Source organism: Paracoccus chinensis (assembly GCF_900102885.1).
Taxonomy (GTDB): domain Bacteria; phylum Pseudomonadota; class Alphaproteobacteria; order Rhodobacterales; family Rhodobacteraceae; genus Paracoccus; species Paracoccus chinensis.
Map to the genome: position 1 here is coordinate 1 of NZ_FNGE01000007.1, position 56,172 is coordinate 56,172.

The window sequence follows — 56,172 nt, forward strand, 5'->3', positions numbered from 1 at the left end:
CCTGCGGGCGGCGCGCAGCATCTTCAGCTCGTCGGCGACCGTCAGGCCGTAGCCGGACTTGACCTCGACCGTCGCCGCCCCCTCGGCCAGCAGCGCGTCGAGGCGCGGCAGGGCGCTGGCGACCAGTTCGTCCTCGGACGCGGCGCGGGTGGCGGTCACGGTGGACAGGATGCCGCCGCCGGCGCGGGCGATCTCCTCGTAGCTTGCGCCCTGCAGGCGCATCTCGAACTCGCGCGCGCGGTCGCCGCCGAAGACCAGGTGCGTGTGGCAGTCGATCAGCGCGGGCGTGACCAGGCGGCCGCCCATGTCCTCGCCCTCGGCATCCCCCTGCCCCAAGGCGGCGATGCGCCCGTTTTCGATCCGCAGCCAGCCCTTGTCGATGACGCCGTACCCCTCGCCGGTCAGGGTCACGAGGCGGGCATTGGCAAGGGTGAGCGTCGTCATGGCGGGTCCGATTCGATCTTGATGAGGCGTTTTATGTCTGCACATAATCAGCCTGTCAACGAGGGAGATTCGCGCCATGCAGACCATCCATGCCGATCAGGCGCTGCTGCCCACGGGCTGGGCAGAGGACGTCACGGTGGCACTGGATGAGGCAGGACGGATCGCTTCGGTTGAAACCGGCGCGTCAGGTGACACGCGCGTGGGCACCCTGCTGCCCGCCCCCGCGAACCTGCACAGCCATGCCTTTCAACGGGCAATGGCCGGGCTGACGGAACGGCGCGGGCCGGACCCTCGGGACAGCTTCTGGACCTGGCGACGGCTGATGTATCGCTTCCTTGACCAGCTGACGCCCGACGACATTCAGGCCATCGCCGCCTTCGTGCAGGTCGAGATGCTGGAAGCCGGCTATGCCACGAATGTCGAGTTCCACTATCTGCACCACGACACCGGCGGGCGGGCCTATGCCGACTTAGCCGAGATGTCGGGCCGGATCGCGGCGGCGGCCGAGGAAGCGGGCATCGGCCTGACGCTGCTGCCCGTGCTGTACCAGTGGGGCGGGCTGGACCGCCGCGCGCTGGTGTCTGGCCAGGACCGCTTCGGCAACACGCCCGAGGCCTTCGCCCGCCTTGTCGAAGGTGCGCGCGCCCATGTGGCGCGGCTGGGTCCCGACAGCCGCGTCGGCATCGCCCCCCACAGCTTGCGCGCGGTGGATGGGGACGGCCTTGCCGCCGCACAGGCGCTGGCAGGCGACGGCCCGATCCACATGCACCTGGCCGAGCAGACGGCCGAGGTGGACGAGGTGCAAGCCGCCACCGGTCGCCGCCCGGTCGAGTGGCTGCTGGAGAACGCCCCCGTCGACGCGCGCTGGTGCCTGATTCACGCGACCCAGATGACGCCCGAGGAAACCGTGGCCCTTGCCCGTACCGGCGCGGTGGCGGGGCTCTGCCCGATCACCGAAAGCAGCCTGGGCGACGGGATCTTCGACGGGGTGCGCTGGACAGATGCCGGCGGCGCCTTCGGCGTGGGCTCGGACAGCAACATCCGCATCTCGCTGTCCGAGGAGCTGCGGACGCTGGATTACTCGCAGCGCCTGCGCGACCGCTCGCGCGCGGCGCTGGCGACAGCCGAGGCCTCGACCGGCCGGGTGCTGTTCGAGGGCGCGGTCAAGGGTGGCGCGCAGGCGGCGGGGCGCGGGCCTGCGGGCATCGCGCCCGGCGCCTGGGGCGACCTTCTGGCGCTGGACGGGCTGGGCGTGGACGCCATCGGGCGGCGGGGCGACACGCTGCTGGACAGCTGGATCTTTGCCCGCGATGATCGGGCCGTCACGCAGGTCTGGTCGGCCGGGCGCCATGTTGTCCGGGACGGCCGCCATATCCGGCGCGACACGGTCGAGGCGGCTTATGCGCGGGTGATGCGGAAGCTGAGGCATGATCTCTGACCCCGCCCCGCCCGGCGCGGTCCCGCCCCCCGAGGGCAGTCCCGGCACGCTGGGCTGGCAGGGCATCCGCGACGTGATGATGGACCGCATCCGCGCGCGCCATTACGCCCCCGGCGCCCTGATCCCGAACGAGGCCGATCTTGCCGCCGAATTCGGCTGCGCCCGCGCCACCGTGAACCGCGCGCTGCGGGAACTGGCCGAGGCGGGCTTTCTCGACCGCCGCCGCAAGGCTGGCACACGGGTCATTGCCGAGCCGCGCCGCAAGGCCACGCTGGAGATCCCGCTGATCCGCGCCGCCATCGAGGACTTGGGCGCGGCCTATTCCTTCCGCCTGCTGACGCGCGAGATCGCCCCGCCCCCGCCCGAGGTCCGAGCGGCCCTGCGGCTGGAAGACGACGTGCCGCTGCTGCATGTCGTCACGCTGCACCTGGCCGACGCCGTCCCGCACATGGTCGAGGACCGCTGGGTCGTGCTGGCCACCGTACCCGCGATCGAGGCCGCCGACCTGACGCGCGACAACCCGAACGAATGGCTGGTGCGCAACGCGCCCTATTCCGAGGGCACGATGCGCTGCGGGGCCGCCTTGGCAGGCGCGATGGCCAGCCACCTGGGCTGCACCGCGCGAGAGGCCGTGCTTGTGGTGGAACGCGCGACCTGGCTGGACGGCGCGCCGATCACCCTGGCGCGCCAGCATTACGCACCGGCCTACGGGCTGACGCTGGCCTTGTAGGGCCTCGCGCCCCTTCGCCCCGGCGTCAGAACTTGGCGCCGATCCTGAAGTTGACGCTGCGCGGCTCGCCATAGAAGTTGAACACCGAGGTGCCGCCGACGCGCTCGTAATATGTCCGGTCAAGGACGTTGTTGACGTTCAGCGTCGCCGTCACCCGCTCGGTCAGGTCATAGGAGGCCATGAGGTCCACGACGGCATAGCCCGGCGCCTCGATCGTCGTGGCGCCGCCCGTCGCGGTACGGGCGATGTTCTGGAAACCCGAAAAGGCGCGGATGCCGCCGCCCAGGCTCAGCTTGTCCCAGCCGGGCTGGTCGAAGCTGTACTTTGTCCAGACCTGCAGCATGTGCTGGGGCGTGTAGAACTCGGACCCGGCCGCCGTCTCGGTGTTGTCGAAGTCGGTGTCGCTGTAGGTGTAGCCCGCCGAAAGCTCCCAGTTGGGCGCAAGGTTGCCCGTCGCCTCAAGCTCGACGCCCTGAACGGTGGCCTCGCCCTGCGCCAGCGCGAAGCCGGGGTTCGACGGGTCCGCCACGGCGCGGTTTTCGTCACGCAGGTGGAACAGCGCCGCCGTCGCATTCAGGCCGGGCCGCAGTTCCGCCTTGTAGCCCAACTCGATCTGCTGGCCGGTGCGGGGGTCCAGCAGGTTGCCGGACACGTCGGTCGTGGTCTGCGGCTGGAAGATTTCGGTATAGCTCGCGTAAACCGAACTGGTGTCGCCGAGGTCGTAGATCAGACCCAGGTAGGGCGTGACCTCGCCCTTCTCCTCGGCCTCGCTGACGGTCTGGGCGCCGGTGGCCAGCACCGTGGTGGTCGCGGTCGCGTCATACCACGACAACCGCCCGCCCGCGATCACGGTGAACCGGTCGGTCGGCTTGACGCGCCACTGGGCGTAAAGCCCATACTGCTCGGTCTCGCCCTCGGTACTGCTCGTGAAGCCGGTGTCGGGCAGCGCCACGTCCGCGTCCCAGTCGTCCAGGTCGAAGCTGCCCGCGATGCGACCGCGCGCCTCGTCCAGTTCGGTGTCATAGCGCCGCCAGTCCATGCCGACGATCAGGTTCGTCTCGCGGCCCGCCAGGGTGATGGGCTTGCTGAGATGGGCGTCCAGCGACACGGCCTCCTGGTCATAGCTGCGGCGCAGCCATGACAGGGCGCTGACGGTGTTGTCCTCGGCGGCGGGGCCGGCCGCGTTGGCATAAAGGAACCCGACGTTCGCTTTCGAATAGAGAGCCGAGAACTTGAGATGCCCGCCGTCCTGAAGCCGGTGCTCGACCTCGGCGATATAATCGGTGACGTCGTTCTCGAAGCGATTCCAGTCCGCCCCGGTGAAGGTGGAGCGGTCGAGGTCAAGCAGATTGCCCTCGGCATCCGTCGGCAGGCCGTTGAACGGGGCGATGTCGCGGCCGCGATAATTCAGCGCAAAGCTTGCCGTGGTGTCGGGCGTCACGTCGATGGCAAGGGCGGCGTAAAAGACACCGACCTCATTTTCGACGTTGTCGATCCAGGAATCGCGCTTGCCCCGCGCGCCCACGATGCGCCCGCGCACGCTGCCGCTGTCGTTCAGCGGGCCGGTCACGTCGGCCTCGACCCGGCGGTTGTTCCACGTCCCGACCGAGGCGCTGAGGGTCGTGCCGAACACGTCCTGCGGCTGCTTCAGGCGCATGTTGATGGCGCCCGCGGGCTCTCCGGGTCCGCCGAACAGGCCCGAGGGGCCACGCAGGATCTCGATGTGGTCGACGGCCGCCATGTCGGGCTGGGTGCCGTAGATGCTGGACAGCGGCGTCGGCAGGCCGTTGAGGTAGAGCGAGTCGAACTCGAACCCCCTCGAATACAGAGAGGACCGCCCGTCGTCGTTCGACAGGACGTAGACGCCGGGCGTTTCGCGCAGCGCCGTATCCAGCGAGGTATAGCCGCCGTCTTCCAGCCGCTCGCGCGTGACGACCGTGGTGGATTGCGGGATCTCGCGGAAGGACCGGGTGTCCTTGTCGCCCACGCTGATGAAGTCGGTGGTGTAGCTGCCCGTGCCCTCGGTGTCATAGGTCGAGCGCAGGGTGACGGTGTCCAGCGTGATCGTTTCCGCAGCCTCCTGCGCCGCCAGCGGGACGGCAGACAAGGGAATGGCGACCGTCGCAAGAAGAATAAGGCGCAGTCTGGTCATGTCGCGGCGTCCGTTCGCAGGCTTGTTGATCCCTAGATATTTTGTCAGGAACATGCCTGCGCAACAAGGCCGACCGGTCAGGCCGCTGGCGGCTGTTGCCGCGGCGACACGCGCCGTCAGTCCAGGGCAAGCCCACGGTCCCAGGGCGGCACGCCGGCGCAGCGTTCCGCGATCCAGTCCACGAAGGCCCGCAGCCGGGCAGGCGGGCGGCGGTTGCTGGGATAGACCACGTAGACGCCATCCAACTCGACCGGCGGATGGTCCAGCGTCAGTGGCACGAGCGCGCCCGCGCGCAGGTCGTCGCCCAGGATGAAGCTCGGCTCGTAGACCAGCCCCTGCCCTGCGCGGGCCGCCACCAGCAGCGCGTCGCCGTTGTTGGCCTGCAGGTTGCCCTGGACCGTCACCCGCGCCCCGCGGTCCGCGCCGAAGGCCCAGGTGCGCCCGGCCAGAGCGTGCGACAGCGTGTAATGCAGGCAGTTGTGCCGCGTCAGGTCCTGAACCGTCCGGGGCGCTCCATGCGCGGCGAGGTAGGACGGCGCCGCCGCCAGGACCAGCCGGCAGGGCGCCAGCTTGCGGGCGATCAGGTCGCCCTGGGTCAGCCGCCCGATGCGGACGGCGGTGTCCCAGCCTTCCTCGACCAGGTTGACGATGCGGTCGCTCAGCCCCAGGTCGAGATGCAGCGCCGGATGCAACGCCGAGAACTCGGGCAGCATCGGCGCCAGAACCCGGACGCCGAAGGACACGGGCGCGTTGATGCGCAACGTGCCGCTGACCTCGATGCGCTCGGCGGCGGCGATGGCGTCGGCTTCCTCCAGTTCCTCGAGGATGCGATCGGCGCTGTCGAGATAGCGCCGCCCGGCCTCGGTCAGGGTGATCCGGCGGGTGGTGCGATGGAACAGCTTGACGCCCAGCCGCTCCTCGAGCGCGGCCAGGTGGCGCGTCGCCATGGTCTGCGACATCCCCAGACTGCGCGCCGCCGCCGACAGGCTGCCCTGCGACACGACCTGCGAAAAGACCTGCAATCCGGTGAAGCGGTCCAGCATGATCTATTCCTCTCGGTGTGAGCTGTGATGCCAATTGACCGGATTATCAAACCGCCCGCAACGGCACATATTGGCCGCAACAGAACAAGGGAGTTCACCATGCTTGACGCCAAGCGCCGTTCGCGCCCCGAGGGCACCCCTGCCCGCGCCGGCATCACCTCGGCCGGCTCGTCCCTGCGGATCGGCCGGGTCGCCCTGACCGTCCGCCACCTCGACCGGGTCAGCCGCTTCTACCAGGACATCGTCGGCCTGAAGCTGATCAACAGTGACGCGCAGGGCCACCGCCTTGGCACCGGCAGCACCGTGCTGCTGGAACTGCGCCATGACCCGCAGGCCCCGCTGGCCGACCGCCACCAGGCGGGGCTGTTCCACACCGCCTTCCTCGTCCCCGACCGCGCCGCGCTGGCCGACTGGGTGATCCACGCTGTCGACAGGCGCGCGGCCCTGGACGGGGCCTCGGACCACCTCGTCAGCGAGGCGCTGTACCTGGCCGACCCCGAGGGCAACGGCATCGAGATCTACCACGACCGCCCCAGCGAGGAGTGGACGATCACGCCTGACGGCTCGGTCGCCATGGCGACACTGCCGCTGGACCTGAACGAGCTTGCGGCGACCCGCAGCGGCAGGCCCTTCGAGGGCATGCGCGACGACACCATCGTGGGCCATGTTCACCTGCAGGTGGGCGAGCTTGATGCCGCCGAGGACTTCTGGTCCGGCCGGATGGGCATGGGCCTGATGACCCGCTACCCCGGCGCCCATTTCTTCGGCGCAGACGGCTATCACCACCATATTGGCGCCAACATCTGGAACAGCCGCGGCGCCGGTCCTCGCCCCGAGGGCACCACGGGGCTGGCCGAAGTTGAACTGCTGGCGACGCCGGAGGCCGCGGCGGACATTGCCAGTCGGATGGGCGTGACGCCTGCTGACATGCTGGACGCGCGCGACCCTTGGGGCACGCGGCTGACGATCCGCACCGCCTGATCCCTCTCACGACACATCGCCACACCAAGAAAGGACTCTCCCGATGCTTTCCACCTGGTCGCCCCGCGCCCTTGCCGCCCTGCGGATCATGGCGGGCCTGCTGTTCCTGGAACACGGTCTCATCAAGTTGATCGGCTTCCCCGGCCCCGGTCCCGAGACGCTGCCGCCCATGATCCTGATCGCCGGCCTGATCGAGACCTTCGGCGGGCTGCTGCTGGTGCTGGGTCTCTTCACCCGGCCCGCCGCCTTCCTGTCCTCGGGCCTGATGGCCGCCGCCTATTTCATCGGCCATGCGGGCGAAGGCTTCTGGCCCAGCGCGAACAGGGGCGAGGCCGCGATCCTCTATTGCTTCGTCTTCCTCTACATCTTCGTCGCAGGTCCGGGTGCCTGGGCGCTGGACAACCGCCGCACCGGCACCGACCGCCTGCCGGTCCAGGCCTGACAACACCGGCGCGCCCTTGCCCCCGTCCCGGCGATACGGGAACCTTCGGGGCATGAGCGCGCCGCGACTGCACCCCGAGTTCTTCATCCGCCTGTTCCTGGGCGGCTCAGCCATGCTGGGCCCCGGCAAGGCGGCGCTGCTGGAAGGGATCGCCCGCACCGGCTCGATCTCGGCCGCTGGGCGCGATCTGGGGATGAGCTACAAGCGCGCCTGGACCTTGGTCGAGGATCTGAACGCCATGTTCCGCGAGCCCCTGGTCGAAAGCGCCCGTGGCGGGCCGGGCGGCGGAGGAGCCACGCTGACCGACACCGGTCGGCAGGTCCTGACGCTTTACCGCGAGATCGAGGCCGCTTCGGCTGCCATCAATGCGGAACGGCTGGCCGCGCTGAAGTCGATGCGTCCGGCCGGAAATAACGGTTGAGCCTTGCCGCAGCCTGGTTATGTTCGAACAGACATAACCACCAAAGCCGCCATGCCCCGCCTGCCGCTTGTCCTCGCCGCCGCCCTGATCCTGCCCCTGTCCGCCGTGGCCGAGGAGGTGGTCGTCTTCGCCGCCGCCTCGCTGAAGACGGCGCTGGACCCGATCGCGCAGTCCTTCCAGCAGGCCACCGGAGACAGGGTGACGATCAGCTATGCCGGGTCCAACGCCCTGGCCCAGCAGATCCTGCAGGGGGCACCGGCGGACATCTTCATCTCGGCCTCGCCCGAGTGGATGGAAGAGGTCGAGAAAGGTGGCGAGGTGGCCGGGGGCGGCCGCACCGACCTGCTGGGAAATACGCTGGTGCTGGTGGCGCATGATCCGGATGCCCCGCAACTGACGCTCGCGCCGGGCTTCGACCTGGCAGGGGCGCTGAGGGGCGGCAGGCTCGCCATGGCGCTGGTTGATTCCGTACCTGCCGGGCAATACGCGAAAGAGGCGCTGCTGTCCCTCGGCGTCTGGGATCAGGTTCTCCCCTCGGTCGCGCAGTCCGACAACGTGCGCGCGGCGCTGGCGCTGGTCGCGACCGGAGAGGCGCCGCTGGGCATCGTCTATGCCACCGACGCGCGCGCCGAGCCCCGGGTCCATGTCGTCGGCACCTTCCCGGCGGACAGCCACGCCCCGATCACCTACCCCGCCGCCCTGCTGAAGACCGGCACCGACGCCGCCGACCGCGCCTTCTTCGATGCGCTGGGCGCGCCCGAGGCCGAGGCCGTCTTCCGGGCCCAAGGCTTCACCATCCCGGACTGAGGGCAACTTGGCCGACTGGCTTTCCCCCGCCGAATGGGACGCGCTGCGGCTGTCGCTGCGGGTGTCCTTCTGGGCGACGCTGGTCAGCCTGCCCTTCGGCCTGCTGACAGCCCATGCCCTGGCGCGCTGGCGCTTTCCGGGCCACGGGCTGCTGAACGGGCTGGTGCACCTGCCGCTGGTGCTGCCGCCGGTCGTCACGGGCTACCTGCTGCTGCTGACCTTCGGGCGGCGCGGCTGGATGGGCCAGTGGCTCGACCAGTGGTTCGGGATCGTCTTCGCCTTCCGCTGGACCGGGGCGGTGCTGGCCGCGGCGATCATGGCCTTCCCGCTGATGGTCCGCGCGATCCGCCTGTCCATCGAGGCCGTGGACCCGCGGCTGGAACAGGCGGCGGGAACACTGGGCGCATCCCCTCCCTGGGTCTGGGCCACCGTCACCCTGCCCTTGATCCTGCCCGGCGTGATCGCGGGCGCGGTGCTGGCCTTCGCCAAGGCGATGGGAGAGTTCGGGGCCACCATCACCTTCGTGTCGAACATCCCCGGCCAGACGCAGACCCTACCCTCGGCAATCTATACCTTCCTGCAGGTGCCGGGGGGCGAGGCCTCGGCCGCACGGCTGGTCATGATCTCGGTTGTTGTCGCCATGTCGGCGCTGGTGGCCTCGGAATGGCTCGCCCGCCGGGCCATGCGGCGGGTGCAGGGGCGATGAGCCTGTCCGTCGCGCTGTGCCACCGCTTCGGAGGATTCACGCTCGACGTGAGCTTTGACGCGCCGCCCGGAGTCACGGTGCTGTTCGGACATTCCGGTTCCGGCAAGTCCACGGTCCTGAACGCGGTGGCGGGACTGCTGCGGCCCGACGAGGCGCGGGTGGAGGTTGCCGGCACGGTCTTGGCAGACACGACGCACCGCATCCATCTGCCACCACACCGCCGCCGCCTCGGCGTGATCTTCCAGGATGGGCGGCTGTTCCCGCACATGACCGTGCGGCAGAACCTGCGCTATGGCCGCTGGTTTTCTCCTCACAACGCACGTCGCACTTCCGAAGGCGCGGTGGTCGAGATGCTGGGCATCGGTCCCCTTCTCGACCGCGCCCCCGCCACCCTGTCGGGAGGCGAGCGCCAGCGCGTCGCCATCGGCCGCGCACTTCTGGCCGAGCCGCGCCTGATCCTCGCCGACGAGCCGCTCTCGGCGCTGGACGATGACCGCAAGGCCGAGATCCTGCCCTATCTGGAACGCCTGCGGGACGACTGGCGGGTGCCAATGCTTTATGTCAGCCACTCGCCCGCCGAGGTCGCGCGCATCGCCACCACCGTCGTGATGCTGGACGCCGGCCGCATCACCCGCATGGGCCCTGCCGCCGAGGTGCTGTCTGACCCGGCCGCTGCCGGACCGGGGCGAGAGGCAGGCGCGGTGATCGAGGCCACCGTCACCGCACATCACCCCGACGGCGTGACAGAACTGCGCGCGGGCGGGCTGCCCCTGTTCCTGCCGACGCTGGCCGCCCCACCCGGCACGCGGCTGCGGCTGCGGATCGCGGCGGCGGATGTGATGCTGGCGCGGGGTCGCCCCGAGGGACTTTCGGCGCTGAACATCCTGCCGGGGGTTGTCGAGTCCGTGACGGACCGGGGCGGGGCGGTGCTGGTCCGCCTGTCCACCGACGCGGGGCCGATCCTGTCGCGGATCACCCGGCGCTCGGCCCTTCAGCTTGGCATCACGCCCAGCGAGGCGTTGACGGCGGTCGTGAAATCCGTGGCCCACGAGGCGGCGGACGTGGGCCGCGCGCCCCAGGCAGCGGCCCGCACGCCGGGCAAGGGTCAGCCGTTTCCGATGCGATAAAAGTCGCGGAACCAGTCCACATACTGCCTCACGCCGTCGGGCACCTCGGTCTGGGGGGCATAGCCCGAGAGCGCGCGGAGAAGGGTCGTGTCGGCCCAGGTGGCGGGCACGTCGCCGGGCTGCATCGGCAGCATCTGCCGTTCCGCCGGACGGCCCGCTGCGTCTTCGATCGCGGCGATGAAGTCCAGCAGCGGCACGGGCGCGCCGTTGCCGATGTTGACCACCCGGAAGGGCGCGACCGGGGACAGGCTGTCGAAATCGCCTGCAGGCTTGTCCCCCGGCACTGCGTCGATCAGCAGCCGGATCGCCCGCACGAGGTCGAGGACGAAGGTGAAGTCGCGCTTCATGTCGCCGTGGTTGAAGACTTTGATCGGCCGGCCTTCAAAGATGGCGCTGGTGAACAGGTAGGGCGCCATGTCCGGCCGCCCCCAGGGACCGTAGACGGTGAAGAAGCGGAACATCGTCACCGGCAGCCCGAAGAGATGGGCATAGGAATGCGCCATCGCCTCGTTCGACTTCTTGGTGGCCGCGTAGAAGGACATCTGCGTGTCCGCCTTGTCGGTTTCCCGATAAGGCATTTTCGTGTTCGCGCCATAGGCGCTGCTGGTCGAGGCGAGCAGCATGTGCTTCGGCGGATGGGCGCGGGCGGCTTCCAGCAGCTCGAAGGTGCCCAGCAGGTTGGCCTGCACATAGGCGCGCGGGTTCTGGATCGAATAGCGCACGCCCGCCTGGGCCGCGAGATGGACCACCGCCTCGGGCCTCTCCTCGGCGAAGAGGTCCGTCAGCAATCCGGGATCTTCCACGGACCCGCGCACCGAACGGTAGTTCGGATTGTCGAGCAGCTGCGCCTCGCGCGCCGCCTTCAGCGCGGGGTCGTAGTAGTCGTTGTGGTTGTCCAGTCCCACGACCCGCCAACCCTCGTCCAGCATGATCCGGCTCAGGTGGAAGCCGATGAAACCGGCCGCGCCGGTAACGAGGATGGTGCGCATGGGGCTCAGTCCTGTCCGAAGAGGTCGCGGGTGTAGACCTTGTCCGCCACGTCGCTCAGATCGGGCGTCAGGCGGTTGGCGATGATCAGGTCGGCTTCGGCCTTGAACTGATCCAGGTCCCGGATCACGGGCGAGTTGTAGAACAGCTCGTCCTGCAGCACGGGCTCGTAGACGATGACGGGGATGCCCTTGGCCTTGATCCGCTTCATGATGCCCTGGACCGAGCTGTCGCGGAAGTTGTCCGAGCCCGCCTTCATCACCAGCCGGTGCACGCCCACGACCTTGGGCTGGCGCGCCACGATCTGGTCGGCGATCACGTCCTTGCGGGTACGGTTCGATTCCACGACCGCCGCGATCAGGTTCTGCGGCACGGTGGCGTAGTTGGCCAGAAGCTGCTTGGTGTCCTTGGGCAGGCAGTAGCCGCCATAGCCGAAGCTGGGGTTGTTGTAATGGCAGCCGATGCGGGGATCGAGGCACATGCCGTCGATGATCTGGCGGGCGTCGAGGCCGTTGGTCAGCGCGTAGCTGTCCAGCTCATTGAAGAAGGCCACGCGCATGGCCAGAAAGGTGTTCGAGAACAGCTTGACCGCCTCGGCCTCGGTCGAGCCGGTGAAGAGCACCGGCACGTCGGGGTCAAGGGACCCCGCCGCCAGCAGCTCGGCAAAGCGCCGCGCCTCGGGCGTCGTGTCGCCCACGACGATGCGCGAAGGGTGCAGGTTGTCGTGCAGCGCCCGGCCTTCGCGCAGGAATTCGGGCGAGAAGAGAATGCGGTCCGTGCCATGCTCGGCCCGCATCCGTTCGGTGAAGCCCACCGGAATGGTCGATTTCACGACAACGGTGGCCTCGGGCGCAAGCTTGCGGGCCTGGGCGATCACACCCTCGACCGTCGAGGTGTCGAAGCGGTTGGTGCGGGTGTCGTAGTTCGTCGGCGTGGCGATGATGACGTAGTCGGCGCCTTCCAGCGCCCGGGCGGCGTCGGTGGTCGCGGTCAGGTTCAGCTCGCGGTTTTTCAGGAAATCGGTGATGTCGGCATCCTCGATGGGCGAGACGCCCGCCTTCACTTGGTCCACGCGGCCCGTGTTGACGTCCAGCGCCACCACCTCGTCCCTTTGCGCCAGCAGGACGGCTAGGGAAAGGCCCACGTAACCCAGGCCGACAACAGCGATCTTCATGGTCTGCTTCCTAAGCTGCAATTCACCATTCTCTTAACAGAAACTTGCGTATAATCCATGCCCTATCGGTCCGAGCCCGCTCGCCGGACGCAAAGTCCGGACCCTTGCCATGCGATTGATGATCACCTCCATGCGCGACGAGGCGCCCTTCATTCTGGAATGGGTCGCCTATCACCGCCTGATCGGATTCACCGATTTCCTGATCTATTCAAATGACTGCGCGGACGGGACGGACGCCCTGCTGGACCGGCTGGCCGAGCTCGGGATCGTCACCCACGTCCCCAATCCCCGCCGCGGCCGAAAAACGATCCAGTGGCAGGCCCTGTCGCGGGCCAAGAACCACAAGCTGGCGCGGCGGGCCGAATGGATCATGGTCGCCGACGTGGACGAGTTTCTGGTGATTCACGCGGGCGCGGGGACGCTGGACGACCTGTTCGCGACCGTGCCCCAGGCGCAGGGATTCGCCATCTCCTGGCGGATGTTCGGCAGTTCGGGCCGGGTCCGGTTCGAGCCCGAGCCGGTGACCGGGCAGTTCACGCGCGCTGCCCCCGACGACATGATCTGGCCGTGGCGGGCCGCCCAGTTCAAGAGCCTGTTCCGCAACGACCCGCGCCTGACGCGGCTGGGCGTCCACCGTCCCCAGACCGACGACAAGAACGAGGTGCTGGAGGGCTGGGTGGACGGCAGCGGCCGCCCCTACCGGATGGACAAGTCCGCCGTGGCCCAGACCGACCCCCGTCGCTATGCGGCGGCGCAGATCAACCATTACTCGGTCGGCTCGGCCGAGAACTTCATGGTCAAGGCGGAACGCGGGCGTCCCAACCGGATGCACCTGCCGATTGACCTCGGCTACTGGGTCGAGCGGAACTTCAACGAGATCGAGGACCGCCGCATCCTGCGCCATGCCCCGGCCCTGCGGGACGCCATGGACGCGCTGCTGTCCGATCCCGAGCTTGCGCGGCTGCACCGGGCGGGCATCGCCTGGCGCCGGGAACGGATCGCCGCGCTGCTGGCCGACCGGGACAGCTTCATGCGCTTCTCGTGGCTGGTCCAGTCGCCGAGCACCCCGGTTCTGCCGATGGAAACGCAGATCCTGCTTTCGAAAATGTTGCACAACAGCCTGTTGTCGGAAGGGCGCAGTTGATCCGACTTTGCGCGCAGGGGTGGAGTGCCGCGCAACCTCGGGTTAAACAGGCGCCTGACCTGTCCAGCGAGAGATTCCCATGCAACTCGATCGACGCCCGGTAGCCTCGCTGTGGATCGGCGACCGGCTGCATTACCTCAACCAGCTGTGCCTCAAGTCGCATCTGCTGCACGGGCATCCGGTGACGTTGTACTGCACCGGCAAGGTGGACAATGCGCCCGAGGGCGTGGAGATCCGCCCGGCGTCCGAGATCATGGACCTGGACATGCAGCTGGTCGAGGATACCTCGGCTTCGTTCCTGTCCAACGTCTTCCGCTACAAGATGATCCGCAAGACCGGCGCGCTGTGGATCGACTGCGACGCCTTCTGCCACAAGCCCTTTCCCGAGGACTGGGATTATGTCTTCGCGGGCCACGGGATGCGCGGCGCGCTGAACTGCGGCGTCGTCGGGCTGCCGCGCGAAGGCCGCCTGATGGACCTGCTGCTGGACTATTACGACAACCTGCCCGCCTATCCGGCCTGGTGGAACAAGAAGCAGCGCAAGCAGATGGACAAGCTGACCGAAAAGGGCGGGCTGTCCCACGCCGCGGCGATCTACAAGACCGAACGCACCGCCTTCGGCCCGCAGGCCTTCACCTGGTTCGCCCAGCAGACCGGCGACATCGACAAGGCCATGACGCCCGACGTGCTGTATCCGGTGCCCTTCCAGTTGAACGACGTGTTCTTCGACCCCCACGGCCGGGTCGAGGGGCATTTCACCGACAACACCGTCTCGGTCCATCTTTACACCAACGGCACCAAGCCCTGGTGGCGGAAGAACCCGCCGCTGGCCAATTCCTATGTCGCGCGCATGTGCGAGCAGGTCGGCATCGACCCGGCGGCAGCGCTGGAGGAATAAGGGCCGGCCCGGGCCTGCCCGGACCATGACGGCGAACAAGGGAGAGCCCGGTGAAGCTTGTCTTTTCGGCGATGAAGGACGAAGGCCCCGACGTTCTCGAGTGGGTCTGCTACCAGCGCGCCGTCGGCTTCGACGAGGTGCTGGTCTACACGAACGACTGCACGGACGGTTCGGACGACCTGCTGGACGCGCTGCAGGCGGCGGGGCTTGTCCACCACCGTCGTCACAGTGTGCTGGGCCAGGATCTCGCGCCGCAGGACGCGGCCGCCCGCCTGATGATCGACGATCCCGTCTATCGGCGCGCAATTTGGGCGCTCTGGGCCGACGCGGACGAGTTCCTGCTGCCCTTGACGGTCGCCGACGTGCCCGCGCTTGTGGCCGCGCTCGAGGATCGCGGCGCCGATGCCATGGCGCTGCCCTGGCGGAACTTCGGCAGTTCGGGCCATGTGGATGTCCCTAAGGGGCTGGTCATCGAAAACTTCAGTAAATCCTCGGCCGAGCTGACGCGGATGGAACGCACCTTCAAGTGCCTGTTCCGCGCCTCGGCCGACATCGAGCAGTTGTTCGCGCACCGGCCCATCTGGCTTGCCGGGGCCAAGGTCCGCATGGTCGCGCAGGACCTGAGCCCGCTGGCCGACGAGGCCGCAGGCCGGATCAAGGAAAACGGCCGCCCGGACGAGCTGCTGCCGCGCGAGATCAAGAAGCGGCCGCGCGTCGCCCAGATCAACCATTACCCGGTCAAGTCCCTGCGGCAGTTCCTGCTGAAGCGGACGCGGCGGTCGGGCCTGGGCAACAAGGGACGCTTCGCCGATGGCTACCTCAACCGCTTCGACATCAACGAGACCGAGCGCACCGAGATCTACCGCTTCGCCCCCGCCGTGCGCGCGATGATGACCGAGGCGCTGGCGGACCCCGCGGTGCAGGAGGCCCACAGCGCGGCCGTCCGGCGGCGGGATGAGCGCGTGGCCCGCACCGATCCCGCGCAGATCTCGCGCGAAGGCTGAGGGGCAAGCGAAATGGAAGGCCCGAGGTGAAGCTGAAGAAGCACGAAAGCCGCCATGGCACGGTCATGGCCGTGTCCATGATGAAGGACGAGGCGCCGTTCCTGCTGGAATGGTTCGCCCATCACCTTGCCGTGGGCTTCACCGACATCCTCGTCTACACCAACGACTGCACCGACGGCACGGTCGAGATGCTGCAGCGGCTGGAGGAACTGGGCCTCGGCTACCATCGCCCCAACGTCATCCCGCAGGGCGTGAAGCCCCAGCCCTCGGCCCTAAACCATGCCCAGAACGAGCCGCTGGTGCAGGACGCCGACTGGGTGATGGTCTTCGACGCCGACGAGTTCCTGTCGATCAACCATCCCTCGGGCCATCTGGACGGGATGCTGGACGACGCGGTGGCAAAGGACGCGAACGGCATCGTCATCACCTGGCGCATCTTCGGCTCGAACGGGGTGGTGGACTGGTCGCGGGCCCCGGTGACGGAACAGTATACCCGCGCCGCGCCGCCCGACTGGAACAAGGGCTGGGGCGTCAAGACGCTGTTCAAGTTCGACCCCGAGTACTGGAAACTCGGCATCCATCGGCCCGCCATCAGGAACAAGCACCTCGAGGACGGCTTCCCCGACACGGTGCGCTGGCTCAACGGCTCGGGCAGGCCGATGGAGGACTACTTCCGCTTCCACGGCTGGCGCTCGATCACGCGCACGATCGGCTATGACTGGGCGCAGATGAACCATTATGCCGTCAAGTCGGTGGACAGCTACGCCCTGCGCAAGTTCCGCGGCAACGTGAACAACAAGGCCGACAAGTACAACGCCGATTACTGGGCGCTGCAGGACCGCAACGAGGTGCCCGACACCCGCATCCTGCGCCACGCGCCTGCCCGCGCGGCGATCATGGCGGACCTGCTGACCGACCCTGTCCTGCGCGAGTTGCACGAGGCCGCACTGGCCCGCGTCGAGGCGCGACTGGCCGAATACCGCCAGTCCGACGCCTACCGCGCCCTGCGCGACGGCCTGATCGAGGCCGGCCGCATCCCGATCTCCAGCGTCGAGGCCAAGCCCCCCAAGACCCGTGACCCCATCCGCATCGCCGAACTGATGGGCCGGGTCCGGCGCCCGAAGGACGGTGTCGAGGAGCGTGCGGCGCCCTCGCCGGCGCCATCCCCCGGCCCTTATGTCATCCCGGTGGACCTCTCCATAGAGCCTGCGGGCGAGATCGAGTGGGTGGAAAACCACGGCGTACTGCTGCCGGGGGATTTCCGCGTCTTCTCGACCGATGCAGTCAAGGCGGTGCTGTCCGGCAAGTTCGACCGCCGCAACGCCCGCAACCTGCCGGGCCAGTTGGCCGGAACGGCGCGGCTTCTGGACCTGGGCGGGGGCCTGGGGTTTCCCGCGATGGTCGCTCTGCGCAACCATCCCCGGCTCGTGGTCATGCTTCAGGAGGAACGTCCCGGCCTTGCCGCCGCCGCGCGCATGGTCCACCGCCGAAACGGATTCGAGGACGGCACGCGCCTCAAGCTCGTGGACGGCCCGCTGCGCCTGTCGTCGGACGGCACCGCCGAGGCCTCGGGCCTTGCCGCCTGCCTGCGCGACTTCCGCCCCGACGCGCTGCGCCTGTCCCACCCCGAAGCGGTCCCGCCCGACCTCCTCGCCGCAATGCCGCTGGAGTCGGTCAGGCGGGTGATTGTTGCGAACGAGGACGAGGAGTTGCGGCTAGCTTTCTCTGCTGCGCTGCTGCCTTCCGGCTTCGAAGACAAGACCTCGGACAACGGCAGCGGAGCGCTGCTGTTCGTGCGCAAGTGATCGGGCAACCGAGGCCGTCCATCAGTGGTGCACTTGTCTGGCGGCAGACCTGATCGCGGCCGCAGCCTTTCTGCCCCGACAACCTCTGTTGTCCTGCAACAGGCGTTCCGCCCTACCCTTCCCCTCTCACCCGCCCGTCAGCACCACGCGCCTTGGACCTGCGTTGATGATGTCCGCTTCCGTCAGGGCGGCCGCGCCGGGCATCGTCACCGTGAGATCGCCCCAGACCAGCGTTGTCTCGTCGCCTGAGCCGCGCAGTTCCAAGGTGGGCGCGCGGTTGGGCGTCTGCAGCAGCGACAGGTCCAGCCTGTCCTCGCCGGGGGTGAAGTCGGCGAAGGTGATGCGTCCGCGCAGGGGCGGCAGGAAGCGATCCGATCCGAGGCCTCCGGTCAGGGTCGTGCCGTCGCCGGTGGCGGTCAGGATGTCGTCGCCCTCGCCTCCGTCCAGCACGCCCGAGCCTTCCATGTGGTCGTTGCCCGGACCTCCGGTCAGGCTGTTCGCCCCTTCGGGATCGATCAGCACGTCGTCGCCTTCGCCGCCGTCCAGATGATCGTCGCCCTGTCCACCGAAGAGCCAGTCGCCGTCCGCGCCGCCCTCGAGGCTGTCCCCACCGTTGCCGCCGTAAAGCAGGTCGGTCATCCTGCCGCCTGTCACGCGGTCGTCTCCTGCCAGCGCATAGACCAGCCCGTGCGGGTTCGAGACGCCTTCGACGACGTGGTCCGTCTCGTCTCCGCGCGAAGGATCGACCGACAGCACCTCGTCCCCTGCCCCGCCCCAATGCTCGGCCGCAGCCTCGGGCGCCTGCGTCTCGTCCCGGACCCATCCCCAATGGGCGAAGGCGGCGGATTCGATCTCGACCCTGTATACGTCCTCGCTGCCGTTCCAGTGCAGCATCTGCGAGGCGCGCCCGATCGGCGGCCACCAGGTCCAGCCGATCCCGTTGTCCGCGAACCAGGGCAGCTTGCGGGCCATGTTGTAGCTTTGCGCTGCCTTGGCGCTCCCTGCGGGGTTCAGCGAGCCTGCCTCGGTGTAAAGCTGGGACTCGGTCACCATGATGTCGTCGCCCGGCTGCGTCAGGGTGCCGATGCGGCGGCAGATCTGGCTGCGGAACATGCCGCCGTCCGGGTCGGGGGTCTTGGCCACCACCCAGCCAGGATACATGTGTGCCGACCAGACCAGCCGGTCGCCCGCGGCCTTCCGGATCTGGTCGTGATCCAAGTGCTCGAACTGCGCCGAGGCGCGCAACCCGCCCACGAACAGGCGCTTGCCGCCCCAGTCGAGCGACCCGATCAGGTCGGCCATGTGACGGCTGTAAAGCGCCCCTGCCTCGGGCTTGTTGCCATAGGCCATGGGCTCGTTGATCAGCTCCCACCCGACCACGGCATCCAGGATCGGGGCGTTCTCGGGACGGCGGAACCAGTCCAGCATCCGCTGCCAGTCCGCCTGCACCTGGTTGATCTTCCACTCGCCCGAGACCTGCGCCAGCGCGTCCGGCGGTCCAAGCTCGACCGGCAGCGCACGCTTGAGCCCGCCCGCCAGGTCGCCGTCCGAGTTCTGGATGACCAGCCCCAAGCCCGCGCGGGCGGCGGTCAGGGCGAAGTCCCGCCATTCCTCGGTCATGCCGGCGTTGTCCACGCTTTCGGCGTTGAAATCGAGGCGCACCACGTTCACCTCGGGAAAGCTTTCGCGCAGGGTCGAGACGAAGCGCCCCGCCCCGCCACCGACCTGCAGGTGGACACCGACGTCCGAGCGCCAGCTGACCATGGATTCCAGCCCGGCCGGCCGATCCTTGCCCTTCTTCGGCGGGTCTATCGTCAGCAGCCGGCCATCCGCCAGACGCGCCGGTTCCCGCGTGACCGGATCCAGCAGCAGGGCGAAGCTGCCGCCGTCCTTGAATTCTTCGGCCAGCGCGGCGTCCTGATCCGACAAGCGCCGGGCCGCACGGGCGTTCATGTTCGACACGAGGAAACCGCGCAGCGCCTCGTCCACGCCGTTTCCGTCGCGGGTCTGCAAGGCAGCAGGGTCGCTGACGACGACCTTGTATTCGGTCGCCATCGAGACGGCGTTCCAGCCCGCCATTCGAGACTGGAACTCAAGCGCGTCGCAATCCATCACAGGTCCTTTCGTGACGCGGAGGGTCAGGCGTCCCCGCTCTCGACCTGGGCCAGAAGGTCAAGGCCAGGCGGGCAGTCGGTGACCACAAGACAGGAGGTCGCGGCAAAGATCATCACCTCGCCCCCCTCGAGCACGCGTTGTTGAACCGGCGCGGGCCAGTCCTTCAGGACATAGCGCTGCTCCTTGTCCCAGCCGGTCAGGGCCACGGTGGCGCCGCGTTCCAGGGTGAAGCGCTTGGCGCCCGGTCCCGCGACGATGCGGTTCGGACCGGGCCCCAGCGTGACGCGATGGGTTCCCGCGCCAAGTTCGATCGTATTGCGGCCGGGGCCCGCGTCGATCTCGGCCCCGCCGTCCGAGACGCGGATGTCGTCGTTGCCGGGTCCGGCGAAGATCCTGCCGCCTCCGCCCAGAAGCTGCAGCACGTCATCGCCGGACCCGCCGATCAGGATGTCGCGCTGCCCCAAGCCTCCGATCAGCGTGTCATTGCCCAAGCCGCCGTGGAACGTGTTGCGCTTGGTTCCCGGCCTGGCCACCGATCTCAGCAGGTCGTCGCCCGCTCCGCCGTGGAAGGTTGCCCCGCCGTACTTAGGGCCCACCATGACATCATCGCCGTTCGAGCCGACGACATGCACCTCGACCCGCTCGGAGGTTTCGAAACGGAAGGGACTCTCTGGATGGGCCACGACGCGGAGGGTCTTGGTGTCGGTGCCGCCCTCCTTGCGGGCCACCACGGTTGCGATCCGGATCTGCTGGATATGGGCAGGCATGTGCAGGACGTAATCGTCGGGTCCCGCCATGTACCAAAGCGTGTCGTAACCGCCCGCGGCGCTTGCCTTGATCTTTGCGGTGTCCGCCCCGTAGGCCCAGTAGTCCGCCCCGCGCGCTCCCCCGGCCAGCACGATCGAGCCGTCCACGGCCATCATCGCGTTGATCCCGTCAGCCGGGTTCTCGGCCCCCGACAGGTCCAGCCCCAGTTCGGCCGCGTTCCGCACCAGTTCGTCCCGCAGGCGGTCCATCGGGGCGCTGTCGGCAAGGTTCGTCGTCTCGCCGGGATCGGCCGCGAGATCGTAGACGTGCTCCTCGCCGTTGGGATAGCGGAAGTAGCGCAGGTGCCGCAGGTCAGGCGCGGCGGGCCGCACCGACAGCGTGCCGAAGACCGAGGTCACGGGCGACTTCGTTTCGTCGAACTGCCCGAAGCTTTCGTCGATCAGCGGCAGAAGGCTCTGCCCCGAGGGCCAGTCAGGACGGCGCGGCAGCCCGGCCAGGTCCATGATCGTCATCGGCAGGTTGTGCAGCGAGATGGGCAGGTCCACGACGCGGCCCTTCTCCATCCGTGGGCTCCATATCCCCAAGGGCACATGGGCCGCGCTGTCCCACTGGCTCATCTTGTGGAAGCTGTCGTGGTTGCCGAGGTTGAAGCCGTTGTCCGACAGGAAGACCACCGTGGTCCGGTCGCCCAGCGGCGAGGCCGCCAGCGCGTCCAGAAACCGGCCGATCTCGTGGTCCACATGGCTGCAGGCGGCGAAATAGGCCCGCACGACCTGCCGCCAAGCCTCGTCACCCGCCTGCTCGGGCGTCCATTGTCCGTTGACGATATAAGCCAGTTCATAGACTGCCATGCCGGGCTGCGGGCCGGTGAAATCCTCGGGCGCTGCGACCGAGGGCCAGACGATCTTCCTGGGATCATACATCTGGTAGAAGCGGTCCGGGCAATCCAGGTTGAAATGCGGATGCCGGAAGCCGAACTGGATCAGGTGCCGCCGGTTCGGATCGGCGCGGTCTAAGTGCTCGATGGCGTTCTGCGCCACGCGGTAGTCGTAGAACCTGTCGTCCTGCGAGCCGTCGTCATTCGGGTGGTTCACGCCATAGACCCCGGGACCCGTCTTGCGCATGTAGCGCTTGATTCCTGTGCGCTTGCGGATGTCGTAGGCGCGCGGCTCCTCGTGGAACAGGATGCGGCGGAAGCGCTCCGGCATGGGGTTGTAATGGCCGTCGGTCTTTCCGGTCGTGAAGTTGTAGAACCCTGCCCGCCGCAGGTCATAGGCCCAAGCCTTTTCCGGCGGCATGATTTCGCGCCACAATCGGTTCAGGTCAACGAGGCCCGAGCGATAGGGAGAAATTCCCGTTGCAACCTCGGCTCTACAGGGCGAGCACAGGGGTACCGTGGCATAGGTATTGGCAAAGCGCACGCCCGCGCCCAGCAGCATGTCGATGTTGGGTGTCTGGATGGTCACGCCGAAGGCGTTCCGCCAGGTGAAGACGTCGATCATGTCGTCCACCCAGATCACGCAGATGTTGTCCTCGCGGATGCTGTCGCGGGTGAATGCCATTGCTCAAACCTCCCACTGGCGGAAACCATCCAGCGCGCCCCGCAGCGCCGCGGCCTCCGCGTCGGACAGGATGTCGAGGCCGGGCCAGAGCCAGACCCCGGCGATGCGTCCTGCGCCCAGCGTCTTGCGCATCCCCCGCCGCAGGCTGCGGTGTCCGACCAGCAGATGCGCAGCGCCCGGGGGGACGCGCAGCCCCTGCGCGCTCGCCTGGCGGCCGTCCTGCGCAAGGGTCAGGCGGCCGTCGGCGCAGGCCAGCACGGTCAGGCGCCAAGGTCCCTGCCCTCGCGGCAGGGTGGCCGAGGCGGTGCCGTCGTCGTCGCGGAAGACCAGCCCCTCCTCGGTGTCAGACAGGTGCAGCGGGTTGCCGCCGCGTTCCGGTCGCACGGCCAGCAGCGCCAGCGCGGGCTCGTCGGCGGCCCAGAGGATCGCGGCCGACCAGCGGCTGGGGTCCGGCACGGCATCGGGCAGGCGGAAGCCCCTGTTCTCGCCCGTGGTCAGGCGCAGCGCGGCGCGGGTGCGATGGGGGGCAAAGACCGGTGCCTCGGCCACGGGTAGCGCGATCGCATCGGGGTCGGTAGCGGCGGGCCAGCCTTCGGGCTGTCCGTCTGCGGCACGCAGCCAGATGCCGCCCACCTCGCGGGTCAGGCGGGAGAGGTCGCGGGATTCACGGTCGGTCAGGGCGGCTTCGGGGACGGAAAAGGGCAGCGTCAGCATGGGCGTCACCGGATCACGAGGCTGCCGGGCAAGGCCCAGCGGCGCAGCGTTCTGCCGCCGCGGTCCAGCGACCATTCATCCCGCAGCGCCCCGCAGGCTGCAGGATGCGCCGTGCCCCGGCCGAGCGCCGGACCACCCACGGCATAGTCCAGCCGCGGCTCGGCCCCACCCTTAGGTTCAAGCGGGCCATCGAGGTAGATCAGGACGCTTTGCGGATCGTCCGGGGCGATCTCGACGCCCGTAATGCCGGCGGTTGTCCGGGCCAGCGCGAAACCCGCGCCGGGACCTGCACCGAAGGGATCGGCGGGGTCGATCACCAGCGGTCCATCGGCCTTGAAGACGGCGCGGACCGTGCGGCCCTCGCGCTCGGCTAGGCACAGCAGCGGACAGGTCCAGGGCTGGCGGCGCAGCAGGCTGTCCAGCGCGGCCGCCTCGATCATGGCGCGCTCGGCCATCGCCTCGGGCGTGGGCTGGCCCAGGTCATCCTGCGCGAACATGTAGGAGGGCGCGACGGGCGTCACGTCATGCAGGCCGGGGCGCAGGAACAGGCGATGCTGGCCCTCGATCGCGGCGCGGTTGCGTTCCGGATCATGCGCCCACCAGGGACCGCAATCGGCCACCATCAGGAAGCGGGGCTGGCCGAGGTCGCGCGAGGGAATGCGCGCGGCGATCAGGTCCAGCCAGCCCAGCGCCTCGGCGTGGAACTGCGTCGCGTCGGTCGGGGCCTGGTCGTGGCCGATCTCGATCCCCACGGCCAGCAGCCGCGCGGGCTTCTCCAGCGCCGAGGCCAGCTTCGCCAGCCGGCGCAACTGGTCCTCGGCCGCGGCGACCGAAGGGTGGTCGGTCGGGGGTAGCGGGCCGGGCGGAAGAAGAACCGGCAGGGCCACGATCAGCGGCAGCGCGCGATGGGCCTGATGGCGCAGCGCCAGCAGCGCGTCGGCCAGCAGGGTGTCCGCGCCCCGGTTGCGCCAGCCGTGGACCAGATGGTCGGGCTCGCCCTCGTCGGGGACATGGCAGGCCATGACGTGATGCGGGAAATCCGGCGCACCGCCGAAGGTCGTCATCCGCCGCCCTGCGCCCAGCGACAGAAGGCCCAGCACCGGCCCCGGCGTTTCGGCGATGATGCCGCCGCCCGAGGCATGGCGGCGATAGCGGCGCGCCCCTTGCGGGCCGGGGCGGTGTGCCAGGAAGCGCAGCCACTCGCCCTCGCGTTGTAGGTCCCAGGCGTCGATGTCGCCCAGCAGGGCCGCGTCCAGCCGTTCGGGCGCCGCCGAGGGGGGCTGCGCGGGGACGGGATCAGGGGCTGCAGCGGGCAGGCCGATGCGTCGGGCGATGTCGCGGATCACGCGGTCGGACAGGCGTAGGACAAGACCGGTATCGTCGGCCTCGATCACCGGGCCATTCTCGGCCGCGATCAGCGTCTGGTTGTGGTCGGGCTCGCGCGTCATGCGAAATCCATGCGGCAAATGCACGGAAAAGGGAAGGGCCGCGGGTCCCTGCGCTGGACTGTGCAACCCCCTGCCTTGCGGCTAGGATCGCATCGCCCGACCCCTGAAGGAGACTGCCCGATGCTGAAGCCCGTCCTGGTCGTCCTGACCCTCGCCCAAGGCGGCGACGCCACGCATCTGGCCCTGACCTCGGCCGAGACGATGCAGGACTGCGCGACCAAGGCGCAAGCGGTGCAGAAGGTACTGGAAGGCGCGGGCCATACCGTGCTGGCTGCCCGCTGCACGGAAACGGACCTGGAGTTCACCCCCTACGGCCACGGCGGCGACAGCGCCGAGCGTCCCCATGCCTGGCGCGTGACCCTGCCCGAAACCGGCGCGGTGATCGAGCCCCTGGCACAGGGCGAGGGTTGCACCCCCGCCCCGGACGGCACGCTGGCCGTCCATTGCGCCCGGTCGGCGCAGGGCGTGGTCGAGTAAGCCCCCTGCCTCAGTCGGTCTGGACGGGGGACTCGATGTCCTCGCCCTGAGCCTGCTCGATGGCGCGCCAGCGGGCGACGTTGGCGTTGTGCTCTTCCAGCGTGCGGGCGAAGGCGTGCCCGCCGCTGCCGTCGGCCACGAAATACAGGAAGTCGCTGTCCTCGGGGTTCAGCGCCGCCTGGATCGCCGCCCGGCCGGGGTTGGCGATGGGCGTCGGCGGAAGCCCGTCGATTTGGTAGGTATTGTAGGGCGTGCGCCGCTGCAGTTCCGACCGGCGCAGGCCCCGGTCCAGCACCTCGCGCCCGTTCGTCACCCCATAGATCACGGTCGGGTCGGTCTGAAGCCGCATCCCTTCGCGCAGGCGGTTGACAAAGACGGCGGCGACACGGGCCCGCTCTTCGGGGACGCCGGTTTCCTTTTCCACAATCGAGGCCATGGTCAGCGCCTCTTCCGGCGTCTGGTAGGGCAGCCCGAAGGGACGGCCCTCCCAGGCAGCGGCGAGAATCGCGTCCTGCGCCACGCGCATCCGGTCGATCAGCTCGCGCCGGCTGCCGCCCCGGTTGACCTCGTAGGTGTCGGGGGCAAGCGTCCCTTCGGGCGGCACCGGCCCGACGGAGCCTTCCAGGAAAGGCGCCTGCCTGACGGCCTCGACCACCTGCCAGGCGGTCGTGCCCTCGGCCACGGCCACGCGCAGCCGCGCGCCGGGCTTGGCGACGGCCTGCACAATCGCCTCGGGCGCCTCGCCCACGGAGGGATCGTGGCGGATGCGGTCCTCGTAGCGGCCGTTTTTCGGGTTCAGGTCGCGCAGGACCAGCGCGTTGTCGCGCACACCCACGCGGAAGATGACCTCGGTCCCGCAGGTCGAAGGCCCGCCCGCCGTGATCGTGTCCACCACCTCGGCCATGCTGGCGCGGGGCGGGACGAGGTAGCTTCCGAACTTGAGCTGCCCGGCCTTGCCGGCGTAATCCGCCCCCGTCCGCAGGATGTAGGGCGAGGTGATGACGCCCTGCGCCTCGAGCTGCTTGCTGACTTCGTTCAGCCGCGCGCCCTGCGGGATTTCCACGCATTGCGCGACGGCGCTGGGGCCGGGGGCGTTATACTGGTTGCGCCCCCAGGCGACCGCGACCGCCACTGCCACCAGAAGGACGATCAGCAGCGTCAGGAAGTTCGAGGCGATGGCCCGCCACATCAGCCCCGGACCTTGCCCACGACCAGGCTGGCATTGGTGCCGCCGAAACCGAAGCTGTTGGACAGCGCCACGTCGATCTTGCGGCGCACGGCGGCGTTCGCGGCCAGGTCGATGGGCGTCGCGCGCGCGGGCTCGTCCAGGTTGATGGTCGGCGGCGCGACCTGGTCGCGGATGGCGAGAATGCAGAAGATCGCCTCGACCGCGCCCGCGGCCCCCAGCAGGTGCCCGATCGACGACTTGGTGGACGACATCGTGACATTGCCCGCGTGATCGCCCAGCAGCCGTTCCACCGCGCCCAGTTCGATCACGTCCGCCATGGTCGAGGTGCCATGCGCGTTGATGTAGTCGATGGCGGAGGCTTCGAGCCCCGCGCGCTTCAGCGCGGCCGTCATCGACCGGAAGCCGCCGTCGCCGTCTTCCGAGGGCGCGGTGATGTGGTAGGCGTCGCCCGAGAGCCCATAGCCCAGCACCTCGGCGTAGATCTTCGCGCCGCGCGCCTTGGCGTGTTCGTATTCCTCAAGCACCAGGACGCCCGCGCCCTCGCCCATGACGAAGCCGTCGCGGTCGGCGTCCCAGGGGCGGCTGGCCGCCTTGGGATCGTTGTCGCGCTTGGTGGACAGCGCCTTGCAGGCGTTGAAGCCCGCAATGCCGATTTCCGAGATCGGCGCCTCGGCCCCGCCCGCCACCATCACGTCGGCGTCGCCCGCGGCAATCAGCCGGGCGGCGTCCCCGATGGCGTGCGCCCCGGTGGAACAGGCCGTCACGACGGCATGGTTCGGCCCCTTGAAGCCGAAGCGGATCGAGACCTGCCCCGAGACGAGGTTGATCAGCGAGCCGGGGATGAAGAAGGGCGACACCCGCTTGGGCCCGCGTTCCCTGATCAGCACCGCCGTCTCGGCGATGGTGGTCAGCCCGCCGATGCCCGAGCCGATCATGACGCCCGTGCGCTCGCGCTGTTCGTCGCTTTCAGGTTCCCAGCCCGAATCCTTCACGGCCTGCTCGGCCGCGGCCATGCCGTACAGGATGAAGTCGTCCACCTTGCGGCGGTCCTTGGCGTCCATCCAGTCGTCGGGGTTGAAGCTGCCCTCCGAGCCGTCGCCGAAGGGAATCTCGCAGGCGTATTTCGTCACCACGTTCGAGGCGTCGAAGCGCGTGATCGGGCCGGCCCCCGACTGCCCGTCCAGCAGTCGCGACCAGGTTTCCTCGACCCCGCACGCCAGCGGCGTGACCATCCCAAGCCCGGTGACGACGACCCTGCGCATCGATGTTCCTTCCCAACGGTTGAACGGTCGCTCAATACACGCGCCCCTTGTGCCGCGCAACGCAAGCCGCAGGCAGCCGGGCGTCCTTTCGCCAATACATCGCCAGGCTTGCGTTTTTCGGAACTTTGCCCCCGTTGCCTTGTTGAACGCCCGTCAATCCGGCCTATTCTGCGCAGCCATGCGGGGCCGGCCCGCCGATCAACCGAACGACCGAAGGCCCGTCTTCGCGTCCGACAAGGGAGCCGCACGATGAGCACCGAAATCCAGGCCCGGGCCGAGGCCGCCTTGCCGGAACTGCAGGCCGTCACCTCGGTCGTCCTGCCCGAACCGGCCGGAGAGGTCGTTCCGCTGGACCGCGCCGATACGCCCGTGGCCGAGGAAATCCGCCGCCGCATGGACGAGATCGACCTGAAGGACACGGCCTCGATCGTGCACTTCGGATCGCGCGCCCAAGCGGGGTTGCAGGAAATCAGCCAAGCGATGCTGGCTGACGTCAAGAACAAGGACATCGGCCCGGCGGGCGACAGCCTGCGCGAGATCGTCTCCACCATCCGCGGCTTCTCCGTGTCCGAACTGGACGTGCGGCGCGAACGCAGCTGGTGGGAAAAGCTGCTGGGCCGCGCCGCGCCCTTCGCCAAGTTCGTCGCGAACTATGAACAGGTGCAGGGGCAGATCGACAAGATCACGGCCGATCTGGAACAGCACCAGCATACGCTGCTGAAGGATATCAAGTCGCTGGACGTGCTGTACGAACGCACGCTCGACTTCTACGACGAGCTTGCGCTGTATATCGCTGCAGGCGAAGGGAAGCTGCGCGAACTGGACAGCAGCATCATTCCCGCCAAGGAAGCCGAGGTGCAGGGCTCGGCCAATGACGGCGACATCATCGAGGCGCAGGAACTGCGCGACCTGCGCGCCATGCGCGACGACCTGGAACGCCGGGTCCATGATCTCAAGCTGACGCGGCAGGTGACGATGCAGTCGCTGCCTTCGATCCGGCTGGTGCAGGAAAACGACAAGTCGCTGGTGACGAAGATCAGCTCGACCCTGGTGAACACCGTGCCGCTGTGGGAAACCCAGCTCGCGCAGGCGGTGACGATCCAGCGGTCGTCGCAGGCCGCCGCCGCCGTGAAGCAGGCCACCGACCTGACCAACGACCTTCTGACGGCGAATGCGAAGAACCTGCGCGACGCCAACGCCCGCATCCGCACGGAAATGGAGCGCGGCGTCTTCGACATCGAATCGGTCCGCACCGCCAATGCCGAACTGATCGCCACCATCGAGGACTCGCTTCGCATCGCCGACGAGGGCAAGGCCCGCCGCGCCGCCGCCGAGATGGACCTGCAGAAGATGGAGGCCGAGCTGCGCCAGACGTTGTCCGCCTCGCGCGCGCGCACCCAGGCCCCCGTGTCGATGGGCGCCGCGACCGTCACCCCCGGGGCCTGAGGGCCCCTTGCCAAGACCGGACCCTTGCCGTGACCGACCGTCTCCGCGCCGCTTGCGCCGCCCCTTCCTGGGGGCGGCGTCTGTCCATTCCGGCCCTGCTGGCGCTTGCCGCCTGCTCGGCCCAGCCGACGGCCCCCACGGTGCCCCCACCTGCGCCCGCCGCGCGTCCCGACGTGGTCCCGGCTCCCTCGCCCCGGCCCGAGACGCTGCAGGAACGCCTGCGCCGCGAGCGCGCCGAAGCTGCGCAGGCCGCCGCCCCGACCGCCCCGGGCCCGGCCAGCGCCACGATGGCGCAGTACCTGTCCGGCGTGCAGGACAGCCTGCTGTCGCGCGGCCTGCTGCGCGGCGATTCCGGCGAGACACCCGGCGCCGACCGCTTGGCCGAGGACTTTATCCAGATCGCGCTGCGCGACGAATATGTCATGCAGGGCGGCCGTCTTGTTCCGCAGGCCCATGCCGCGCCCCTTCGCCGCTGGGAACGCCCCGTGCGCATCTCGGTCGTCTTCGGCGATTCGGTCCCGCCCGCGACCCGCACCCGCGACCGCGGCTTGGTGGCGGATTTTGCCGACCGCCTGCAGCGCGTGACCGGCCACCCTGTCGGCCTGACCGGCGAGGGCGGCAACTTCGTCGTGATGATCCTGAACGAGGACGAGCGCCGTACTATCGGTCCCCGCCTTGCCGCCGCCATCCCCGGCATCCCCTCTGCCGATGTCAGCGCGATCGAGCGGCTGGCGCCCCAGAACTATTGCACCGTCTTCGCCTATTCTCCCGGGGCAGGCGCGGCCTATTCCAACGCCGTTGCCGTGATCCGGGCCGAACTGCCAGACCGCCTGCGCCTCAGCTGCATCCACGAGGAACTGGCCCAGGGCATGGGTCTTGCCAACGACAGCCCCGACGCGCGCCCCTCGATCTTCAACGACGACGAGGAATTCGCCTTCCTCACCCCCCATGACGAGCGCCTGCTGAAGATGCTCTACGACCCCCGCCTGCGCCCCGGCATGACCGAGGCCGAGGTCCGCCCCGTCGTCGCCCGCATCGCCGCCGAGCTTGCGGCGGGACCGGAACCCGCGCCCCTGCCCGGCGCTTGATGCGGCAAGCACAAGGAGGAAACCATGGTCCTCGACTTCCTGACCGGCGAGTTCATCGATGTCATCGAATGGGTGGACGACACCCGCGACACGATGGTCTGGCGCTATGAGACACGCGGCCGTGCGATCAAGTACGGCGCCAAGCTGACCGTGCGCGAGGGCCAGGCGGCCGTCTTCGTCCACGAGGGCCAGCTGGCCGACACCTTCGGTCCCGGCCTCTACATGCTGGAAACGAACAACATGCCGGTGCTGACGCGGCTTCAGCACTGGCACCACGGCTTCCGCAGCCCGTTCAAGTCGGAAATCTACTTCGTCAACACGACGCGCTTCAACAACCTGAAATGGGGCACCCGCAACCCCATCATCGCCCGTGACCCGGAATTCGGCCCCGTCCGCCTTCGCGCCTTCGGCACCTATTCGATGCGGGTGACCGACCCCGCCCGCTTCATGTCCGAGATCGTGGGCACCGATGGCGAGTTCACCGCCGACGAGATCAGCTACCAGCTCCGCAACGTGATCGTGCAGGAATTCTCGCGCGTGATCGCCTCGTCGGGCATCCCGGTCCTCGACATGGCCGCGAACACCCAGGACCTCGGCAAGATCGTGGCCACCGCCATCGAGCCCACGGTCGCCCAGTACGGCCTCACGACGCCCGAGTTCTACATCGAGAACATCAGCCTGCCCGACGAGGTCGAGCGGATGCTCGACAAGCGCACCTCGATGGGGATCGTGGGCGACCTCAGCCGCTTCGGCCATTACGCGCAGGCGGAATCGATGCTGAACGCCTCGACCCGCGACGGCGGCATGGGTGCGGGCATCGGGGCCGGGATGGGCGCGGCCCTCGGCATGGGCATGGCCGGCGGCGTGCTGCGCGGCCCTTGGGGCCCAGCCTCGCCGCAGCCGCCGCAGGTTCCCGCGCAGCAGCCCAACATGATCGCGCCTCCGCCGATCCCGTCCGAAACGGTCTGGCACGTGGCGCTGGATGGCCAGCCCAGCGGCCCCTATGGCAAGGCCGATCTCGGGCGCTTGATGAACGAGGGCCGCTTCACCCGCGACACGCTGGTCTGGACCCCCGGCCAGGACGGCTGGAAGGAAGCCGACGAGGTTCCCGCCCTCGCCCAGCTCTTCACCATGCTGCCCCCGCCCCTGCCGCAGAAATAACACAGCCGTTTCTTCTTTGCCCAAATATCCCGGGGGTCCGGGGGCAGGCCCCCGGTCCGACGGCTCCACCAGGCGGGACGCCCGATGCCCACACTGCAGATCGAACACCGCTATCCCTGTGAAAGCTGCGGCGGCAGCCTGCAGTTCGCGCCGGGCCAGGACGCGCTGGTCTGCCCCTATTGTGGCCACCTGCAACGCATCTCGCCCGGGGCTGCCAGCGCCCCCGCCCGCCAACCGGAAGAGCGCGACCTTCTCTTGCGCGACCCGGCCACCGGCCGCGCGATCCAGTGGGACGCGGGCCACAAGTCGCCCCAGCTGGAAGAAATCCCGCTCGAACAGGGCCTCAGCCTCGATGTCCGCAGCGACCTGACCGAAACCGTCCGCACCCTCTCCTGCCCGAATTGCGGCGCGAAGATCGAGCGCGGCACCGACACCCATGCCGGCACCTGCCCCTTCTGCGCGACCCCCGTCGTCACCGACACCGGCACCACGCGGCTGATCAAGCCGCAGGGCGTCCTGCCGTTTGTCCTCACCGAGGCCCAGGCGCGGGATGCGCTGGACGCCTGGCTCAAGGGCCTCTGGTTCGCGCCCAACGGCCTTCAGCAATACGCGCGCAAGTCGCGGCGGATGCAGGGCGTCTATTCGCCCTTCTGGACCTTCGACGCCGACACCCGCACTGCCTATCTCGGGATGCGGGGCGATCATTACTACGAAACCGTCTATGTCATGCAGGAGGTCAACGGCCGGATGCAGCGCGTGGCCCAGCAGGTCCTGCGCACCCGCTGGACCCCGGCCGCGGGCCGGGTCGCGCGGTCTTTCAACGACGTGCTGGTGCTGGCCTCGACCTCACTGCCCCGCCGCTATACGGACGCGCTGGCCCCCTGGGACCTGTCGCATCTTGCGGCCTACGACCCGCGCTACCTGTCGGGCTTCCAGGCCGAGGGCTACACGGTCCCCCTTGCCGACGGTCACACCATTGCCCGGCAGGAGATGGCGGGCGTGATCGCCATGGACGTGCGCCGCGACATCGGCGGCGACGTCCAGCAGATCCAGGCCATGGACACGGCGCACAGCAACGAGACCTTCAAGCACATCCTGCTGCCGGTCTGGCTCGCCGCCTACAAGTACAACGGGAAAAGCTACCGCTTCGTCGTCAACGGCCAGTCGGGCCGGGTGCAGGGCGACCGGCCCTGGTCGGTCTGGAAGATTGCCATAGCCGTCATTCTGGCGCTGATCGTGGCGGCAATCCTGCTGATGGCATCAGAAGGCGGCAACATCCGCATTGGGGCCGCCGAAACGCCGGCCATCGAGTTGCCCGTTCTGCGCGCCTCCTTCCACGATCCGCCCCCTGTGATCCTCGCGAGCCCGGATGCGCGGCCGCTTCTCCTGCTGACCTCGGCAACGTATCACGCCTGAAGGCAGCATCAGGGAGGGGCCGATGATCCTCTGCGCGGGCGAAGCACTGATCGACTTGGTCCCGGAACCGGACGGCAGCCTCAGGCCGCTGGCCGGCGGCGCCGTCTACAACACCGCCGTCGCGCTGGGCCGCCTCGGCACAAGCGCGGCCTTCCTCTGGCCCCTGTCCCGCGACGGCTTCTCCGACCTGCTGCTTCGGCCTTTAGTAGAAGCTGGCGTGGACACCTCCGGCTGCCCCCGAACCGACCGGCCGACGACCCTCGCCATCGTCAGCCTTGCGGGCGGAGAGGCCCGCTATTCCTTCTATGACGAGGGCTCGGCGGGCCGGATGTTCGCCACGGACGACCTGCCGCCCCTGCCGTCCGGCTTGCAGGCGCTGTTCATCGGCGGCATCAGCCTCGTCCCGGACCCTTGCGGCGCGACCGTCGAAACGCTGGCCTCCCGCGCCGCAGCCCAAGGCATTCCGGTCATGCTCGACCCGAACGTGCGGCCTTTCTTCATCGCCGACGAGGCCGCCTATCGCGCCCGGCTCGACCGGCTGCTGGGCCTCACCACCATCGTCAAGCTGTCGGCTGACGACTGCGCCTGGCTCTGGCCCGGGGGGGACCGCGAAACAATCGCCCGCGATCTCATCTCCAAGGGCCCCCGCCTCGTCCTGCTGACCAGCGGCGCGGATGGCGTTCTCGCCCTCACCCCGCGCCACCGAATTGAGGCTCCCGCTGTCCAAGTCGCCGTGGCCGACACCATCGGCGCAGGCGACACCTTCAACGCAGGCCTGCTCGATGCGCTCTCCCGCGCAGGCGCCCTGAACCGGCTGGACGACCTCGACGAACCGACCCTCGCCGCCGCACTGGCCTCCGCCAGCCGCGCCGCAGCCGTCACCGTCTCGCGCCCCGGCGCAGACCCACCCTGGCGACACGAGCTCGCCTGAACTTCTTCTTCGCTCAAATATCCCGGGGGAGCCGCAAAGCGGCGGGGGCAGAGCCCCCTAAACGCATGGTGCGGGGGCGCAAGCCCCCTCCGCTTCAGCTCTCCAGCGCCGCCGCCGCGCGGTCCAGCCGGGCCACTGCGTCGCCGATCTCCTCGTCGGAAATGTTCAGCGGCGGCAGCAGCCGGACGACGTTGTCGGCGGCGGGCACCGTCAGCAGGTGCTCGTCATAGGCGGCGCTGACCAATTCGGTCGGCGCGACCTTGCAGCGCAGGCCCAGCATCAGCCCGATGCCGCGCACGCCCTCGAACACCTCAGGGTGCGCCGCGACCAGCCCTTCCAGCTTCTGGCGGAACAGAGCGCCCTTTCGGTTGACCTCGGCCAGGAATGCCTCGTCCGCGACGATCTCCATCACGCGCGTGCCGACTGCGCAGGCCAGAGGGTTGCCGCCATAGGTCGAGCCATGCGAACCGACCCCCATTCCGCTGGCCACCTCGGCCGTCGCCAGCACCGCGCCCAGCGGGAAGCCGCCGCCGATACCCTTGGCGACCATCATGATGTCCGGCGTCACGCCCGCCCATTCATGGGCGAACAGCCGCCCTGTCCGGCCCATGCCGCATTGCACCTCGTCCAGCACCAGCAGCGCCCCGACCTTGTCGCACAAAGCGCGGACCTTCCGCAGGTCCGCGTCGGCCATCGGGCGGATTCCGCCCTCGCCCTGAACCGGCTCCATCATCACCGCCGCCGTCTGGTCCGAGATCGCGGCCTCCAGTGCCTCAAGATCGCCCCAGGGCAGCGTGCGGAAGCCCGGCATCAGCGGGCCGTAGCCCTTGGTCATCTTTTCGGACCCTGCCGCCGCGATGGCGCCGGTGGACCGCCCGTGGAAGGCACCCTCGAAGGTCAGGATCTCGATGCGGTCGGGCTGGCCCTTCTCGGACCAGTATTTGCGGACCATCTTGATCGCCAGTTCCGCCGCCTCGGTGCCCGAGTTCGTCACGAAGACCGTGTCCGCGAAAGTCCGGTCCACCAGCAGTTCAGCCAGCCGCTGCTGTTGCGGGATCTGGTACAGGTTGGACACGTGCCAGATCCTGCCCGCCTGCTCGGTCAATGCGGCGACCAGTTCCGGATTCGCATGGCCCAGCGCATTGACCGCGATGCCTGCGCCCAGATCGAGGTATCGGGTGCCGTCCGCGGCGATGGCCCAGGCGCCCTCGCCCCGCTCAAAGGAAAGGGGCGCGCGGTTGTAGGTCGGCAGGACGGCGTCGATCATGGGTCGGTCCTTGGCTGAGGGTGGAAGGCGGACGAACGGACAGCCCCCGGCGGGCGGGGGCGAGGCAGGACGCATCAGCGTCGGAAGCCGGGGCGAATCGTCGTCATGGTTCGCAGCGTTACCAAGCGCCGCCGCCGCCTTCAACGCCGCGTCACGCCTTCATGCGGAAACCGGTGCGCAGCCACCACCAGGCGAGCATATTGACCGCGATCACCGTCAGCAGGCAGACGGCCAGCCCCCGCGCGACCGGCGCGTCGCTGACGCCTGCGAAGCCATAGCGGGCGCCGTCGATCAGGTAGAAGATCGGGTTCCAGTGCGACAGTGTACGGAAGGGCTCGGGCAGGGCCTGAACGGAATAGAAGGTGCCCGACAGGAAGGACAGCGGCGTCACGACAAAGTTCGTCAGCGCAGCCATCTGGTCGAACTTCTGCGCAATGATCCCGCCCAGAATGCCCAGGCCTCCCAACATCAGCGCGCCCAGGAGGATGAAGCCCAGCGCCAGCAGCGGATGGACGGCGACATGCCCCACCAGCAGCGCCAGCCCGGTCCCGATCACCACGGCGACCAGCAGCGACCGCGCGAGGCTGCCGACGAGATAGCCCGCCAGGATCTCGGCCGCGGACAGCGGCGGCATCAGCGTGTCCACGATGTTGCCCTGCATCTTCGACGAGATGATCGAGGACGAGCTGTTGGCGAATGCCGTCTGGATCACCGTCATCATCAGGATGCCGGGACCCAGGAACTCGACAAAGGGCAGGCCCATGACCTCGCCCCGGCCGCGGCCCAGCGCCACGACGAAGACCACGACGAACAGCCCCGCCGTCATCAGGGGCGCCAGCACCGTCTGCTGCCAGACGGTCATGAAGCGCCGGATCTCGCGCGCGGCCAGCGTCGCCGTTCCCAGCCAGTTGACACGGCCGAAGCGGCGGATGGGCATGGCCCCATAGTCGGCTGATGTCGGGCGGGTCATGGGTGATCCTTGAAACTGCGGGCGCGGGGCGCTATTTCCGGGCATTCCCGGTTAGAACCGCGCCGCGCGGCTTGTGCAAGCCCGCCATCCGCCAAGGAGCAACCCATGTCCTGGACCGACGAACGCGTCGAGACACTGAAACGCATGTGGGCCGAAGGCCAGTCGGCCAGCCAGATCGCCAAGGAGCTTGGCGGCGTGACCCGCAACGCCGTGATCGGCAAGGTCCACCGTCTTGGCCTGTCGAACCGCGTCGAGGGCGACGACCAGCCTGCAGCCTCCGTCGCACCCGAATCCCAGCCTGCGGCCGAGCCCGTCGCCGCAGCCGCCCCCGCCGAAGTCCCGCGGGCTGCGCCCGAGCCGGAGCCCGAACCCGAGGTAGAAGCCGCCGAGACCCCCGAGCCGCAGCCCGCGCCCCAGCCGGTCTTTGCGCCCCGCCGCCCGATCGTGCCCGCGGGCCAGCCCCTGCCCCCTCAGCCCTCGGCCAACGAGATCTCTCCCGAGACGCTGGCTTCCGTCCGCGAGGTCGAGAAGCGCGCGCTCAAGCTGTCGCTGATGGAACTGACCGAGCGGACCTGCAAATGGCCGATCGGCGATCCCGCCACGGACAAGTTCTGGTTCTGCGGCCTTCCCAGTACCGCCGGCAAGCCTTACTGCGAGGCTCATGTCGGCGTGGCCTTCCAGCCCATGAGCGCGCGGCGCGACCGGCGGCGCTGAGGCAACCCATTCTCTCGCGTGTCAGTAGCCCCGGGCTGTCCGCCGCACCGATAGGTTTCTGCGCCTGTTGATCCCCGAGGAAATCTGCCTCTGGCCCGAGAAGCCATTACGGAGTCTTAGGGTTTTCCTGTTAATGACGTGGCGCGGCACAGGCGGGGACGCCGATGACCGCTCCGGACCAAGGCGCCCTCGTTCCCTGCTTCACCGCCGGAACGAGGGCGTTCTTTCTTTACAGCGACACGCACGCAGCCCTGCGCCCACGCCCGCCTCGCCTCTCACGTCGCCTGCCGAACAGATGCCTGCCTCATTGCGGCCTTGCTGCTTCGCGCCCTCTGCCATCATGCAAACGAATGCCAATGACCGTTCCTCGGCATGATGCATAGTTTCACCCAAGCCGCGCCTCCTCGGGCCGGACACAAATATCCCGGGGGAGCCGTGCAACGCACGGCGGGGCAGAGCCCTCTTCTTCGGGGTTTTACCCCGACCAAGGGTGTCGCCGCCCTCAACCCGGACAGCGCGCCCCCATGAAGCTCCGGTCTCCCGCGAAGCGTATCTCGATCCGGGCATCCGTGATCCGCAGATCGATCTGCTCGCGCCCGCATTCCTCGCCCTCGGCCATGCAGGCCCAGCTCGCGCGCTGCCAGCCCCCGGCAAGCCCCTGCCGCTCGGTCACGCGCTCATAATGGCTTTCGGTGATGCTGAACCTGCCCGGACCGACGGAGATGATGCCCTCGCCGCCTGCCTCCATCGGACAGTTCATGCGGTAACCGTCGATGTAATAAAGGTCGTCTGCCTGCGCGGCGACCGTGGTCACCGCCAAGGCAAGCGCTGCGGGAATGAGAAGCCGGGACATGGAAAACTCCTGCTGAAATAATCTCCTAATCCATCATGGCCGCAGACGGCAGCCCTGCCCAGCCCTGAACTGCCGCGCATTCGAGCCATTCCCCGACCACTCTGGCAATGACAGCGCCGCTTGGGTAAACAGCCCGCGACCTGCCTTCAGGAGCCCCCATGGCCCGCCATCTCATCACCTCTGCCATCCCCTACATCAACGGCATCAAGCACCTGGGGAACCTCGTCGGCAGCCAGTTGCCCGCCGACCTGTTCGCCCGCTTCCAGCGCGCACGCGGCAACGAGGTGATGTTCGTCTGCGCCACCGACGAGCACGGCACGCCCGCGGAACTCGCCGCCGCCAAGGCCGGCAAGCCGGTGGATGTCTTCTGCGCCGAGATGCATCAGGTGCAGGCCAACATCGCCCGCCGCTTCGGCCTGTCCTTCGACCATTTCGGCCGCTCCTCCAGCCCGCAGAACCACCGGTTGACGCAGCATTTCGCGGGGAAACTGGCCGAGAACGGCCTGATCGCCGAGGTCTCGGAACGGCAGGTCTATTCCAATGCCGACGGCCGATTCCTGCCCGACCGCTATATCGAGGGCACCTGCCCCAACTGCGGCTATGACAAGGCCCGCGGCGACCAGTGCGAGAACTGCACCAAGCAGCTCGACCCGACCGACCTGATCGAGCCGCGCTCGGCGATCTCGGGCTCGACCGACCTTGAGGTGCGCGAGACCAAGCACCTGTATCTGCGCCAGTCGGCACTGCGGCAGGAACTGTCGGAGTGGATCGACAGCAAGACCGACTGGCCGATCCTGACGACCTCGATCGCGAAGAAATGGCTGAACGACGGCGAGGGGCTGCAGGACCGGGGCATCACCCGCGACCTCGACTGGGGCGTGCCGGTGAAAAAGGGCGACCAGCCCTGGCCGGGGATGGAGGGCAAGGTCTTCTATGTCTGGTTCGACGCGCCCATCGAATACATCGCCGCGACCGCCGAATGGGCCGATGCCAACGGCAAGCCCGCCGATGAATGGCGCCGCTGGTGGCGTCTGGACGAGGGCGCGGGCGACGTCCGCTACACCCAGTTCATGGGCAAGGACAACGTGCCCTTCCACACGCTCAGCTTCCCCGCGACGATCATCGGCTCGGGCGAGCCGTGGAAGCTCGTGGATTACATCAAGTCCTTCAACTACCTGACCTATGACGGCGGCCAGTTCTCGACCAGCCAGGGCCGCGGCGTCTTCCAGGACCAGGCGCTGTCGATCCTGCCCGCCGACTACTGGCGCTGGTGGCTGCTGTCCCACGCGCCCGAGGGCTCGGATTCCGAGTTCACCTGGGAGAACTTCCAGCAGTCGGTGAACAAGGACCTGGCCGACGTGCTGGGCAATTTCGTCAGCCGCATCACCAAGTTCTGCCGGTCGAAGTTCGGCGAGACCATCCCCGAGGGCGGCAGCTACGGCCCCGAGGAACAGGCGCTGGTTCAGGCCCTGACCACCCGCATCCGCGCCTATGAGGGCTTCATGGAGGCGATGGAGGTCCGTAAGGCCGCGAACGAGCTGCGCGCGATCTGGGTGCTGGGCAACGAATACCTGCAATCCGCCGCGCCCTGGTCCACCTTCAAGACCGACCCGGAGAAGGCCGCGATGCAGGTGCGCTTGGGCCTGAACCTGATCCGCCTTTACGCGGTGCTGTCGCAGCCCTTCATCCCCTTCGCCGCCGATTCGATGCTGGCCGCGATGCGGACCGACGACCGCGCATGGCCTGACGACGTGAGTGCCGCGCTGGACACCCTGCCCGCAGGCCATGCCTTCGACGTCCCCGAGGTGCTCTTCGCCAAGATCACCGACGAGCAACGCGACGAATGGCAGGAGCGGTTCAAGGGCGCCCGTGCCTGAGGTCGGCTGGTCCGCGCTGGCCGCCTTCTGGGGGCTCAGCGCGCTGGGGGCCTGGTCGCAGACGCTGACGGGCTTCGCGCTGGGGCTGATCGTGATGAGCGGGACGACGCTCTTCGGCCTGCTGCCGGTGCCGGTGACGGCGCAGATCATCTCGATCCTCGTGCTGCTGAATGGGGCGATGGTCCTGTGGCGCGACCACCACCACGCCGACCGCAAGGCGGTGCTGGCCGCCGTGATCGGGGCGACCCCGATGATCGCGCTGGGTTACTGGCTGCTGCACTGGATGGTGGGATCGGCGCTGGAATGGCTGCGGCTGATCCTCGGCGTCTTCATCGCGGCTGCAGCCCTGCAACTGGTCCACCGCCCGCAGCCCTGGGAGGCGCGGTCCCCTACCCCGGCCTTCGGCATCGCGGGGGCCACGGGCGGGATCATGGGGGGCCTCTTCGCGACCTCGGGGCCGCCGCTGATCTGGCTGCTGTACCGCCAGCCGCTGACGCTGGACACGATCCGGGTGACGCTGGTGGTCTATTTCGTGATCACGCAGGGCTTCCGGCTGCTGCTGACGGTGGCGGACCGCAGCTTCGACCGGCTGACGGCGATCGCGCTGGCGGGCGCGCTGCTGGCGGTGGCTCTCGGAACATGGGCGGCGCGGCGCTTTCCGCCTCCGGTATCGCCATTGACCATCCGGCGCGGTGCGCTGGTGCTGCTGTTCCTGTCGGGCGTGGGGCTGATCGGCACGGCGGGCGTGGCGCTGGCGCGCGGTTGACCTCGGGCGCTTCGGCCCGCAACCTCGCCACGCATCCAGTTTTCGAGGCCTCCATGACCCATTGCATCCTGATCGGCGCCCCCGTGGACAGCGGCCAGCAGCGGCCCGGCTGCCTGATGGGGCCGGCAGCCTATCGCGTCGCAGGGATCGGGCGGACGCTACAGAGCCTGGAACACAGCGTCGAGGATCGCGGCGACATGACGCCGGGACCGCTGGGCGCCGAAAGCACGCAGAACGCCGCCGTCCGGCACCTGCCCGAGACGGTCGCCTGGGTTCGGACGCTTGCCGAAGCGGGCGAGCGGGCGATGGCCGAGGGGATGCCGATCTTCCTTGGCGGCGACCATTCGCTGTCGCTGGGATCGGTCGCGGGGATCGCCGCCCATGCCAGAGCGCAGGGGCGGCCGCTCTTCGTGCTGTGGCTCGATGCGCATACGGACATCCACAGCGTGGCCACGACCGAGTCGGGGAATCTGCACGGCACGCCCATCGCCTATATCTCGGGCCGGCCGGGCTTCGAGGCCTTCCCGGCCTTCCCCGCCCCGGTGCCCGAGGAAAACATCTGCCTGTTCGGCATCCGCAGCGTCGATCCGGCCGAGCACGCCACGCTCGAGGCTTCCGACATCACCGTCAACGACATGCGCGTGCTGGACGAGTTCGGATTCGCCGTGCCGATGCGGGCCTTTCTTGAAAAGGTGCGCGCGGCGAACGGGATGCTGCACGTTAGTCTCGACGTGGATTTCCTTGATCCGTCCGTTGCGCCGGCGGTCGGGACCACGGTTCCGGGCGGGGCGACCTTCCGCGAGGCGCACCTGGTCTGCGAGTTGATCCATGAAAGCGGGCTGATGACCTCGCTGGATCTGGTCGAGCTGAACCCGTTCCTGGACGAGCGCGGGAAGACCGCAAGGATGATGGTGGACCTCGTGGGCTCGCTGATGGGCCGCAAGGTCTTCGACCGGCCGACCCGCTCCGGCTGACCTCGGGCGTATACGGATCATTTTAGGTAGTTCGTTGTTGGGAGCGGCCGGCTGCTTCTCTTACTGTTGTCTTGCTCACAGTGCTTGGTCTCACTTCGGGCAAGGGCCAGTTCGCCTCATCGGGCTGGCCCTGCTTCTTGAATCAAGGACGCAGGGGCTTGACCCCGCCTTTGCGTCCCGGTGAAGTGCCGCGATCATGTTCACGCCGATCAAGCTGCCCGCCCCCGCCCTCCCTTCCGTTCCAGTCCCCTGGGGTTTCCGGCGCCGACGATAGCGCCCGCTCGCCCCGCCAGACGAAACGGAACAGGAGACCCAGGATGAACAGCTTTCTCGACATTCACACCACGCCCAAGGGCGATCTGCGAGCGATCATCGACAACGCCCGGGAGATGAAGGACGCACGGAACGGTGCCCCCAGGGGCACGCCCGACGCCGAGCAGCCGCTGGCAAACCGCATGGTCGCCCTGATCTTCGAGAAGCCCTCCACCCGCACCCGCGTCAGCTTCGACCTGGGCGTGCGGCAGATGGGCGGGCAGACCATGGTCCTGTCGGGACAGGAGATGCAGCTGGGCCATGGCGAGACCATCGCCGACACCGCCCGCGTGCTGTCCCGCTACGTCGATCTCATCATGATCCGCACCTTCGAGGAAGCGACGCTGCTCGAGATGGCGGAATACGCGAGCGTCCCCGTCATCAACGGGCTGACGAACCGCACCCATCCCTGCCAGATCATGGCCGACGTGATGACCTTCGAGGAGCATCGCGGCCCCATCGCCGGGCGCAAGGTGGTCTGGGTGGGCGACGGCAACAACGTCTGCGCCAGCGTGATCCACGCCGCGGGGCAGTTCGGCTTCGACTTCACCTTCACCGGCCCCCAGCCGCTCGACCCCGAGCGGGAGTGGTTCGACTTCGCCCGTGCGCAGGGCGTCCGGGCCGAGATCGAGCGCGACCCCGCGCGCGCCGTTCAGGGCGCGGACCTCGTTTTCGCCGACACCTGGGTGTCCATGCACGACCCCCAGTCGGCCAAGGAGCGGCGCCACAACATGCTGCGCGGCTATCAGGTGAACGGGGAACTGATGTCCCATGCCAAGCCGGACGCGCTGTTCATGCACTGCCTGCCCGCGCATCGCGAGGACGAGGTGACCTCGGCCGTCATGGACGGGCCCAACAGTGTCATCTGGGACGAGGCCGAGAACCGCCTGCACGCCCAGAAGGCCATCATGCGCTGGTGCCTGGGGGTCTGAGGCAGCCTTCCGTCCCGGTCGGACCGGGGGCTCTACCCCCCGCCCCCGGAGGTTATTTCGGCAAAGAAGAACGCTGTTGGCTGCTCCCGGGCGGCTCTGGGTATGATCCTGTCCCGGACCAGCGACTTGTGGCTTGGCTTCACGTCGCCAAAGCCCAGACCTTCCGCATCAGCCCCGGCAGGGTGTTCGGGTCGAAGCCGTCGCGCGGGACCACCTCGCCCCTGACAGGGTTCGCCAAGGGGGCCCGCAGGACCGACAGGCGCAGTTCGAAATGGGTGAAGACGTGGCGGACCTCGCCCGCGGCCTCCCAGGGGCCGTCCTGCGGCGGGGCAAGGTCGGTGCCGTCCCAGCCCGTCGTCGGAAAGGCCAGCGTCCCGCCCAGAAGGCCCCGCGCGGGGCGGCGTTCCAGCAGAAGGGCGCGGTCGTCCAGCGCGACCCATGCGGTGCCGGTGCGAAGGGGCTTGGCCGCCTTGGGCGCCCTGCGGGGCAACTCGGGTGCGATGCCTTGGGCGCGCGCGGCGCACAGCTCCATCAGCGGGCAAATGGCGCAGGCGGGGTTGCGGGGCGTGCAGATGGTGGCGCCGAGGTCCATCATGGCCTGCGCGAAATCGCCGGGCCGCGTCTGCGGGGTCAGGGTCGAGGCCAGTTCCGTCAGTTCGCGCCGGGCGGCAGGAAGCGGCGTCTGGACGGCGAAAAGACGCGAGACGACGCGCTCCACGTTGCCGTCCACCACGGTTTCCGGCCGATCGAAGGCGATCGCGGCAATGGCGGCCGAGGTATAGGGGCCAATGCCGGGCAGCGCCGCCAGCCCCTCGCGCCTGTCGGGAAAGCCCCCTGCGGCGGCCACCCGTCTGGCGCAGGCGACCAGGTTGCGGGCGCGGGCGTAATAGCCGAGGCCCGCCCATTCGGCCATCACCTGCGCCTCGTCGGCGGCAGCCAGCGCCTGGACCGTCGGCCACAGGGCGGTGAAGCGCTGGAAATAGGACTTCACCGCCGCGACGGTGGTCTGCTGCAGCATGATCTCGGACAGCCAGACGCGATAGGGGTCCATTGGCGGCGTGCCGGGGGGCGCACGCCAAGGCAGCACGCGGGCAAGGCGGTCGTACCATTCCAGCAGGCGCGGCGCGGCCTGCTGGCTGACGGCGGTTTCACGCAACTTTGCCTTATCGCTCATCGCACCCGTCTGGCATCCGGCGCGGGAAGCGTCCAGATTGATCGCACAAACAGTCCGCCCGAGGCCATGACGTCCAAGCCGCAGCCCCCTCGCGCCCGCAGGCGCTCTGCCGATCCCGACGCGCCGCCGCGCCGCCGGATGCGGGGGTTCGAGCCTGCCGCGGCCCTGGTCGCCCCCGACCTGCGCCGGGCCGCTGAAAAGCGCGGCTTCGCGGTAGCCCGCCTGCTGACCGACTGGCCCGAGATCGTGGGGCCCGAGACCGCCGCCCATACCCGCCCCGTCAAGGTGACGCATGGCAAGGGCATGGGCGCTACGCTGACGGTGCTGACCGACGGTGCCCATGCGCCGCTTGTGCAGATGCAGTTGCCGCGCCTGCGCGAGCGGGTGAATGCGGTCTACGGCTTCAACGCCATCTCGCGCATTGTCGTCACCCAGACCGCCGCCCAGGGATTTGCCGAGGGGCAGGCCCAGTTCCGCCCTGCCCCCCCGCAGCAGTCCCCCGTGCCTGCGCCCGAGGTCGTGGCGCGCGCCGAGGAGGTCGCTGCGCGCTTCGAGGACCCGAAACTTGCCGACTCCATGCGCCGACTGGCGCTTGCACGGGCTGCCCGCGACACGCGGAAGCGGCCCCCCTTTTCCCAGGACTGAAAGGCCAATCCATGACCCCGACCCTTCGCAGCCTCGTCTCGGCCGCAGCGCTTGCCATGCTGGCGCTGCCCGCCGCGGCCCAGACCGCGACGCCGGCGCCCGCAGAAACCGCGCCCGCCGCCGCGCCGGCCCAGGCGCCCGCCACCCAGCCCGACTACTGGCAGGGCGCCGAGGACGCACCGGTCGAGATGATCGAATACGCCAGCTTCACCTGCAGCCACTGCGCCGCCTTCCACAACGACGTTTATCCCCAGCTCAAGGCCGAATATATCGACACCGGCAAGGTCCGCTTCGCCCAGCGCGACGTGTATTTCGACGAGCCTGGCCTCTGGGCCGGGATCCTGGCCCGCTGCGGTGGCGAGGAGAAGTTCTATCCGGTCGCGGGGATGCTGTTCGAAAAGCAGCGCGAATGGCTGAACGCCAAGACCGGTGACGAGTTCGCTGCGAACCTGCGCAAGATCGGCGCTGCCGCGGGCTATTCCGCCGAGCAGATGCACGCTTGCTGGCAGGACCAGGCCAAGGTCGAAAGCCTGCTGGCGACCTTCCAGCAGAACGCCGTGGCCGACAAGATCGAGGGCACGCCGACCTTCATCATCGGCGGCGAGACGGTGCGCAACGCGCCTTGGGAGCAGCTGAAGGCCAAGATCGACGAGAAGCTGGCCGCCGCGAACTGAGCCTTGCGGGGGGCCGCTCTTCCGCCCTCCGTCACCCTAGAATGCGATCCAGCGCGGCGTCCAGCGGCGCTGGATCGTCGAAACCCAGCCTCACCGGCAGAGTCAGCACCTTGGGGCGGAAGCTGCGCGGCAGGCGCGCCGCATCCTTTTCCGTCGTCACCAGTTGCGCCCCCAGCATCCTTGCCTCGGTTTCCAGCCGCGTCAGCATCTGGCGCGAGAAGGGCTGATGATCGGCCAAGGCCTCGGCGCGGACGATCCTCGCCCCCAGGTCGCGCAGGGTGGAGAAGAACTTGTCCGGATGGCCGATGCCCGCGAAGGCCAGTGCGCGCAGCCCCTGCCAATCCATGCCGGTCATCAGCGGTTGTAGCCGCCCCGTGAGGCGGGGCACCGGCAGCGCGGGCCAGCGGGCAGTGAAGCTGTCCTGAGTGGCGGGCTCTCCGATCGTCAGCACGAGGTCGGCACGGGCCAGGCCCGTGGCGACCGGCTCTCGCAGGGGGCCTGCGGGCAGGCAGAGCCCGTTGCCCCAGCCCCGGCCTGCATCCACCACGACCAGCGCAAGGTCATGCGCGAGGCTCGGATCTTGGAAGCCGTCGTCCAGCAGGATGACCCGGGCGCCCGCCTCGACCGCCGCGCGTGCCCCGGCTGTCCGGTCCTTCGCCACGAAAACAGGGGCGAAGGCCGACAGCAGCAGCGGTTCGTCACCCACTTGCGCGGCGGAATGGCGGCGTTCGTCCACGCGCAGGGGACCGGCCTCGGACCCGCCATGGCCCCGGCTGACCACATGCGCCTGCACCCCGCGCGAGGCCAGGCGCTCAATCATGGCAATGACGGTGGGAGTCTTGCCAGTGCCACCCGCATTGAGGTTGCCCACGCAGATCACCGGCACGCCCAGACGCAGGCGAGGGCCGCGGGCCAGCCGCCGGGCCGTGGCGCGGGCGTAAAGCGCACCCAAAGGCGCCAGCGCGCGGGCGGCGACGCCGGGCGAGCGGTTCCAGAAGGCGGGCGCGGTCAGCACGGGGACCTGACCTTCATGCCGCGCCCTCGGGCAGATCCGACAGGATCGCATCGGCGATGCGGCGCGTGATCTCGGCCCCGGCGGTTGAAACCTCCCAGGCCGAGCGGGCGAGGCGCGCGGCGGCGTCGGGCGCGCTCAGATCCTCGATGGCGGCGGGCAGCGCGCCCGCCGCGTGGATGCGCCGCGCGCCCCCGGCCCGATCCAGCGCCTGCCATTCGGCGGCCTGCGCCGAAAAGTGCGGCCCGTGAACGATGGCAGAGCCCAAGGCTGCGGGCTCGAAGGGATGGCGCGTGACCCCGGTGCCGGCCGTCAGCGTGCCGCCCATGTAGGTGACCGAGGCGAGGCGATACCACAGCCCCAGTTCGGCGCTGTCCTCGGCCACAAGGACCTGGATGTCGGGCCCCGGGTCCAGCGCCTCGCGCCGGGCGACGGCAAGGCCCCGCGCCTCGGCCGCAGTGGCAATGGCGGCTGCCTCCTCGGCAATGGCCGGGGCGATGATCAGCAAGGCACGGTGATGGGCTGAAAGCAGGTTTTCCTGCGCGGCCAGCACGGGGACGACCTCGCGCAGCGGCAGGGCGGCGGCCAGCCAGACCTGGCGGTCGCGCAGCATCGGGCGCAGCGCCGCCAATTCGCGCATGTTGCAAAGCAGGGGTGGCAGGATAGGGGTAGCGGTGCCGATAACCTCAATCCGCTGAGGCGCGATGCCTTCGCGCAGCGCGGCCTCGTGCGCGACCTCGTCGGGCACCAGCACCCGGCTGAGCCGCGTGACAGGTCCCCGGCGCGCGCCCCGCCAGACACGGCGGGCCGCCGCCGCCGCAAGCTGGGCGGGGTTGGCGACCAGGGTGATCGGCACGTCCCCCTCGTCGCAGGCGGCGATCAGGGCCGCGGGCAGGACCCCGTCGGTCAGGACCAGCGCCGCGGGTGCGGCCTGCTCGACCAGCAGCCGGGCCGAGATCGGGTCCGAGGGCGGTTCCGGCAGGACTGAGGGCACGGCGCGGTCGCCGCGTTCCACCGCGACAGGCCCCAGCGCCCCCAGCCTCAGGCCGGGGCGACGGCGGCGCAGCTCCTGTGCAAGCCCGCGCAGTTCCGAGGCGCCGCCGCACATCAGGATCAGCGGCCCGTCGCCGGGCGGCAGCACCAGGTTCGAGGGGTCCCCCTCGGGGCGCGGTCCCCTCAGCTGCCACCAGTAGGCGAGATCGCCGATGCCAGCCACGGTTGCGCGGTCCTCAGGCCGTCGAGGCGGGGGAAGCGGCCTCGGCCGGGTCATGCAGACGGTGCAGATGCGCAATGAAGTAACGCACCTGCGCCTGGTCCACGGTCCGCTGCGCCTGCGCTTTCCACGCGGCATGAGCCGAGGCGAAATCGGGGAAGATCCCCACGACATGGACGGCGGACGGGTCGCGGAACTCGTGCGAATCGGTCGACACGAGTTCGCCGCCATAAACGAGATGCAGGCGCTGGGTCATCGGATCACCTTTGGCATTGGCTTTCGCAGGGGGAATAGACCCTGCCACGCCCGAGACCAAGGTTGAATGCATAGAATGTTGTGCGATCCGGGTTTGCCGCGAATCACTGAACGTGGCATGGATTTGGCAGAGCCGGACAGGCTCGCAGGACAAGGTTTCGCGTGCGGTGGTTGAGGGGCACGCGGGGGATGCAGGGTTCCGGCCTTCGGGTTGGAACCCTGCGTTTTTTCTGCGCCGCCTTCGCGGCAAGAGTCATGCTTGAATCCCGGCCGCGAAGCGCCTAGCGGAAGGCATCCGCTGCGGGCGTGGCGGAATGGTAGACGCATGGGACTTAAACTCCCTGGGGCTGAAGCCCGTGCGGGTTCGAGTCCCGCCGCCCGCACCACCGACCTGCCTTGCTCCGGACGATCCGTGCGACGTTCGCCATCACCCGGTGGCGACTCGCGTTCGCCTTCGGGTAGAAGGCGGCATGACATTCTCTCTGCGATCCGCGCTGCCCTTCTGGATGTCGCTGGGGCTGGTGCCTCTGGCCGTGCTGGCCGTCCTGCGAGGCGGCTGGTGGTTCCTGCTGATGCCGGCCTATGCGTGGTATCTGGTCACGGCGCTGGACGGGCTGCTGGGGCTGAACGGAGAAAACCCCGACACCGAGACGCCCGTTGCGCGGCTGTTCTGGCATCGTGCGATCACGGTGATCTGGTGGCCCGTGCAGACGGCCGTGGTTTTCTGGGCGATCTGGCATGTCACCCGCAGCGGCCATCTGGGCGGGTGGGAGAAGCTGGGCATCTTCTTCGGTCTCGGCGTCATGTCGGGCACGATCGGCATGGTCTATGCCCATGAGTTGCTGCATCAGAAGCCGGGGTTCGAGCGGTGGATGGGCGACCTCCTCCTCGCCTCGAACCTGTATTCGCATTTCCGGACCGAGCATCTGCTGGTCCACCATTCCTGGGTGGCGACCCCGGCCGACGCGGTGACGGCACGCTACAACGAGGGGTTCTTCCGCTATTTCCTGCGCGTGCTGTGGACCTGCCCCCGTTCCGCCTGGCATGCCGAGAAGAAGCTGCTCGCGCGCGCCAAGCGCCCCGTCTGGAACCGGCGCAACCCCTTCTGGCGCTATGCCGCGCTGCAGGGGGGAATGCTGGTGCTGGCGGCGATGCTTGGCGGCTGGCAGGGCGTGCTGCTGTTCGTCTTCCAGGCCTTCGTCGCCATCTGGCAGCTCGAACTGACGAACTACGTCGAGCATTACGGCCTGACCCGCCGGCACCTGGGCGGCGGGCGGTATGAGCATGTGCTGCCCCGCCACAGCTGGAACGCCAGCCACACGGCCTCGAACTGGCTGCTGATCAACCTGCAGCGCCACTCGGACCACCATTACAAGCCCGACCGCCGCTTCCCCCTGCTGCAGACCTATGCCGAGGATGAGGCGCCGCAATTGCCCTATGGCTATCCGGCGATGACCTTCGTGGCGATGGTGCCGCCCTGGTGGCGGCGGCGGATGAACCCGCGCGTGCGGGCCTGGCGCAGGAAGTTCTATCCCGACGTCACCGACTGGACGCCCTACAATCGCGGCGAGAACCCGATGCCGCGCGGCGCACTATAAAAAAAAACCCCGCCGAGGCGGACCCGGGCGGGGCGAGTTCGTCCCGCAGCCGAAGGAAAACCCTGCGGCCCGAGACACCGGCGAACCTAGCGTCAGGCGGTTTCGGCCATCTCGGCTCGAATCTGCTGACGAAGGATGTCGATGGGTATCATCTTCCCGTCGCGGCGGAAATGCCAATACGTCCAGCCATTGCAGGAGGGAGCGCCTTCCAGCGCAGCCCCTACCTGGTGGATCGAGCCCTTGACGTCGCGCCCGATCAGCGAGCCGTCCGCCCGCACCCGCACCGTGTGACGGCCGCCGAGGGAAACCAGTTCCTCGCCCGGGCGCAGCATTCCGCGTTCGACCACCTGTCCGAAGGGAACGCGCGGCTCGGCCCGCTTGCTGGTGGTCGTGGCCAGCGAAGCCGCGTCAAGGCGGCGGACGCGGGACAGGCGGCGCTCGGCGACCTCGCGATAGGCGGCTTCGCGCTCGATCCCGATCCAGTCGCGGCCCAGCATCTTGGCGACGGCTCCGGTGGTGCCGGTGCCGAAGAAGGGGTCCAAGACCACGTCGCCGGGATTGGTGGTGCCGACCAGCACCCGGTGCAGCAGGCTTTCGGGCTTCTGCGTGGGATGCGCCTTGCCGCCGCCTGCATCTTTCAGCCGCTCACCCCCGGTGCAGATCGGCAGGTTCCAGTCCGAGCGCATCTGGATGCCCTCGTTCAGGGACTTCAGCGCCTCGTAGTTGAAGGTGTATTTTGCCCCTTCAGCCTTCGAGGCCCAGATCAGCGTCTCATGCGCGTTGGTCAGCCGCTTGCCGCGGAAGTTCGGCATCGGGTTCGACTTGCGCCAGACCACGTCGTTCAGGATCCAGTAGCCCTGGTTCTGCAGTTCGGCGCCGACGCGGAAGATGTTGTGATAGCTGCCGATCACCCAGATCGCGCCCGTGGGCTTCAGCAGCCGGCGGGCGGCGGTCAGCCATTGCTGGGTGAAGCGGTCATAGGCCGCGAAGCTGCCGAACTGGTCCCAGGCGTCGTCCACCGCGTCGACGCGGCTGTTGTCGGGCCGGTGCAGGTCGCCGCGAAGCTGCAGATTGTAGGGCGGGTCAGCGAAGATCAGGTCCACGGACGCTTCGGGCAGCGCGTTCATCACCTCGATGCAGTCGCCTGCAAGGATGCTGTTCAGCGGCAATGTCTGGCTGCGCGCGGGAGTCCGCGCCCTGGTCTTCGTGGTGGTCATCTCTGCTCTCCGGCGGCGTTCGGTACCGCTGCTATGTTGTCCACAGGATGAGTCAGAGGTGATTCGGCGTCAATTGTTATTTTGAATCATAGATTTAGACTGGGGTCTGGACACAATATCTTGTGGATGGCCGGAAATCCCATCCTATGGAACGGGGTTGCACCCTTCTCGGCCAGGGCTCGGCGGTGTGTTTCGGTGGGGTAGCCCATGTTCTGCTCCCATCCGTAACCGGGAAATTGCTGCGCCAGATCCGACATGATCCGGTCGCGTTCCACCTTGGCGATGATCGAGGCCGCGGCGATGGACAGGCAGGCCGCATCCCCCCGGACAATGGCCTCGGCCGGACAATCCAGACCCCAGGGCAGGCGCTTGCCATCGACCAACGCCATGCAGGGACGCTGGCGCAGCCCCGCCACGGCGCGGCGCATGGCCAGGTGGCTGGCGTAGTGGATGTTGAGTTGCCCGATCTCTTCGACGCTGGCATGGGCGATGGACCAGTCGGCGCAGTCCTTGATCTGCTCGGCCAGTTGCCGGCGCTTCGCGGGCGACAGCTTCTTGGAATCGTCGAGACCCCGCGGGATGCCCTTGCGCGGCAGGATCACCGCCGCCGCCGTGACCGGCCCGGCCAGAGGCCCGCGCCCGACCTCGTCCACGCCGCAGATGAAGCGCGCGCCCTGGGCCATGCAGGCGCGTTCATGGCGGAAAGTGGGGCGGGGCCGGGGTTCCTTCATGAGCGCGTTCTACCCCCGCAGGCGCAATGCGGCCAGCCTGCGCATGAGGGACCGGCGGATACCCTTGCGTCCTGACCGCAGGGGCATTTGGATCAGGAGGAAGGACATGACGTTTCTTCCTGATCCTATCCCTCGGGGATGGGGAACTGGCCCGCTGCTAGCCTGCCCGGCCCGAGCCGTGGGTGCCGAACCACAACGGCGCGTGGCGGTTCACGTCCTTGTAAAGCAGGTAGCGGAAGCGGCCCGGCCCGCCTGCATAGCAGGCCTGCGGGCAGAAGGCGCGCAGCCACATGAAGTCGCCGGGGCCGACCTCGACCCAGTCACGGTTCAGGCGATAGACGGCCTTGCCTTCCAGCACGAAGAGCCCGTGTTCCATCACGTGGGTTTCCGCGAAGGGGATCGAGCCGCCGGGCTGGAAGGTCACGACGGTGATATGCATGTCGTGGCGCAGGTCGGCCGGGTCCATGAAGCGGGTCGTGGCCCAGGCGCCCTCGGTGTCGGGCATGGGCGAAGGCGCGATGTCCTGCTCGTGTGCCACGATCGGATCGGGGGGCGTGATCCCGGCGGCGGGCTGCCAGCGCTTGCGCCACCAGTGAAATCCCGCGTTGCCGGGCGTGGCGTTGCGAATGGACCAGGGCGTACCCGGTGGCACATAGGCGAAGCCGCCGGGCGCCAGGCGATGGGTGGTGCCGGCGATGGTGATGTCCAGGTCGCCGCCGGTCACGAAAATGGCGGACTGGACCTCGGGGTCGTCCTCGGGCGCGTCGCTGCCGCCACCCTCGGCCAGTTCCACCACGTACTGGCTGAAGGTCTCGGCGAAGCCCGACAGGGGCCGAGCGAGCATCCACATCCGCATCCCCGTCCAGCCCGGCAGGAAGCTGGTCACGATGTCGCGCATGACGCTGCGCGGGATCACCGCGTAGGCGCTGGTGAAGACAGCCGTATCGGTGGTCAGCCCCGTCTGCGGCGGCAGGCCCGCCACCGGGCCGGCATAGCTGCCACGCGCGCGGGCGGCGGGCGCCTCGGCTTCTCCGGGGATCGGGGCGGGGTTGCCGCTGGGGGTCGTCTCGTCGATCATCGCTGCTGTCCTTGCTGCCGTGGCGCGGCCTCGAGGGTGAATGTCCCATCCTCCACGGGCCCCTGCAAGCCGGGCCACGCTGCTGCGGCCCGCTGCAAAACGCGAAACACCTGATGCCTGGAGCAAAGGATTTCTGACGTCAGGCCAAAGGAGGCGGGCCCTCCGATGCCCCTTTCAGCCCAGCATCTGCTTCAGCCGCAGTTCGGCGATGCGCATCACCTGACGCTCGGCCTCGGCCCGCTCGGTGGCACTGTCGTTATCCACCCGGCGCGCCATCGCGACCATGATCCCCGACTTGTCGTGGTCGCGCACGGCGATGATGAAGGGAAAGCCGTGGCGGGCGACATAAGCCTCGTTCAGGCGGGTGAACTCGGCGCGTTCGGCGTCGGTCAGAGCGTCAAGGCCGGCGCTGGCCTGCTCGGCGGTGGACTCGGCGGTCAGACGCCTGGCCGCCGCGAGCTTGCCGGCAAGGTCGGGATGGGCACGCAGGACGGCCAGCCGCTCGTCGTCCGAGGCCGCGCGGAAGTGCCGCGCCATGGCGGCGGCAAGCCCCTCCGCGCTGTCATGGGCCGCGCCCATCTCGCCGTCCCAGGTCCGCTCGGCGACCCAGGGGGAATGCTCGAAGATCGAGCCGAAGCGTTCGACGAAAGCGGCACGGTCTGTCTGCCAGGGACGTTCCGTCGCCACATAGGGATGCGTCGCTGCCCAGTGGCGGGCGATGTCGAGGCGGGTCGCGAACCATACCCCCTCATGCGCACGGGCATGGTTAAGGAAGCGTTTCAGCCCCTCGGCCCGGCCCGGACGGCCCGCAAGACGGCAGTGCAGACCGATCGAGAGCATCCGCGCCCTGCCCTCGCCCCCCTCGCGCCACATGCAGTCAAAGGCGTCGCGCAGGTACAGGAAGAACTCCTCGCCATTGGTGAAGCCGCCATTGGCGAAGCGCATGTCATTGGCGTCCAGCGTATAGGGCACCATCAGCTGCGGATGGCCGTTGTGGACGTGCCAGAAGGGCAGTTCATCGGCATAGGTGTCGGCCAGATACTCGAAGCCACCTTCCTCGCAGCCCAGCGGCACCGTGTTCATCGACGCCCGGCCCTGGTAGAAGCCCAGCGGTCGCGTGCCCGTGACCTGGGTGTGCAGTTCGACCGCCTGCCGGATGTGCTCGGCCTCGACCTCGCGCGGGACGTCCCTGTAGTCGATCCATTTCAGCCCGTGGGTCGCCATTTCCCAGCCCGCGTCGATCATGGCGCGGGTCTGTTCGGGGCTGCGGGCCAATGCGGTCGCCACGCCGTAGCAGGTGACGGGGATGCCCTCGAGCATCCGGTAGAGCCGCCAGAAGCCCGCGCGGGCGCCATAGTCGTAGATCGTCTCCATGTTCCAGTGGCGCTGGCCCGGCCAGGGCTGGGCGCCGACGATTTCCGACAGGAAGGCCTCGGACGCAGCGTCGCCATGCTCGATCGAGTTCTCGCCGCCTTCCTCGTAGTTGACGACGATCTGCACGGCGATGCGCGCGCCGCCCGGCCATTCCGGATCAGGCGCCTCGGCCCCGTAACCTCGCATGTCGCGGCTGTAGCGCATCCCCTGCCCCCCATGTTGTCCTGCGGCGGGCAAGGTCACGCGCAACCGCCCGCTTGTCCAGCGCACGGCGACGGATTTCCGGCAGGCGGCAACCTAGCGGGCGGGCACCAGTTCGCGTTCGCGCGGCAGGAAGGCAGTCAGCAGGCCCAGCACCGGCAGGACGGAACACAGGTTGAAGACAAAGCCGATGCCTTGGGCATCGGCGACCCAGCCCAGCACGGCGGCCGCGATCCCGCCCATGCCGAAGGCAAAGCCGAAGAACAGCCCCGCGATCAGCCCGGTGCGGCCCGGCACGAGTTCCTGCGCGAAGACCACGATGGCCGGCGCGGCCGAGGCCATGATCGCGCCGACCAGCACCGTCAGCACGGCGGTTGCCGCGAGCCCCACATGCGGCAGCAGCAGCGAGAACGGCAGCACGCCCAGGATCGAGAACCAGATCACCTTGCGCGTCCCCACCCGGTCCCCCGCGATGCCGCCTAGCATCACCCCCGCGGCCGAGCCGAACAGCAGCAGGAACAGCATCACCTGCGATCCTTGCGCGGACATCGAGAACTTCTCGATCAGGAAGAAGGTGTAATAGCTGGTCAGGCTGGCCATGTAGAAGGCCTTGGTCATCGACAGGACCGCCAGCACGCCGATGGCCATGACGATGCGGCGCGGCGCGAGGTTTGGCGCGGCGGCCACTCGCAGGGCGCCCGCGCGGCGGCGCCCCTCGGCCCAGCGCCCGACCTGCCACAGCACGCCCGACCCGGCGAGCGCGATCAGCGCCAGCCAGCCCAGCACCGAACGGCCCAGCGGCACGACCAGGAAGGCCGCCAGCAGCGGGCCGATGGCCTGCCCGCCGTTGCCGCCCAGCTGGAACAGCGACTGCGCCGTCCCGAAGCGCCCGCCCGAAGCCGTCCGCGCCACCCGAGAGCTTTCGGGATGGAAGATCGAGGACCCGAGCCCGATCAGCATCGCCCCCGTCAGCAGCATCCCGTAGCTGCCCGCCTGCGCCAGCGTCAGGACACCCGCGAAGCTGCATAGCATGCCCACCGCAAGCGACCGCGGCATCGGGTGGCGGTCCGTGACCATGCCTACCACCGGCTGCAGCAGCGAGGCCGTCACCTGGAAGGCAAAGGTCATCAGCCCGATCTGGGCGTATGAGAGCGCGAACTCGTCCTTGAGCAGCGGATAGATCGCCGACAGCAGCGACTGCAGGATGTCGTTGACCATGTGGCACAGGCTGATCGCGATCAGCACTGGCCAGACCGGCCCGGCCTTCGCCCTCATCGAGGAATCGGAAGGGGCCGTAAGATCGCTGGTCGTCATGGGACGGCTTTTCTCGCCTTGGGGAATCGCCGCCTTTTCTGCCCGGTTTTCAAAGGCGCGTCATCCCTTGCAAGGCTGCTCTGGCCAACACTCGGCTACCGGCGCACGCCACTTTCAACGGATGTATGTCAATCCTCTCAAATGTCATATTGACGTTACGTCATCGGGCTGTAGCCTTGGTTAATCGGGTGATACCAGACCTTTTCGTCAACTTTTGCTCATGGTGAAGCAGATTCTATAGTCCCTGCCGCAAGGATCGGAACGATATGGCTAATTTATCCAGGCACGGGACCAGGCTCACGCGATCCGCGAATGGACGCGGTACACCAGTGACTTGGGCGGGGATCCGTGGAGTGATCATGGATCGAATCACCCACGGTGTTTATCCGCCCGGTTCGCTGATTCCCACGGAACAGGAATTCGCCGCCGAATTCGGAAGCGCGCGCGCCACGGTGAACCGGGCCCTGACTTCGCTGGCCGAGCGGGGCGTGGTGGAACGGCGCCGCCGGGTCGGCACCCGCGTCGTCCTGGGACTCGAACCCCGGACGCAGCGCGTCAGCCTGCCGGTGTTCCGCGACCTTGTGGAAGAGCGGGGCGGCCGCTTCAGCTTCCACTTCCTCGGCCGGGTGGATCGGCCCGTGACCTCCGATGTGCTGGAACGCCTGTTCCAGAGCGACCCGCAGGACATCCAGGAACACTGCACCCTGATCTGCTCGGACGACGCGGTCATCTGCGCCGAGCGGCGCTGGATCGACAGCCTGGCACTGCCTGCGCTGACCGAGGAGGTCATGGCCGCCACCACCGCCAACGAATGGCTGGCCTGCCATGCGTCGATCTCGCTTTGCGAGCAGGTTGTTTCAGCGTGGCGCGCGGGCGAGATCGAGGCTGACCGGATGCTGCGCTGCTCGGCGGACACGCCGGTTCTGGTCTATGACTCGACGCTGTGGATCAAGACGCAACCGGTCAGCCGCACGCTTCACTGCTTCGCGCCCGGCTTCGAGATGATCAACTCGGTCGGCTGAGTTCAGCGCCGGCGCAGGGCGGCGAAATCGGGGGGACGCTTGCCGAGAAAGGCCGCGATCCCCTCGCCCGCCTCGGCCGAACCAAGCGCGACGGCCATCGGCTCGACCTCGGCATCCAGCTGCGCCTCCATCAGCGCGGCCCGCGCGCCGGTCAGCAGCGCCTTGATCCCGACCTGCGCCTCGGCAGGCCCTTGGGCTAGCCGCTGGGCCAGCGCCTCGGCCGCTGCCAGTGCCCCGCCGGGCTCGGCCAGGGCATTGATCGCGCCCAGGTCGAATAGCCGCTGCGCCTCGACCGGACGGCCCAGCAGGCAGATCTCGGCCACTAGCGCCGGAGGCAGCGCGGCCGTCAGGCTGCCGGTCAGCCCGCCGTCGGGAATCAGCCCGGCATTGACGTAGGACGCCGTGAATCGGGCATCCTGCGCCGCCACGACCAGATCGCAGGCCAGCGCGAGCGAAAAGCCTGCCCCCGCCGCTCCGCCTTCGACCGCGGCGATCACCGGGCGCGGGCAATCCAGCATCGCGCGGATCAGAGACTGCAGGTCCTCGATCTCGGCGCGGCGCCGCGAATGCGTCATCTCCTGCGCCGTCATCAGCAGGGTGAGGTCGCCGCCCGCGCAGAAGAAGCCCTCTGCCCCCGTGAGGACCACGGCCGCGATGCGCGGCTCGGCCGCCGCCTGCGCCAGCGCCGTGCGCATACCCTCGTAGAACCCCGGCGTCAGCGCGTTGCGGCGCTGCGGATTGTCGTTGACCACGACCAGGTGCGTGCCCCGGTCCTCGATCCGGCAGTTCTGCTGCATGTGCCCTCTCCCTCGGCCTGGCGCAGGCTAGGCATGGGCCCGGCGGACCGGCAAGCCCTGCCGACGCAAGGTCACGCGGCGCGGCAGCCACAGGTCAATCATTGTTGACCTGCCCCGCCTTGGCAGGAACCCGCCGGCCTGCGAGTGATGGCTTTCGCCGTTTCAAGGAGCCATTGCCGCATGTCCCGCCTGTTGCCGATGCTGACCGCCGCGACGCTGATGCTGTCCACCGCGCTGCCCGCCCTAGCACAGGACAAGCGCGTCAACATGGTGCCGGCGGACATCGAGGCGGCCGCCTATGCCGGCACGGGCGAGCTGCCCT

General features: G+C 68.7%; 51 protein-coding genes, 1 tRNA gene and 1 pseudogene (1 of these 53 only partly in view). 29 read left to right on the forward strand and 24 right to left on the reverse strand.

Going from position 1 to position 56,172, the window contains the following annotated elements:
* Positions 1–444, reverse strand: a pseudogene (locus tag BLQ03_RS08545) (imidazolonepropionase); the annotation flags it as partial.
* Positions 445–520: 76 nt separating this feature from the next.
* Between BLQ03_RS08545 and BLQ03_RS08550 the strand changes: the two are divergent.
* Together BLQ03_RS08550 and BLQ03_RS08555 are read left to right on the forward strand one after the other, a co-directional pair.
* Positions 521–1,882 (forward strand): formimidoylglutamate deiminase, encoded by a 1,362-nt coding sequence (locus BLQ03_RS08550; RefSeq protein WP_090754876.1) that lies wholly within the window; start codon positions 521–523, stop codon positions 1,880–1,882.
* Positions 1,872–2,612 carry a histidine utilization transcriptional repressor HutC gene (locus BLQ03_RS08555; protein WP_090754878.1) on the forward strand — a complete coding sequence of 247 codons (741 nt, stop codon included), beginning with the start codon at positions 1,872–1,874 and terminating at the stop codon, positions 2,610–2,612. Before BLQ03_RS08550 ends, BLQ03_RS08555 begins: the two co-directional genes overlap by 11 nt.
* A gap of 25 nt (positions 2,613–2,637) precedes the next feature.
* Here BLQ03_RS08555 and BLQ03_RS08560 read toward each other — a convergent pair whose 3' ends face one another.
* Both BLQ03_RS08560 and BLQ03_RS08565 read right to left on the reverse strand, forming a co-directional pair.
* Positions 2,638–4,764, reverse strand: coding sequence for a TonB-dependent siderophore receptor (locus tag BLQ03_RS08560; protein ID WP_175558810.1), 2,127 nt, complete (start codon positions 4,762–4,764; stop codon positions 2,638–2,640).
* 116 nt (positions 4,765–4,880) lie between these two features.
* The gene (locus BLQ03_RS08565) at positions 4,881–5,807 is read right to left on the reverse strand and encodes a LysR family transcriptional regulator (protein WP_090754882.1); all 927 of its coding nucleotides are present in this window, start codon (positions 5,805–5,807) and stop codon (positions 4,881–4,883) included.
* A 99-nt stretch (positions 5,808–5,906) separates the two neighbouring features.
* Here BLQ03_RS08565 and BLQ03_RS08570 point away from each other — a divergent pair, with 99 nt between their 5' ends.
* From BLQ03_RS08570 to modC, 6 genes are read left to right on the forward strand one after another with little or no spacing between them, the layout of a single operon-like run.
* Complete coding sequence (locus tag BLQ03_RS08570; protein ID WP_090754884.1) at positions 5,907–6,788, forward strand: VOC family protein; 882 nt, start codon at positions 5,907–5,909, stop codon at positions 6,786–6,788.
* 43 nt (positions 6,789–6,831) lie between these two features.
* A complete protein-coding gene (locus BLQ03_RS08575) occupies positions 6,832–7,230 on the forward strand; it encodes a DoxX family protein (RefSeq protein ID WP_090754886.1) in 399 nt (132 codons plus the stop codon).
* A gap of 52 nt (positions 7,231–7,282) precedes the next feature.
* Entirely contained in the window at positions 7,283–7,651 is a 369-nt protein-coding gene (locus BLQ03_RS08580; RefSeq protein ID WP_090754888.1) for a winged helix-turn-helix domain-containing protein, read from the forward strand.
* A 51-nt stretch (positions 7,652–7,702) separates the two neighbouring features.
* Entirely contained in the window at positions 7,703–8,458 is a 756-nt protein-coding gene (gene modA / locus BLQ03_RS08585; protein WP_090754890.1) for a molybdate ABC transporter substrate-binding protein, read from the forward strand.
* 7 nt (positions 8,459–8,465) lie between these two features.
* The gene (gene modB, locus BLQ03_RS08590) at positions 8,466–9,164 is read left to right on the forward strand and encodes a molybdate ABC transporter permease subunit (RefSeq protein ID WP_245688770.1); all 699 of its coding nucleotides are present in this window, start codon (positions 8,466–8,468) and stop codon (positions 9,162–9,164) included.
* Entirely contained in the window at positions 9,122–10,291 is a 1,170-nt protein-coding gene (gene modC / locus BLQ03_RS08595; protein ID WP_245688772.1) for a molybdenum ABC transporter ATP-binding protein, read from the forward strand. Before modB ends, modC begins: the two co-directional genes overlap by 43 nt.
* Here modC and BLQ03_RS08600 read toward each other — a convergent pair.
* Positions 10,270–11,280, reverse strand: coding sequence for an NAD-dependent epimerase/dehydratase family protein (locus tag BLQ03_RS08600; protein WP_090754897.1), 1,011 nt, complete (start codon positions 11,278–11,280; stop codon positions 10,270–10,272). The two genes, modC and BLQ03_RS08600, sit on opposite strands and share 22 nt — an antisense overlap.
* Before the next feature lie 5 nt (positions 11,281–11,285).
* On the reverse strand, positions 11,286–12,452 hold the full coding sequence (locus tag BLQ03_RS08605) for a nucleotide sugar dehydrogenase (protein WP_090754900.1): 1,167 nt from the start codon (positions 12,450–12,452) through the stop codon (positions 11,286–11,288).
* Positions 12,453–12,561: 109 nt separating this feature from the next.
* On the opposite strand from BLQ03_RS08605, the gene BLQ03_RS08610 reads away from it, so the two are divergent.
* The 4 genes from BLQ03_RS08610 (at position 12,562) to BLQ03_RS08625 (ending at position 17,303) form a co-directional block, all read left to right on the forward strand.
* Positions 12,562–13,596, forward strand: coding sequence for a glycosyltransferase family 2 protein (locus BLQ03_RS08610; protein ID WP_090754902.1), 1,035 nt, complete (start codon positions 12,562–12,564; stop codon positions 13,594–13,596).
* Between the two features lie 79 nt (positions 13,597–13,675).
* Positions 13,676–14,494 (forward strand): hypothetical protein, encoded by an 819-nt coding sequence (locus BLQ03_RS08615; RefSeq protein ID WP_090754904.1) that lies wholly within the window; start codon positions 13,676–13,678, stop codon positions 14,492–14,494.
* Positions 14,495–14,544: 50 nt separating this feature from the next.
* On the forward strand, positions 14,545–15,498 hold the full coding sequence (locus BLQ03_RS08620) for a glycosyltransferase family 2 protein (RefSeq protein ID WP_090754906.1): 954 nt from the start codon (positions 14,545–14,547) through the stop codon (positions 15,496–15,498).
* Between the two features lie 26 nt (positions 15,499–15,524).
* Positions 15,525–17,303, forward strand: a complete 1,779-nt coding sequence (locus tag BLQ03_RS08625; RefSeq protein ID WP_245688774.1) for a glycosyltransferase family 2 protein — start codon at positions 15,525–15,527, stop codon at positions 17,301–17,303.
* 126 nt (positions 17,304–17,429) lie between these two features.
* On the opposite strand, the gene BLQ03_RS08630 is transcribed toward BLQ03_RS08625, so the two are convergent.
* Genes BLQ03_RS08630 through BLQ03_RS08645 form a run of 4 tightly spaced genes read right to left on the reverse strand, consistent with a single transcriptional unit; the run spans position 17,430 to position 23,910 of the window.
* Positions 17,430–19,415, reverse strand: coding sequence for a calcium-binding protein (locus BLQ03_RS08630; protein ID WP_090754908.1), 1,986 nt, complete (start codon positions 19,413–19,415; stop codon positions 17,430–17,432).
* A gap of 26 nt (positions 19,416–19,441) precedes the next feature.
* On the reverse strand, positions 19,442–21,748 hold the full coding sequence (locus tag BLQ03_RS08635) for a sulfatase-like hydrolase/transferase (protein WP_090754910.1): 2,307 nt from the start codon (positions 21,746–21,748) through the stop codon (positions 19,442–19,444).
* A gap of 3 nt (positions 21,749–21,751) precedes the next feature.
* Positions 21,752–22,537 carry a hypothetical protein gene (locus BLQ03_RS08640; RefSeq protein WP_090754912.1) on the reverse strand — a complete coding sequence of 262 codons (786 nt, stop codon included), beginning with the start codon at positions 22,535–22,537 and terminating at the stop codon, positions 21,752–21,754.
* Positions 22,468–23,910: a hypothetical protein gene (locus BLQ03_RS08645; RefSeq protein WP_090754914.1), complete on the reverse strand. Its 1,443-nt coding sequence runs from the start codon at positions 23,908–23,910 to the stop codon at positions 22,468–22,470. Before BLQ03_RS08645 ends, BLQ03_RS08640 begins: the two co-directional genes overlap by 70 nt.
* Positions 23,911–24,030: 120 nt before the next feature.
* On the opposite strand from BLQ03_RS08645, the gene BLQ03_RS08650 reads away from it, so the two are divergent.
* Entirely contained in the window at positions 24,031–24,387 is a 357-nt protein-coding gene (locus BLQ03_RS08650) for a hypothetical protein (RefSeq protein ID WP_090754915.1), read from the forward strand.
* Between the two features lie 10 nt (positions 24,388–24,397).
* On the opposite strand, the gene mltG is transcribed toward BLQ03_RS08650, so the two are convergent.
* Both mltG and fabF read right to left on the reverse strand, forming a co-directional pair.
* Positions 24,398–25,576: an endolytic transglycosylase MltG gene (mltG, locus tag BLQ03_RS08655; protein WP_090754918.1), complete on the reverse strand. Its 1,179-nt coding sequence runs from the start codon at positions 25,574–25,576 to the stop codon at positions 24,398–24,400.
* Complete coding sequence (gene fabF / locus BLQ03_RS08660) at positions 25,576–26,838, reverse strand: beta-ketoacyl-ACP synthase II (protein WP_090754920.1); 1,263 nt, start codon at positions 26,836–26,838, stop codon at positions 25,576–25,578. The genes mltG and fabF overlap by 1 nt, the downstream gene beginning before the upstream one ends.
* 249 nt (positions 26,839–27,087) lie before the next feature.
* Here fabF and BLQ03_RS08665 point away from each other — a divergent pair, with 249 nt between their 5' ends.
* The 5 genes from BLQ03_RS08665 (at position 27,088) to BLQ03_RS08685 (ending at position 32,880) form a co-directional block, all read left to right on the forward strand.
* Positions 27,088–28,284, forward strand: a complete 1,197-nt coding sequence (locus BLQ03_RS08665; protein ID WP_090754922.1) for a toxic anion resistance protein — start codon at positions 27,088–27,090, stop codon at positions 28,282–28,284.
* Between the two features lie 80 nt (positions 28,285–28,364).
* On the forward strand, positions 28,365–29,372 hold the full coding sequence (locus BLQ03_RS08670; RefSeq protein ID WP_090755212.1) for a DUF2927 domain-containing protein: 1,008 nt from the start codon (positions 28,365–28,367) through the stop codon (positions 29,370–29,372).
* A 24-nt stretch (positions 29,373–29,396) separates the two neighbouring features.
* Positions 29,397–30,533 (forward strand): SPFH domain-containing protein, encoded by a 1,137-nt coding sequence (locus BLQ03_RS08675; protein WP_090754924.1) that lies wholly within the window; start codon positions 29,397–29,399, stop codon positions 30,531–30,533.
* An 84-nt stretch (positions 30,534–30,617) separates the two neighbouring features.
* Positions 30,618–31,949, forward strand: coding sequence for a TFIIB-type zinc ribbon-containing protein (locus tag BLQ03_RS08680; protein WP_245688777.1), 1,332 nt, complete (start codon positions 30,618–30,620; stop codon positions 31,947–31,949).
* Between the two features lie 22 nt (positions 31,950–31,971).
* Positions 31,972–32,880: a carbohydrate kinase family protein gene (locus BLQ03_RS08685; RefSeq protein ID WP_090754926.1), complete on the forward strand. Its 909-nt coding sequence runs from the start codon at positions 31,972–31,974 to the stop codon at positions 32,878–32,880.
* Between the two features lie 94 nt (positions 32,881–32,974).
* On the opposite strand, the gene BLQ03_RS08690 is transcribed toward BLQ03_RS08685, so the two are convergent.
* Positions 32,975–34,147, reverse strand: coding sequence for an aspartate aminotransferase family protein (locus BLQ03_RS08690; RefSeq protein ID WP_090754928.1), 1,173 nt, complete (start codon positions 34,145–34,147; stop codon positions 32,975–32,977).
* Positions 34,148–34,298: 151 nt separating this feature from the next.
* Entirely contained in the window at positions 34,299–35,117 is an 819-nt protein-coding gene (locus BLQ03_RS08695; RefSeq protein ID WP_245688778.1) for an ABC transporter permease, read from the reverse strand.
* A gap of 105 nt (positions 35,118–35,222) precedes the next feature.
* On the opposite strand from BLQ03_RS08695, the gene BLQ03_RS08700 reads away from it, so the two are divergent.
* Entirely contained in the window at positions 35,223–35,831 is a 609-nt protein-coding gene (locus BLQ03_RS08700; RefSeq protein WP_090754932.1) for a GcrA family cell cycle regulator, read from the forward strand.
* A 502-nt stretch (positions 35,832–36,333) separates the two neighbouring features.
* Here BLQ03_RS08700 and BLQ03_RS08705 read toward each other — a convergent pair.
* Positions 36,334–36,684, reverse strand: coding sequence for a hypothetical protein (locus BLQ03_RS08705; protein WP_090754935.1), 351 nt, complete (start codon positions 36,682–36,684; stop codon positions 36,334–36,336).
* A gap of 158 nt (positions 36,685–36,842) precedes the next feature.
* On the opposite strand from BLQ03_RS08705, the gene metG reads away from it, so the two are divergent.
* The 4 genes from metG to argF all read left to right on the forward strand — a co-directional run bounded on the left by metG (position 36,843) and on the right by argF (position 41,545).
* The gene (gene metG / locus BLQ03_RS08710; RefSeq protein ID WP_090754936.1) at positions 36,843–38,561 is read left to right on the forward strand and encodes a methionine--tRNA ligase; all 1,719 of its coding nucleotides are present in this window, start codon (positions 36,843–36,845) and stop codon (positions 38,559–38,561) included.
* Complete coding sequence (locus BLQ03_RS08715) at positions 38,554–39,327, forward strand: sulfite exporter TauE/SafE family protein (protein ID WP_175558812.1); 774 nt, start codon at positions 38,554–38,556, stop codon at positions 39,325–39,327. Before metG ends, BLQ03_RS08715 begins: the two co-directional genes overlap by 8 nt.
* A gap of 53 nt (positions 39,328–39,380) precedes the next feature.
* On the forward strand, positions 39,381–40,301 hold the full coding sequence (gene rocF / locus BLQ03_RS08720; RefSeq protein ID WP_090755217.1) for an arginase: 921 nt from the start codon (positions 39,381–39,383) through the stop codon (positions 40,299–40,301).
* A gap of 317 nt (positions 40,302–40,618) precedes the next feature.
* A complete protein-coding gene (gene argF / locus BLQ03_RS08725) occupies positions 40,619–41,545 on the forward strand; it encodes an ornithine carbamoyltransferase (protein ID WP_090754941.1) in 927 nt (308 codons plus the stop codon).
* 139 nt (positions 41,546–41,684) lie between these two features.
* On the opposite strand, the gene mutY is transcribed toward argF, so the two are convergent.
* Entirely contained in the window at positions 41,685–42,701 is a 1,017-nt protein-coding gene (mutY, locus tag BLQ03_RS08730) for an A/G-specific adenine glycosylase (protein ID WP_425415725.1), read from the reverse strand.
* Positions 42,702–42,857: 156 nt separating this feature from the next.
* Between mutY and BLQ03_RS08735 the strand changes: the two genes are divergently transcribed.
* Together BLQ03_RS08735 and BLQ03_RS08740 are read left to right on the forward strand one after the other, a co-directional pair.
* Positions 42,858–43,364, forward strand: coding sequence for a DUF721 domain-containing protein (locus BLQ03_RS08735; protein WP_090755219.1), 507 nt, complete (start codon positions 42,858–42,860; stop codon positions 43,362–43,364).
* A gap of 11 nt (positions 43,365–43,375) precedes the next feature.
* Complete coding sequence (locus BLQ03_RS08740) at positions 43,376–44,038, forward strand: DsbA family protein (RefSeq protein ID WP_090754946.1); 663 nt, start codon at positions 43,376–43,378, stop codon at positions 44,036–44,038.
* Between the two features lie 31 nt (positions 44,039–44,069).
* Here the strand turns inward: BLQ03_RS08740 and lpxK are convergent, their stop codons facing one another.
* The 3 genes from lpxK to BLQ03_RS08755 are packed head-to-tail and all read right to left on the reverse strand — an operon-like array spanning position 44,070 to position 46,519.
* Positions 44,070–45,050, reverse strand: a complete 981-nt coding sequence (gene lpxK, locus BLQ03_RS08745) for a tetraacyldisaccharide 4'-kinase (RefSeq protein ID WP_425415726.1) — start codon at positions 45,048–45,050, stop codon at positions 44,070–44,072.
* A 16-nt stretch (positions 45,051–45,066) separates the two neighbouring features.
* Positions 45,067–46,266, reverse strand: a complete 1,200-nt coding sequence (locus tag BLQ03_RS08750) for a hypothetical protein (RefSeq protein WP_090754950.1) — start codon at positions 46,264–46,266, stop codon at positions 45,067–45,069.
* 13 nt (positions 46,267–46,279) lie between these two features.
* On the reverse strand, positions 46,280–46,519 hold the full coding sequence (locus tag BLQ03_RS08755; protein WP_090754952.1) for a DUF4170 domain-containing protein: 240 nt from the start codon (positions 46,517–46,519) through the stop codon (positions 46,280–46,282).
* A gap of 299 nt (positions 46,520–46,818) precedes the next feature.
* On the opposite strand from BLQ03_RS08755, the gene BLQ03_RS08760 reads away from it, so the two are divergent.
* Together BLQ03_RS08760 and BLQ03_RS08765 are read left to right on the forward strand one after the other, a co-directional pair.
* Positions 46,819–46,904: transfer RNA gene (locus BLQ03_RS08760), tRNA-Leu, on the forward strand.
* An 84-nt stretch (positions 46,905–46,988) separates the two neighbouring features.
* Positions 46,989–48,116, forward strand: a complete 1,128-nt coding sequence (locus tag BLQ03_RS08765; RefSeq protein ID WP_090754954.1) for an alkane 1-monooxygenase — start codon at positions 46,989–46,991, stop codon at positions 48,114–48,116.
* Positions 48,117–48,208: 92 nt separating this feature from the next.
* Here BLQ03_RS08765 and BLQ03_RS08770 read toward each other — a convergent pair whose 3' ends face one another.
* From BLQ03_RS08770 to BLQ03_RS08790, 5 genes are all read right to left on the reverse strand, one after another.
* Positions 48,209–49,333, reverse strand: a complete 1,125-nt coding sequence (locus BLQ03_RS08770) for a site-specific DNA-methyltransferase (RefSeq protein ID WP_090754956.1) — start codon at positions 49,331–49,333, stop codon at positions 48,209–48,211.
* An 86-nt stretch (positions 49,334–49,419) separates the two neighbouring features.
* Positions 49,420–50,064, reverse strand: a complete 645-nt coding sequence (locus BLQ03_RS08775; RefSeq protein ID WP_090754958.1) for a ribonuclease HII — start codon at positions 50,062–50,064, stop codon at positions 49,420–49,422.
* A gap of 157 nt (positions 50,065–50,221) precedes the next feature.
* Entirely contained in the window at positions 50,222–51,142 is a 921-nt protein-coding gene (locus tag BLQ03_RS08780; RefSeq protein WP_090754960.1) for a bifunctional allantoicase/(S)-ureidoglycine aminohydrolase, read from the reverse strand.
* A gap of 174 nt (positions 51,143–51,316) precedes the next feature.
* A complete protein-coding gene (puuE, locus tag BLQ03_RS08785; RefSeq protein ID WP_090754963.1) occupies positions 51,317–52,720 on the reverse strand; it encodes an allantoinase PuuE in 1,404 nt (467 codons plus the stop codon).
* Between the two features lie 93 nt (positions 52,721–52,813).
* Positions 52,814–54,031, reverse strand: a complete 1,218-nt coding sequence (locus BLQ03_RS08790; protein ID WP_175558813.1) for an MFS transporter — start codon at positions 54,029–54,031, stop codon at positions 52,814–52,816.
* 359 nt (positions 54,032–54,390) lie between these two features.
* Here BLQ03_RS08790 and BLQ03_RS08795 point away from each other — a divergent pair, with 359 nt between their 5' ends.
* A complete protein-coding gene (locus BLQ03_RS08795) occupies positions 54,391–55,053 on the forward strand; it encodes a GntR family transcriptional regulator (protein WP_175558814.1) in 663 nt (220 codons plus the stop codon).
* Positions 55,054–55,055: 2 nt separating this feature from the next.
* On the opposite strand, the gene BLQ03_RS08800 is transcribed toward BLQ03_RS08795, so the two are convergent.
* On the reverse strand, positions 55,056–55,850 hold the full coding sequence (locus BLQ03_RS08800; RefSeq protein WP_090754967.1) for an oxepin-CoA hydrolase, alternative type: 795 nt from the start codon (positions 55,848–55,850) through the stop codon (positions 55,056–55,058).
* 180 nt (positions 55,851–56,030) lie between these two features.
* Here BLQ03_RS08800 and BLQ03_RS08805 point away from each other — a divergent pair, with 180 nt between their 5' ends.
* Positions 56,031–56,172, forward strand: the 5' portion of a protein-coding gene (locus BLQ03_RS08805) for a L,D-transpeptidase family protein (protein ID WP_090754969.1). It continues 1,220 nt past the right edge of the window; the window shows 142 of its 1,362 coding nt (coding positions 1–142); the start codon lies at positions 56,031–56,033; its stop codon lies off the right edge, out of view.

What these genes read in the sequence shown, in the direction of transcription:
- BLQ03_RS08550 (WP_090754876.1), top strand. Translation starts at nt 521, where the DNA reads ATGCAGACCATCCATGCCGATCAGGCGCTGCTGCCCACGGGCTGGGCA.
- BLQ03_RS08555 (WP_090754878.1), top strand. Translation starts at nt 1,872, where the DNA reads ATGATCTCTGACCCCGCCCCGCCCGGCGCGGTCCCGCCCCCCGAGGGC.
- BLQ03_RS08560 (WP_175558810.1), bottom strand. Translation starts at nt 4,764, where the DNA reads ATGACCAGACTGCGCCTTATTCTTCTTGCGACGGTCGCCATTCCCTTG.
- BLQ03_RS08565 (WP_090754882.1), bottom strand. Translation starts at nt 5,807, where the DNA reads ATGCTGGACCGCTTCACCGGATTGCAGGTCTTTTCGCAGGTCGTGTCG.
- BLQ03_RS08570 (WP_090754884.1), top strand. Translation starts at nt 5,907, where the DNA reads ATGCTTGACGCCAAGCGCCGTTCGCGCCCCGAGGGCACCCCTGCCCGC.
- BLQ03_RS08575 (WP_090754886.1), top strand. Translation starts at nt 6,832, where the DNA reads ATGCTTTCCACCTGGTCGCCCCGCGCCCTTGCCGCCCTGCGGATCATG.
- BLQ03_RS08580 (WP_090754888.1), top strand. Translation starts at nt 7,283, where the DNA reads ATGAGCGCGCCGCGACTGCACCCCGAGTTCTTCATCCGCCTGTTCCTG.
- modA (WP_090754890.1), top strand. Translation starts at nt 7,703, where the DNA reads ATGCCCCGCCTGCCGCTTGTCCTCGCCGCCGCCCTGATCCTGCCCCTG.
- modC (WP_245688772.1), top strand. Translation starts at nt 9,122, where the DNA reads ATGGCTCGCCCGCCGGGCCATGCGGCGGGTGCAGGGGCGATGAGCCTG.
- BLQ03_RS08600 (WP_090754897.1), bottom strand. Translation starts at nt 11,280, where the DNA reads ATGCGCACCATCCTCGTTACCGGCGCGGCCGGTTTCATCGGCTTCCAC.
- BLQ03_RS08605 (WP_090754900.1), bottom strand. Translation starts at nt 12,452, where the DNA reads ATGAAGATCGCTGTTGTCGGCCTGGGTTACGTGGGCCTTTCCCTAGCC.
- BLQ03_RS08610 (WP_090754902.1), top strand. Translation starts at nt 12,562, where the DNA reads ATGCGATTGATGATCACCTCCATGCGCGACGAGGCGCCCTTCATTCTG.
- BLQ03_RS08615 (WP_090754904.1), top strand. Translation starts at nt 13,676, where the DNA reads ATGCAACTCGATCGACGCCCGGTAGCCTCGCTGTGGATCGGCGACCGG.
- BLQ03_RS08630 (WP_090754908.1), bottom strand. Translation starts at nt 19,415, where the DNA reads ATGGATTGCGACGCGCTTGAGTTCCAGTCTCGAATGGCGGGCTGGAAC.
- BLQ03_RS08635 (WP_090754910.1), bottom strand. Translation starts at nt 21,748, where the DNA reads ATGGCATTCACCCGCGACAGCATCCGCGAGGACAACATCTGCGTGATC.
- BLQ03_RS08640 (WP_090754912.1), bottom strand. Translation starts at nt 22,537, where the DNA reads ATGGTCGCTGGACCGCGGCGGCAGAACGCTGCGCCGCTGGGCCTTGCC.
- BLQ03_RS08645 (WP_090754914.1), bottom strand. Translation starts at nt 23,910, where the DNA reads ATGACGCGCGAGCCCGACCACAACCAGACGCTGATCGCGGCCGAGAAT.
- BLQ03_RS08650 (WP_090754915.1), top strand. Translation starts at nt 24,031, where the DNA reads ATGCTGAAGCCCGTCCTGGTCGTCCTGACCCTCGCCCAAGGCGGCGAC.
- mltG (WP_090754918.1), bottom strand. Translation starts at nt 25,576, where the DNA reads ATGTGGCGGGCCATCGCCTCGAACTTCCTGACGCTGCTGATCGTCCTT.
- fabF (WP_090754920.1), bottom strand. Translation starts at nt 26,838, where the DNA reads ATGCGCAGGGTCGTCGTCACCGGGCTTGGGATGGTCACGCCGCTGGCG.
- BLQ03_RS08665 (WP_090754922.1), top strand. Translation starts at nt 27,088, where the DNA reads ATGAGCACCGAAATCCAGGCCCGGGCCGAGGCCGCCTTGCCGGAACTG.
- BLQ03_RS08675 (WP_090754924.1), top strand. Translation starts at nt 29,397, where the DNA reads ATGGTCCTCGACTTCCTGACCGGCGAGTTCATCGATGTCATCGAATGG.
- BLQ03_RS08680 (WP_245688777.1), top strand. Translation starts at nt 30,618, where the DNA reads ATGCCCACACTGCAGATCGAACACCGCTATCCCTGTGAAAGCTGCGGC.
- BLQ03_RS08685 (WP_090754926.1), top strand. Translation starts at nt 31,972, where the DNA reads ATGATCCTCTGCGCGGGCGAAGCACTGATCGACTTGGTCCCGGAACCG.
- BLQ03_RS08690 (WP_090754928.1), bottom strand. Translation starts at nt 34,147, where the DNA reads ATGATCGACGCCGTCCTGCCGACCTACAACCGCGCGCCCCTTTCCTTT.
- BLQ03_RS08695 (WP_245688778.1), bottom strand. Translation starts at nt 35,117, where the DNA reads ATGACCCGCCCGACATCAGCCGACTATGGGGCCATGCCCATCCGCCGC.
- BLQ03_RS08700 (WP_090754932.1), top strand. Translation starts at nt 35,223, where the DNA reads ATGTCCTGGACCGACGAACGCGTCGAGACACTGAAACGCATGTGGGCC.
- BLQ03_RS08705 (WP_090754935.1), bottom strand. Translation starts at nt 36,684, where the DNA reads ATGTCCCGGCTTCTCATTCCCGCAGCGCTTGCCTTGGCGGTGACCACG.
- metG (WP_090754936.1), top strand. Translation starts at nt 36,843, where the DNA reads ATGGCCCGCCATCTCATCACCTCTGCCATCCCCTACATCAACGGCATC.
- rocF (WP_090755217.1), top strand. Translation starts at nt 39,381, where the DNA reads ATGACCCATTGCATCCTGATCGGCGCCCCCGTGGACAGCGGCCAGCAG.
- argF (WP_090754941.1), top strand. Translation starts at nt 40,619, where the DNA reads ATGAACAGCTTTCTCGACATTCACACCACGCCCAAGGGCGATCTGCGA.
- BLQ03_RS08735 (WP_090755219.1), top strand. Translation starts at nt 42,858, where the DNA reads ATGCGGGGGTTCGAGCCTGCCGCGGCCCTGGTCGCCCCCGACCTGCGC.
- BLQ03_RS08740 (WP_090754946.1), top strand. Translation starts at nt 43,376, where the DNA reads ATGACCCCGACCCTTCGCAGCCTCGTCTCGGCCGCAGCGCTTGCCATG.
- BLQ03_RS08755 (WP_090754952.1), bottom strand. Translation starts at nt 46,519, where the DNA reads ATGACCCAGCGCCTGCATCTCGTTTATGGCGGCGAACTCGTGTCGACC.
- BLQ03_RS08765 (WP_090754954.1), top strand. Translation starts at nt 46,989, where the DNA reads ATGACATTCTCTCTGCGATCCGCGCTGCCCTTCTGGATGTCGCTGGGG.
- BLQ03_RS08770 (WP_090754956.1), bottom strand. Translation starts at nt 49,333, where the DNA reads ATGACCACCACGAAGACCAGGGCGCGGACTCCCGCGCGCAGCCAGACA.
- BLQ03_RS08775 (WP_090754958.1), bottom strand. Translation starts at nt 50,064, where the DNA reads ATGAAGGAACCCCGGCCCCGCCCCACTTTCCGCCATGAACGCGCCTGC.
- BLQ03_RS08780 (WP_090754960.1), bottom strand. Translation starts at nt 51,142, where the DNA reads ATGATCGACGAGACGACCCCCAGCGGCAACCCCGCCCCGATCCCCGGA.
- puuE (WP_090754963.1), bottom strand. Translation starts at nt 52,720, where the DNA reads ATGCGCTACAGCCGCGACATGCGAGGTTACGGGGCCGAGGCGCCTGAT.
- BLQ03_RS08790 (WP_175558813.1), bottom strand. Translation starts at nt 54,031, where the DNA reads ATGACGACCAGCGATCTTACGGCCCCTTCCGATTCCTCGATGAGGGCG.
- BLQ03_RS08795 (WP_175558814.1), top strand. Translation starts at nt 54,391, where the DNA reads ATGGATCGAATCACCCACGGTGTTTATCCGCCCGGTTCGCTGATTCCC.
- BLQ03_RS08800 (WP_090754967.1), bottom strand. Translation starts at nt 55,850, where the DNA reads ATGCAGCAGAACTGCCGGATCGAGGACCGGGGCACGCACCTGGTCGTG.